The sequence below is a fragment of the Sphingobium sp. JAI105 genome, from assembly GCF_015752145.1.
GTDB lineage: Bacteria > Pseudomonadota > Alphaproteobacteria > Sphingomonadales > Sphingomonadaceae > Sphingobium > Sphingobium xenophagum.
This window is the reverse complement of sequence record NZ_JADOUC010000002.1, coordinates 171,656-229,326: the sequence shown is the minus strand read 5'-3', so window position 1 is coordinate 229,326 and position 57,671 is coordinate 171,656. Positions and strand designations below refer to the sequence as shown.

General features: G+C 60.6%; 50 protein-coding genes and 1 pseudogene (2 of these 51 running past the window's edge). 32 read left to right on the top strand and 19 right to left on the bottom strand.

What is annotated here, in order from left to right:
* On the top strand, positions 1–1,222 hold the 3' portion of the coding sequence (locus IWY39_RS18545; protein WP_107124863.1) for an aromatic ring-hydroxylating oxygenase subunit alpha. 215 nt of this gene lie to the left of the window's left edge; 1,222 of the gene's 1,437 nt are visible here — the last part of the coding sequence; the start codon falls outside the window, past its left edge; the stop codon is at positions 1,220–1,222.
* Positions 1,223–1,336: 114 nt separating this feature from the next.
* Here the strand turns inward: IWY39_RS18545 and IWY39_RS18540 are convergent, their stop codons facing one another.
* Together IWY39_RS18540 and IWY39_RS18535 are read right to left on the bottom strand one after the other, a co-directional pair.
* Positions 1,337–3,778 (bottom strand): TonB-dependent receptor, encoded by a 2,442-nt coding sequence (locus IWY39_RS18540; protein ID WP_145169843.1) that lies wholly within the window; start codon positions 3,776–3,778, stop codon positions 1,337–1,339.
* 405 nt (positions 3,779–4,183) lie between these two features.
* Positions 4,184–5,179, bottom strand: a complete 996-nt coding sequence (locus IWY39_RS18535) for a GlxA family transcriptional regulator (RefSeq protein WP_181316754.1) — start codon at positions 5,177–5,179, stop codon at positions 4,184–4,186.
* A gap of 255 nt (positions 5,180–5,434) precedes the next feature.
* Between IWY39_RS18535 and IWY39_RS18530 the strand changes: the two genes are divergently transcribed.
* From IWY39_RS18530 to IWY39_RS18520, 3 genes are read left to right on the top strand one after another with little or no spacing between them, the layout of a single operon-like run.
* Positions 5,435–7,492: a TonB-dependent receptor gene (locus IWY39_RS18530; protein ID WP_181316755.1), complete on the top strand. Its 2,058-nt coding sequence runs from the start codon at positions 5,435–5,437 to the stop codon at positions 7,490–7,492.
* Positions 7,489–8,844: an MFS transporter gene (locus IWY39_RS18525; RefSeq protein WP_107124867.1), complete on the top strand. Its 1,356-nt coding sequence runs from the start codon at positions 7,489–7,491 to the stop codon at positions 8,842–8,844. The genes IWY39_RS18530 and IWY39_RS18525 overlap by 4 nt, the downstream gene beginning before the upstream one ends.
* A complete protein-coding gene (locus tag IWY39_RS18520; RefSeq protein WP_107124868.1) occupies positions 8,841–10,055 on the top strand; it encodes a CaiB/BaiF CoA transferase family protein in 1,215 nt (404 codons plus the stop codon). The genes IWY39_RS18525 and IWY39_RS18520 overlap by 4 nt, the downstream gene beginning before the upstream one ends.
* 7 nt (positions 10,056–10,062) lie before the next feature.
* Here the strand turns inward: IWY39_RS18520 and IWY39_RS18515 are convergent, their stop codons facing one another.
* Positions 10,063–10,317 (bottom strand): hypothetical protein, encoded by a 255-nt coding sequence (locus tag IWY39_RS18515; protein ID WP_146147662.1) that lies wholly within the window; start codon positions 10,315–10,317, stop codon positions 10,063–10,065.
* A gap of 68 nt (positions 10,318–10,385) precedes the next feature.
* Between IWY39_RS18515 and IWY39_RS18510 the strand changes: the two genes are divergently transcribed.
* Positions 10,386–11,342 (top strand): IS630 family transposase, encoded by a 957-nt coding sequence (locus IWY39_RS18510; protein WP_107124870.1) that lies wholly within the window; start codon positions 10,386–10,388, stop codon positions 11,340–11,342.
* A gap of 12 nt (positions 11,343–11,354) precedes the next feature.
* On the opposite strand, the gene IWY39_RS18505 is transcribed toward IWY39_RS18510, so the two are convergent.
* Genes IWY39_RS18505 through IWY39_RS18490 form a run of 4 tightly spaced genes read right to left on the bottom strand, consistent with a single transcriptional unit; the run spans position 11,355 to position 14,103 of the window.
* Positions 11,355–11,585, bottom strand: a complete 231-nt coding sequence (locus tag IWY39_RS18505) for a nuclear transport factor 2 family protein (protein WP_107124871.1) — start codon at positions 11,583–11,585, stop codon at positions 11,355–11,357.
* Positions 11,586–11,618: 33 nt separating this feature from the next.
* Positions 11,619–12,095 carry a nuclear transport factor 2 family protein gene (locus IWY39_RS18500; protein ID WP_107124872.1) on the bottom strand — a complete coding sequence of 159 codons (477 nt, stop codon included), beginning with the start codon at positions 12,093–12,095 and terminating at the stop codon, positions 11,619–11,621.
* Positions 12,096–12,120: 25 nt separating this feature from the next.
* On the bottom strand, positions 12,121–13,263 hold the full coding sequence (locus tag IWY39_RS18495; RefSeq protein ID WP_196871674.1) for an oxidoreductase: 1,143 nt from the start codon (positions 13,261–13,263) through the stop codon (positions 12,121–12,123).
* A 30-nt stretch (positions 13,264–13,293) separates the two neighbouring features.
* Complete coding sequence (locus tag IWY39_RS18490; protein ID WP_107124874.1) at positions 13,294–14,103, bottom strand: SDR family NAD(P)-dependent oxidoreductase; 810 nt, start codon at positions 14,101–14,103, stop codon at positions 13,294–13,296.
* A gap of 162 nt (positions 14,104–14,265) precedes the next feature.
* On the opposite strand from IWY39_RS18490, the gene IWY39_RS18485 reads away from it, so the two are divergent.
* Together IWY39_RS18485 and IWY39_RS18480 are read left to right on the top strand one after the other, a co-directional pair.
* On the top strand, positions 14,266–15,525 hold the full coding sequence (locus tag IWY39_RS18485; protein ID WP_181316756.1) for an MFS transporter: 1,260 nt from the start codon (positions 14,266–14,268) through the stop codon (positions 15,523–15,525).
* A gap of 183 nt (positions 15,526–15,708) precedes the next feature.
* Positions 15,709–18,135, top strand: coding sequence for a TonB-dependent receptor (locus tag IWY39_RS18480; protein ID WP_107124876.1), 2,427 nt, complete (start codon positions 15,709–15,711; stop codon positions 18,133–18,135).
* A 105-nt stretch (positions 18,136–18,240) separates the two neighbouring features.
* Here IWY39_RS18480 and IWY39_RS18475 read toward each other — a convergent pair whose 3' ends face one another.
* Positions 18,241–19,056: an SDR family NAD(P)-dependent oxidoreductase gene (locus IWY39_RS18475; protein WP_107124877.1), complete on the bottom strand. Its 816-nt coding sequence runs from the start codon at positions 19,054–19,056 to the stop codon at positions 18,241–18,243.
* A 216-nt stretch (positions 19,057–19,272) separates the two neighbouring features.
* Positions 19,273–20,829: an ISL3 family transposase gene (locus IWY39_RS18470; RefSeq protein WP_107124878.1), complete on the bottom strand. Its 1,557-nt coding sequence runs from the start codon at positions 20,827–20,829 to the stop codon at positions 19,273–19,275.
* A gap of 164 nt (positions 20,830–20,993) precedes the next feature.
* Here IWY39_RS18470 and IWY39_RS18465 point away from each other — a divergent pair, with 164 nt between their 5' ends.
* Both IWY39_RS18465 and drmB read left to right on the top strand, forming a co-directional pair.
* Positions 20,994–21,251 carry a hypothetical protein gene (locus tag IWY39_RS18465; RefSeq protein ID WP_107124879.1) on the top strand — a complete coding sequence of 86 codons (258 nt, stop codon included), beginning with the start codon at positions 20,994–20,996 and terminating at the stop codon, positions 21,249–21,251.
* The gene (drmB, locus tag IWY39_RS18460) at positions 21,248–22,189 is read left to right on the top strand and encodes a DrmB family protein (RefSeq protein WP_196871673.1); all 942 of its coding nucleotides are present in this window, start codon (positions 21,248–21,250) and stop codon (positions 22,187–22,189) included. The genes IWY39_RS18465 and drmB overlap by 4 nt, the downstream gene beginning before the upstream one ends.
* 150 nt (positions 22,190–22,339) lie before the next feature.
* Here drmB and IWY39_RS18455 read toward each other — a convergent pair whose 3' ends face one another.
* The 4 genes from IWY39_RS18455 to IWY39_RS18440 all read right to left on the bottom strand — a co-directional run bounded on the left by IWY39_RS18455 (position 22,340) and on the right by IWY39_RS18440 (position 25,554).
* Positions 22,340–23,878: an integrase catalytic domain-containing protein gene (locus IWY39_RS18455; RefSeq protein WP_107124880.1), complete on the bottom strand. Its 1,539-nt coding sequence runs from the start codon at positions 23,876–23,878 to the stop codon at positions 22,340–22,342.
* 596 nt (positions 23,879–24,474) lie between these two features.
* Positions 24,475–24,777 carry a type II toxin-antitoxin system RelE/ParE family toxin gene (locus tag IWY39_RS18450; RefSeq protein ID WP_107124881.1) on the bottom strand — a complete coding sequence of 101 codons (303 nt, stop codon included), beginning with the start codon at positions 24,775–24,777 and terminating at the stop codon, positions 24,475–24,477.
* A gap of 2 nt (positions 24,778–24,779) precedes the next feature.
* Positions 24,780–25,025 (bottom strand): type II toxin-antitoxin system ParD family antitoxin, encoded by a 246-nt coding sequence (locus IWY39_RS18445; protein ID WP_107124882.1) that lies wholly within the window; start codon positions 25,023–25,025, stop codon positions 24,780–24,782.
* A 244-nt stretch (positions 25,026–25,269) separates the two neighbouring features.
* Positions 25,270–25,554, bottom strand: coding sequence for a hypothetical protein (locus IWY39_RS18440; protein WP_107124883.1), 285 nt, complete (start codon positions 25,552–25,554; stop codon positions 25,270–25,272).
* 105 nt (positions 25,555–25,659) lie between these two features.
* Here IWY39_RS18440 and IWY39_RS18435 point away from each other — a divergent pair, with 105 nt between their 5' ends.
* Positions 25,660–27,036: an IS701 family transposase gene (locus tag IWY39_RS18435; RefSeq protein ID WP_145170003.1), complete on the top strand. Its 1,377-nt coding sequence runs from the start codon at positions 25,660–25,662 to the stop codon at positions 27,034–27,036.
* Positions 27,037–27,135: 99 nt separating this feature from the next.
* Here the strand turns inward: IWY39_RS18435 and IWY39_RS18430 are convergent, their stop codons facing one another.
* Entirely contained in the window at positions 27,136–27,912 is a 777-nt protein-coding gene (locus IWY39_RS18430) for an IS5 family transposase (protein WP_107126402.1), read from the bottom strand.
* Between the two features lie 80 nt (positions 27,913–27,992).
* Between IWY39_RS18430 and IWY39_RS24150 the strand changes: the two are divergent.
* Positions 27,993–28,403 (top strand): annotated as a pseudogene (locus IWY39_RS24150) (tyrosine-type recombinase/integrase); the annotation flags it as partial.
* A gap of 272 nt (positions 28,404–28,675) precedes the next feature.
* Positions 28,676–28,933 (top strand): TfoX/Sxy family protein, encoded by a 258-nt coding sequence (locus IWY39_RS18420; protein WP_107126400.1) that lies wholly within the window; start codon positions 28,676–28,678, stop codon positions 28,931–28,933.
* A gap of 177 nt (positions 28,934–29,110) precedes the next feature.
* On the opposite strand, the gene IWY39_RS18415 is transcribed toward IWY39_RS18420, so the two are convergent.
* Positions 29,111–29,962 (bottom strand): glucose 1-dehydrogenase, encoded by an 852-nt coding sequence (locus tag IWY39_RS18415; RefSeq protein WP_107126399.1) that lies wholly within the window; start codon positions 29,960–29,962, stop codon positions 29,111–29,113.
* Between the two features lie 118 nt (positions 29,963–30,080).
* Here IWY39_RS18415 and IWY39_RS18410 point away from each other — a divergent pair, with 118 nt between their 5' ends.
* Both IWY39_RS18410 and IWY39_RS18405 read left to right on the top strand, forming a co-directional pair.
* Entirely contained in the window at positions 30,081–30,689 is a 609-nt protein-coding gene (locus tag IWY39_RS18410) for a flavodoxin family protein (protein ID WP_107125146.1), read from the top strand.
* A gap of 5 nt (positions 30,690–30,694) precedes the next feature.
* Positions 30,695–31,642 carry a cation diffusion facilitator family transporter gene (locus tag IWY39_RS18405; RefSeq protein ID WP_107125145.1) on the top strand — a complete coding sequence of 316 codons (948 nt, stop codon included), beginning with the start codon at positions 30,695–30,697 and terminating at the stop codon, positions 31,640–31,642.
* On the opposite strand, the gene IWY39_RS18400 is transcribed toward IWY39_RS18405, so the two are convergent.
* The 3 genes from IWY39_RS18400 to IWY39_RS18390 all read right to left on the bottom strand — a co-directional run bounded on the left by IWY39_RS18400 (position 31,639) and on the right by IWY39_RS18390 (position 34,353).
* Positions 31,639–32,574, bottom strand: coding sequence for a cation transporter (locus IWY39_RS18400; RefSeq protein ID WP_107125144.1), 936 nt, complete (start codon positions 32,572–32,574; stop codon positions 31,639–31,641). The two genes, IWY39_RS18405 and IWY39_RS18400, sit on opposite strands and share 4 nt — an antisense overlap.
* Positions 32,571–33,017 (bottom strand): hypothetical protein, encoded by a 447-nt coding sequence (locus IWY39_RS18395; protein WP_107125158.1) that lies wholly within the window; start codon positions 33,015–33,017, stop codon positions 32,571–32,573. The genes IWY39_RS18400 and IWY39_RS18395 overlap by 4 nt, the downstream gene beginning before the upstream one ends.
* A gap of 823 nt (positions 33,018–33,840) precedes the next feature.
* Positions 33,841–34,353: a hemerythrin domain-containing protein gene (locus IWY39_RS18390; RefSeq protein ID WP_107125143.1), complete on the bottom strand. Its 513-nt coding sequence runs from the start codon at positions 34,351–34,353 to the stop codon at positions 33,841–33,843.
* 636 nt (positions 34,354–34,989) lie between these two features.
* On the opposite strand from IWY39_RS18390, the gene IWY39_RS18385 reads away from it, so the two are divergent.
* The 14 genes from IWY39_RS18385 to IWY39_RS18320 all read left to right on the top strand — a co-directional run bounded on the left by IWY39_RS18385 (position 34,990) and on the right by IWY39_RS18320 (position 50,462).
* A complete protein-coding gene (locus IWY39_RS18385; RefSeq protein ID WP_107125142.1) occupies positions 34,990–36,063 on the top strand; it encodes an IS5 family transposase in 1,074 nt (357 codons plus the stop codon).
* Between the two features lie 70 nt (positions 36,064–36,133).
* A complete protein-coding gene (locus tag IWY39_RS18380) occupies positions 36,134–37,270 on the top strand; it encodes an MFS transporter (RefSeq protein WP_107125994.1) in 1,137 nt (378 codons plus the stop codon).
* Between the two features lie 67 nt (positions 37,271–37,337).
* Positions 37,338–37,733, top strand: coding sequence for a hypothetical protein (locus tag IWY39_RS18375; protein WP_107125995.1), 396 nt, complete (start codon positions 37,338–37,340; stop codon positions 37,731–37,733).
* A gap of 55 nt (positions 37,734–37,788) precedes the next feature.
* Positions 37,789–39,057: a TolC family protein gene (locus IWY39_RS18370; protein WP_107125996.1), complete on the top strand. Its 1,269-nt coding sequence runs from the start codon at positions 37,789–37,791 to the stop codon at positions 39,055–39,057.
* Positions 39,054–40,211: an efflux RND transporter periplasmic adaptor subunit gene (locus IWY39_RS18365; protein ID WP_107125997.1), complete on the top strand. Its 1,158-nt coding sequence runs from the start codon at positions 39,054–39,056 to the stop codon at positions 40,209–40,211. Before IWY39_RS18370 ends, IWY39_RS18365 begins: the two co-directional genes overlap by 4 nt.
* Entirely contained in the window at positions 40,208–43,435 is a 3,228-nt protein-coding gene (locus IWY39_RS18360; RefSeq protein ID WP_107125998.1) for an efflux RND transporter permease subunit, read from the top strand. Before IWY39_RS18365 ends, IWY39_RS18360 begins: the two co-directional genes overlap by 4 nt.
* Positions 43,436–43,621: 186 nt before the next feature.
* Positions 43,622–44,095: a hypothetical protein gene (locus IWY39_RS18355; protein WP_145169849.1), complete on the top strand. Its 474-nt coding sequence runs from the start codon at positions 43,622–43,624 to the stop codon at positions 44,093–44,095.
* A gap of 17 nt (positions 44,096–44,112) precedes the next feature.
* Positions 44,113–44,856: a DUF4198 domain-containing protein gene (locus tag IWY39_RS18350; protein WP_107126000.1), complete on the top strand. Its 744-nt coding sequence runs from the start codon at positions 44,113–44,115 to the stop codon at positions 44,854–44,856.
* A gap of 32 nt (positions 44,857–44,888) precedes the next feature.
* Positions 44,889–45,269 (top strand): hypothetical protein, encoded by a 381-nt coding sequence (locus tag IWY39_RS18345; protein ID WP_107126001.1) that lies wholly within the window; start codon positions 44,889–44,891, stop codon positions 45,267–45,269.
* Positions 45,270–45,279: 10 nt separating this feature from the next.
* Positions 45,280–46,008 carry a HupE/UreJ family protein gene (locus IWY39_RS18340; RefSeq protein WP_107126002.1) on the top strand — a complete coding sequence of 243 codons (729 nt, stop codon included), beginning with the start codon at positions 45,280–45,282 and terminating at the stop codon, positions 46,006–46,008.
* Position 46,009: 1 nt separating this feature from the next.
* The gene (locus IWY39_RS18335; RefSeq protein ID WP_181316833.1) at positions 46,010–46,627 is read left to right on the top strand and encodes a hypothetical protein; all 618 of its coding nucleotides are present in this window, start codon (positions 46,010–46,012) and stop codon (positions 46,625–46,627) included.
* Between the two features lie 23 nt (positions 46,628–46,650).
* Positions 46,651–47,865 carry a DUF1624 domain-containing protein gene (locus tag IWY39_RS18330; protein ID WP_107126004.1) on the top strand — a complete coding sequence of 405 codons (1,215 nt, stop codon included), beginning with the start codon at positions 46,651–46,653 and terminating at the stop codon, positions 47,863–47,865.
* A gap of 390 nt (positions 47,866–48,255) precedes the next feature.
* Positions 48,256–49,965 carry an FAD/NAD(P)-binding protein gene (locus IWY39_RS18325; RefSeq protein WP_229380754.1) on the top strand — a complete coding sequence of 570 codons (1,710 nt, stop codon included), beginning with the start codon at positions 48,256–48,258 and terminating at the stop codon, positions 49,963–49,965.
* A complete protein-coding gene (locus IWY39_RS18320) occupies positions 49,962–50,462 on the top strand; it encodes a DUF1543 domain-containing protein (RefSeq protein WP_107126006.1) in 501 nt (166 codons plus the stop codon). The genes IWY39_RS18325 and IWY39_RS18320 overlap by 4 nt, the downstream gene beginning before the upstream one ends.
* A 58-nt stretch (positions 50,463–50,520) precedes the next feature.
* Here the strand turns inward: IWY39_RS18320 and IWY39_RS18315 are convergent, their stop codons facing one another.
* Positions 50,521–50,700 carry a hypothetical protein gene (locus IWY39_RS18315; protein WP_107126007.1) on the bottom strand — a complete coding sequence of 60 codons (180 nt, stop codon included), beginning with the start codon at positions 50,698–50,700 and terminating at the stop codon, positions 50,521–50,523.
* 383 nt (positions 50,701–51,083) lie between these two features.
* Here IWY39_RS18315 and IWY39_RS18310 point away from each other — a divergent pair, with 383 nt between their 5' ends.
* From IWY39_RS18310 to IWY39_RS18295, 4 genes are all read left to right on the top strand, one after another.
* A complete protein-coding gene (locus tag IWY39_RS18310) occupies positions 51,084–53,783 on the top strand; it encodes a hybrid sensor histidine kinase/response regulator (protein ID WP_107126008.1) in 2,700 nt (899 codons plus the stop codon).
* Positions 53,784–53,893: 110 nt separating this feature from the next.
* The gene (locus IWY39_RS18305; RefSeq protein WP_107126009.1) at positions 53,894–54,109 is read left to right on the top strand and encodes a hypothetical protein; all 216 of its coding nucleotides are present in this window, start codon (positions 53,894–53,896) and stop codon (positions 54,107–54,109) included.
* Between the two features lie 52 nt (positions 54,110–54,161).
* Entirely contained in the window at positions 54,162–57,287 is a 3,126-nt protein-coding gene (locus IWY39_RS18300) for a DEAD/DEAH box helicase (protein WP_229380755.1), read from the top strand.
* A gap of 82 nt (positions 57,288–57,369) precedes the next feature.
* A protein-coding gene (locus IWY39_RS18295) for an SDR family oxidoreductase (protein ID WP_107126010.1) crosses the window boundary here: on the top strand, positions 57,370–57,671 show its 5' end (the start). Its footprint extends 469 nt past the window's final position; only the first 302 of its 771 coding nucleotides appear in the window; it begins with the start codon at positions 57,370–57,372; the stop codon falls past the right edge of the window.

Sequence of the window (57,671 nt, the reverse complement as noted above, 5' to 3'; positions counted from 1 at the left end):
ACTCAATCATTCGGTCGTCGTGGTGCGGGTCGACGCGCATACCGTCAAAGCCTATCATAATGTCTGCCCGCATCGCGCCACTGCGCTCGCGACGGGGACCGGGCGCTTCCAGCTTGAGCAGATCATCTGCCCTTTCCACGGCTGGAAATGGAACCTCAAGGGCGAGAATATCGACATTCTCAATCCCGAGGAATTCAAGGGCGGCTGTCTGAAAGCGGAGGACGTCGCCTTGCGCGTAGTGCATGTGCGGCTCTGGGCCGGGTTCATTTTCATCAACCTCGATCCGAACCCGCCGTCATTCGACGAGATATTCGCGCCCGTGAACGATCTGGTGAAGGGCGTCGGCCTCGCCGACATGAAATATCATTATCATTTTCAGGCACGTGTGAACGCGAACTGGAAAGTGGCGCAGGAGGCCTTCATGGAGGCCTATCACGTTCCGGCGACCCATCCCCAGCTTGTACGCGGGATGACCGCCGAAGTCGCGGTGTCGATCTTCGCTTATGAGCCGCAAGCCAATGGGCATGGCGTCTTCCATTCCGCCGGCGCGACGATGCAGGGACGGATGCCCAAGGACCGGCTGGCGGCCATGTCGCAGGATGAGCAGACCGACGCCCTGCTGCGCAACCTGGTCAACATGCATCAAGGGCACGACGCGCAAATCCACCTGGAGGATGTCGAGATCGCGCGATCGATGCGGCATCGCCCGCTGCCGGAAGGGCAGTCGGTCGGCCAGGCTTTCATGCAGGCGATGCGCGACCATTATGAAGGGCAGGGGCGTCCACTGGGCGACTTTGAAAGCCTGTCAAAATGCGTCGATATGTTCCTGTTTCCCCATGTCACTTTCCTGCCGACATTCGGCAATGCAGTAATGTATCGTGCGCGCCCGGCCCCTGACAATGATCCCGACTGGTGCATTTTCGATATGTATGCGATCCGCACCTACGCCGAAGGTGCGAAGCCGCCGCGGTGGAACACGGTCTATGCGCAAGGCGACCTTGCCGATCCGAAGACCTGGTATCTGATACCCAGCCAGGATTTCAATTCGATCACCCGGCAGCAGCAGGGGATGAAGTCGTCAGGCATTTCCCATACTTTGATGGCGAGCCATCAAGAGAGCGTCATTTTCAACATGCACCGCGAACTTGACTGTTATCTGCAAGGACGGCCAGCGACGGTTGCGCCGGATGCGGCTGCATCGCTCGAACCGGCTGCGGGTTAGCGGCAGACGGAGAACATAAAAAAGGGCGCCTCGCAAAAGGCGCCCTTTTTTTGGCTCGAAGGCAGGGGGAGGGCGGTTCCCGGTGCGATCAGCGCCGGAAACCGCCATGCCGTATCAGAAGGCCGCGCCGATTTCGATGCCGTAGGTCCGGGGCGAGTTGGGAATGAAATTGTCGCTCGCCGAGGAATAGGCCGGATAAATCTCGTTGGCGAAGTTGTTCACGAAGCCGGCGATCTTGAACTTGGCACCGCCGACATCGATGTCCTGAAGCGTCAGGCGGGCATTGCCCTCATGCTGCTCGACCGGGAAGACATAGGCTGAGGCTGCAATGCGGCCCTGACCGATCACGTCCGACGCGAAGCTATAGTCGATATGCGCGACCAGCTGCCCGCCGAAACTGAAGCGCGGGAAAGAATAATCGAGCTGCGCACTGCCCGTCCAGCGGGGCGTGTTCTGCACGAAATAGACCGAACGCGCCGCTGGATTGGCGATCAGATTGTTCAGCGCCAGCAGTTCGGGTGGCAATTTATAGCTTGTGTGCGACATCGACAGCGACAGAGTCAGGTCGCGGGTCGGAGCGAGGATGGTTTCGATTTCGACACCGCGCACTCGCGTTTTTCCGGGCGTGTTAATGACGTCGGTCAGCTGTGGATTATTCTGCGGATCGGGCTGGATGGTCAGCTGGCGATTGCGGATCTGATTCTCGAACGCCGCGACGTTGATACGCAGATGCCCGTTCAGCAGATCGCTCTTGAGGCCGGCTTCATAGGCTTTGTTGACCTCGACGCCGAAAGGCACGAAGCCCGGCGAGCGCACGCCGATACCGCCCGACTTATACGCCTGGGCATAGCGGAAATAGGCGTTGACCGTTCGGCTGATATCATAAGCGATCGTCGCCGCCGGATCCCAGCGCGAGGTGGAGAAGGGCTGACCCTGCAAGGTCGGGACCGTCGTTACGCCCAGCAGGACCGTCGGCGTCGAGCCGGTCAGCCCGTTCAGCTTGCTGCGGAAAAAGGTCTTGCGGTCGTCGGTGTAGCGCAGGCCGCCGGTCAAATGCAGGCGTCCGTCCGCGAAATCGGGCGACCAAGTTAGCTGCGCGAAGCCCGCATAAGTACGGGTGTTTGCGGAGATGGTCGTCCGCCCGTCGCCCGCCACGCCGGCGGACAGGAACGGATTGACCGCCAGGAACTGCGTATAGTCCGCGCTGGTGAACAGGATGGAACTGGACGTTCCGACGCGCTGATCGACGACCTTTTCATGATAATAATAAGCGCCCAGCACATATTGTAGCGTGTCGGTCGATCCGACGAGTTGGAGTTCCTCGCTGAACGTCTTGCTGTTCACTGCATCGATCGTCTGGTTGTTGCCGCCGATCGCATAAACACGGGTCGTGGGATCAATGCCGAGCGGCTGGTCTGCATAGACGGGCTTGAAGTCCGCAGCCGTGCGGATGCCCGTCTGCGGCGTGAAGGCGAGCGATGCGCCGGCCTGGTAAGAGCCGCCATAGATCAGCTTGCGATAACCCGTGATCGACTTCAGCGTGATGTCGTCGTTCAGCTCATACGCCATGTTGAGCGTATGCGCGCGAGTATTGGTCTTGAAACCGTCCGAATAAAGTTCGGTGAACGATTTTTTGGGAAAGATATTCACGCTCGGTTCGCGGGTAATCGCTGGCTGCAGGAGCAGCGACGGCCGGACGTAGAGAGGATTGGGCACGGCGCCGGGATCGACCAGCCCGTTATAGGCGTTGGTCGCCTGCGCGTCGATATGGTCATAGGCATAATCGATGGTGACTGCATCGATCGGCTGCCAGCGCACCGACCCGCGATAGCCGGTAATATTGCGCCGGCCGAAAGCATTCTGCCGGGCGAGACGCGCCAGGCGGGTGACGCCGTTCCGGGTAAAGCCGTTCAGTTCATCCTGGAGGAAGTCGAGCTTCACGGAAAAACCTGCGATCTCCGGGAGGTTGAGGTGCGCAACATAAGTGCGCGCGCCATAATTGCCGACCGTCACCTTGCCGTCGCCGCCGAATTCGCCGGTCGGCTTCTTGGTCACGATGCGAATGGCGCCGCCCTCGGCATTGCGGCCGAACAGCGTCCCCTGCGGACCTTTGAGCACTTCGATACGCTCGGGGTCGGACAGTTGCTGGCCCGCGCCCTGCGCGCGGCTGACATAGACATCGTCCACATAGATGGCGACGCCGGGTTCCACCGTGCCCTGGCTGGTATCGGACGTGGTGATACCACGCAGATCGAGGATCATGGAGAGCGGGCTACCGCCCTGGCCCTGCGCACGCAGGCCGGGTACGGGCACGCGCTGGAAATCCGCCACTGAGCGGACGCCCTTGGTTTCGAGCGCGTTGGCGCTCAGCGCCGAAATGGAAATCGGCACCTTTTGCAGGCTTTCCTCGCGCTTTTGCGCGGTCACCACGATTTCCTCGATCGCGCCGTCGGACTCGGCGGCAGCAGGTGTCACCGCCGGCGCGGCCTGTTGCGCCCAGCATGGGCTGGCGAGCATCGACGCGCTCAGCAGCGCGAGCCTACGAATGGATGGCACGATATAATCCTCCCCTTATGCACTTCAGGCGACCGCCGGACCTCCGGCTGTCGTGTTCCAAAGCATTTAGTATACATTCATGTATATATAGTAGAAGCATCTAGGAAAGATGTTTCGCCGGCGCGCTGCGGGCGCCGGCCCAGCTAATGCGGTGGGAACGCCCTAAATTCAGCGGCTGAATGCCAAAATCGCGGGCAAATGCCTAGAGCCATGTTGCTGATGGACGGGCGCCAGATTTCGGAAAATCCCCGATTTCCGCGCTGATCGCGGGTGTTGGTCCCGGCCCGCAGTGGCAGCCATCATATATGTGTTGGACCGCCGGCGCGGTCCGATCACACATCGGATGAGCATGTCTCGGCATAACGGCCGTGCAGGTGAACCGGTTGCTGCCGAGCGCGCATATACTCAATAATCCAGCGCCGTGCGATAAAAGGGTTTGTCGCCAGCCGCGCGGCGATAGGCGCCCGGCGACATGCCGGTCTGAAGTTTGAACAGGTCGTGGAAAAAGCGCAGATTGCGATAGCCGACCAGATTGGCGATCCGGATGATGCTGCGTTCGGTGCGGATCAGCATCGTGCGCGCCGTGTCGATCCGCAGGGTCTGAAGATAGCCGAGCGGCGTCTGTCCGGTTGCGTTGAGAAAATGCCGCCGCAGCGTCCGTTCGCTGACCGCGAGATAAGAGGATAATTCGCCCATGCTGACCGGATGAGCCAACTTCTCGTTCAGCCACGCTTTCGCGACGCGGACGATCCGGTCGGCCTCGGCCGTCTCATCCTCATTGTTGGGCGCGTCCAGGCCACCGACGGTGGCAAGCCAATCGGCCGTATAGGGCGTGAACATCTGCCGGATCAGGTGATGGACGAATTTGGGTTCCATCCCCACGCTGCGGCTGGTCATCACACGCTTGCCGATGATGATATCCTCCTTTTCGATGCTCAGCCCAGGATAGCGCGCGCGCAGCGAGGGCCAGGCCCACGAGGGGGCAGCGATTGCTTCTGAGGCGAGGCCGGCTTCGGCGAGAATGGCGACGCTGGGACCGCTGGCCGCCATCAGCGCGCCTTCCGCGCCCCGCGCCGCCAGCCAGGTCAGTAGTTCGGGTGGCCAGAACCGGCCCGCGAACAGCGCCTCGGGATCGACTACCCCGACCCCTGCCAGATAGACGAGATCGGCACTGGCAATCTGTCCCAGCGGTTCGACGTTCGATAGCGTCTGGCCGTTCGCCAACGTTAGCGCGCCACCCCTGAGCGATGCTAGCGTGACCTTCAGGGGCGGCGGCACATGTTCCACCAGCGCCGAGCGACGCTGTATGTGAAGGTTGGTGAGATAGGCAGCGTCGCAGATCGCGGAAGCGCTGATGCCGAGCGTTTCGGGGAAGCAGATGACCGCGATATGCTTTGTCATCGGATCAGGCCTGTCCGTTTTGCCATATAATATTGTCCGAATAGGATATTGCGGAGGGTCGGGCAACGCCATAATCTTTTGCAAACACGCGAAGGCCAGAAGCGCTATATTCGCGTATCAAATAATAACGACATGTATAAATGGGGGAGACCGTTGATGAGCACCCATTGCTCGCGGCTAGCGCGCCTGAAACTTTTTGCCTTTTATCTTTCAACGTCCTTGTTTTCTGCAAATATATCTTTTGCGCAGGACGTTATGACTGGTCAAAAAGCGGTCGCAGATCCTGATGAAATCGTAATCACGGCGACACGGCGCGCCGAAAGTCTTCAGGATGTCCCCATCGCCGTCACGGCGCTCAGCGGGATGCAGCTTCAGTCCGCCGGCGTCACCAACACGCAGGGCATCGAGCAGCTTACGCCCGGACTCGTCATGGCGCAGACGGCATCCGCGGTACAGCCGACCATTCGCGGCGTCGGGTCGCGATCGGCGTCGCCGGGTGAGGAATCGAACGTCGCGCTGTATCTCGACGGTGTCTATCAGCCCGCGATGAGCTCCAACCAGTTCGACCTGCTCAATGTCGAACGGGTCGAAGTGCTCAAGGGGCCGCAGGGCACGCTTTTCGGGCGCAATGCGACCGGCGGCGCGATCAATATCGTCACGCAAAAGCCCTCGCAAAATCCCGAACTGCGCATGTTGGCCAGCTATGGGCGTTTCGATGAAGTGCGGCTGGCGACCTATGCAACGCTCGGCTTGACCGAAACGCTCGCGGCCGATCTCGCCATGCAATATCGCGATACCGACGGCTTTGTCGACGACCTCGTGCGCGGCGGGAAGCTGGGCTATCGCACCGATTATAATGTGCGCGGCCGGCTGCGCTGGCAGCCGTCGGACCGTATCGATATGGTGGCGGCGCTCAATTATATCGATCATGAGGATACGATCTCGCTGGCGACCCAGCCGATTGGTCGCAACACCAACGGCCGGCGCGCCCCGAATGTCGTGGTGCTTCCGACCAAGCCTTGGCAGTTTGCCGGCAACCTCCTCCCGCTGACGACCGCCGACCAATTCAGCGCCACGCTGACGACGTCGATCGATCTGGGCTTTGCTTCGCTGGAGGGCGCGTCGGACTATCAGAAAAATGGTGCGACCTTCGTCAGCGACAGCGACGGCGTCGCCGCCCAGACGCAGAATCCCAATTCGATTTCCAACGTCCAGACCAGCAGCGCGTCCAACGAATTGCGGCTGGTATCGCAGGGTTCGGGACGCCTGAAATGGGTGGTCGGCGCAACCCATTTCTATCTGACATCCAAATATGACCCGCTGCTCGTCAATGGAACGTCCGTTGTCCGTGGTCGGCAGCAATCCAGTTCCTACGCCGTATTCGGCGAGGCGACGTGGCAGTTGCTCGACCCGCTCTATGTCACGCTGGGCGGCCGGTATAGTCATGAACGGCGCGAGGTATTCCCCTTCGTCAATGTCGCTTTCCCCAGCGAGGCAGCAACCTATCAGAATTTCGATCCGCGCATTTCGTTGCGCTATGAGTTCGCGCCCGACAACAGCCTCTACGCGACTTACAGCACCGGCTTCAAAAGTGGCACCTTCCAGCCGTCAAGCGCCAATCCCGACCCGGTCCGGCCGGAAAAGATCAAGGCGATCGAAGTCGGCATCAAGACGCGCCCACTACGCTGGATACGCTTCAATGCGAGCGGTTATTATTATGATTATTCCGACTTGCAGGTGAATGCGCGCGCGCCCGGCGGAAATACCGTCATCCTCAGCAATGCGGCCAAGGCGCGGATCAAGGGCATCGAAGGCGATCTCAGCCTGACCCCCGCGCGAGGCGTTTCGCTGCGGCTGTCGGGCTCTTACACCAACGCCATTTATAATGACTTCCCCGATGCGCAGATCACCGTGCCACTGGCGTCGGCGGCAGGCGTGCTGCTGGGCGGCAATTCCCAGATTGTCTCGAGCGTCAGCGGAAGGGATATGATCCGCGCGCCCCGTTTCACCGGCGTCGCGAGCGGCAGCTACACGTTCGACACCGCCATCGGCGGCATCAACGTCGCGGCCAATGCGAATTATAGCGACTCCTATGCGCTCGATTTCAGCAACCGGCTGAAACAGCCCTCTTTCGTCCTTATGAACCTGGCGCTGTCCTGGACCTCGACCGATCAGCGCCGCAGCGTCCGCTTCTGGGGGCGCAATGTGCTGAACGAAGCGGTGTCGTCCTACGCCTTCACCTCGACCAACGGCGATTTCACCAGCTTCCGCGATCCGGCGAGCTATGGCGTCACGCTGGAGTTGAACTGGTGAAGATTGCGCCGGGCCACGAGCCTGCGGAGAGCGAGGAGATCCCGACCTGGCGGGCCTGGTATATGATCGCCATATTGGTGATCATATACACGTTTTCGACGCTCGACCGGTCGATCCTGGCCATCATGGTCACCGATGTGAAGGCCGACCTGAATTTCAGCGATACCGAGATGGCGCTGCTCAGCGGAACCGCCTTTGCCATCTTCTACACGACCATCGGCCTGCCGATGGGCGCGCTGGCCGACAGCAAGCCGCGCCGGGCGGTGATTTTCTGGGCCGCGAGCTTTTGGGCGGCCTGTTCCAGCCTGATCGCCTTCTCCACCCATTTCACGCAATTCTTCCTCAGTCGCATGGGCGTCGGCGCTGCTGAATCGGCATTGGGACCGGCCGCTTATTCGATGATCAGCGATCGCTTCCCGCGGAAGCGCCTGTCGGGCGCGATCGGCGTGTATAGCGTGGGCGGCATCATGGGGGCGGGGCTCAGCTATGCGCTGGGTGGCTATCTGTTGTCGAAATTTCCCGAATGGAAGCATGTCCTGCCTGGCCCGCTGTCGGGCTGGCCCGCATGGCGGCTGGTGCTGCTGGTCACGGGCTTGCCCGGCGTGCTGCTGGCGCTGCTGATCTTCACTTTCCCAGAGCCGGCACGCCGGCGCAGCAGGCATCATTCCGATGCTGACTGGCGCAGTTTCTTCCGCTTGATCGGTGGTGACAAAAGGCTGTTCGCGCAACTGCTGATCGCCTGGGGCCTGATCGGCATGATCGCCATCGGCATTTCGGCCTGGGCGCCCACATATTTGCGGCGCGCTTATGGTCTGTCGCCGGTTCAGGCGGGCGCGGCGATCGGCGGCATCATCGCCTTTTCCGGCGTCACCGCGCATCTGGTGAACGGGTTCATCGTCGACTGGATCGCCAGCAAGGGCTATCGCGACGCGCCGATCCGCTTCTTCGTCGTATCCGCGCTGATCGCGACCCCGTTCGTCGTCATGGGATTCCTGGTGCATAGCCTGCCGCTCTTCCTGTTCGGCTTCGCGATGAAGAATCTGCTTCTTACCCCGATCACCGGCTATGCCTCGGCATCGGTTCAGATGATCACGCCGCCATCGCTTCGCGGGCGGGCGGGCGCACTTTTCCTGATGGTCTTCAACATATTGGGCGTCGGCTTCGGACCGTTGACGGTGGGCTGGCTGACCGATCATGCGTGGGGCGATCCGTCCCGCATCGGCTGGTCTCTCGCCTTGCTGACCGGCGTATGCGCGACGCTTGCGATCATACTCCTCGTCACGATCCGTCGGCGTTTCATCGCCCGCATCGCCCTGGAAGAAACGGCGGCGGCAGGGGATTTAGCGGCATGACGGCGGGTATTCTTCAGGGCATCAAAGTGCTCGACATGGGGCGCTATCTCGCGGCCCCCTGGGCGGCGCAGATGCTGGCCGACCTCGGTGCCGACGTCGTCAAGATCGAGCGCGTCGGCCAGGGCGATCAGTTCCGGCAATATGGCTCTTCCTATCTGCGCGACGACAAAGGCGAGTTGACGGGCGAGACGGCCTATTATCTCTGCACTAATCGGAACAAGCGCTCGATCACCCTCGATATTGCCGATCCTAGGGGACAGGAGATCGTGCGCAAGCTCGCGCGCCGGAGCGACGTGTTGATCGAAAATTTCCGGACCGGATCGCTTGCGCGCTTCGGCCTCGACTATCCGGCGATGAAAGCGCTCAACCCGGCCTTGATCTATTTATCAGTTACGGGGTTCGGGCAGGACGGGCCATATGCCAAGGTGGGCGGTCTGGACAGCGTGTTTCAGGCGATGTCGGGCCTGATGAGCGTCACCGGCGAGCCCGATGGCCCGCCACAGAAAATCGGCGTCACCATCATCGACGAGATGACGGGCCTTTATGGCGCGAACGCTGTGCTGGCCGCACTTTTCCACCGCGAGCGGACAGGGCAGGGGCAGCATATCGATCTTGCGCTGTTCGACACCGCGCTTGCCGCCATGTCGCACCGGGCACAGGATTATTTCCTGACCGGTGAACGACCCGCGCGGATGGGCAGCCGGACGATCGGGTCCACGCCCGCGCAAATCTTCGGCACCAGCGACGGCGCGATCAATGTGCAGGCAGGCGACGATCACGCTTATCGCGCCTTTTGCGAGGCGATCGACCGGCTCGACCTGCGCGACGATCCGCGCTTTGCCGAGCGCGCCCAAAGATGGGCGCTAAGGGACGAGCTGCTGCCGCAGATCGAGGACCGCTGCCGCGAACTGACGTCCGCCGATCTGCTGGCACGCCTGCAGGCACATCGCGTGATCTGCGCCAGGATCAACAATGTGGACGAAGCCTTTGCCGAGCCGCAGGCGATCCACCGCAACATGCGCCGGACCATTCGTCATCCGCTGAATGATGCGCTATCGATCGTCGCCAATCCGATCCGCTTTTCCGAAACGCCGATCACCGATTATGCCCCCCCCCCGCTGCTCGGAGCAGACACCGATGACGTGCTTCGGCAATGGCTGGGCATGGAGGATGGCGAAATCCATGCGTTGCGCGAAGCCGGAATGATTTGACGCAGGATCAATCTCGCCACAGCCGTCCATTGGGCAGATAAACGGTCATTTTCGCCACCTTCCCCTGACTGTCGATGACGAACAGATCGACGGCTGCCGGCACGAATTGGCCTTTCGGATCGGGATGCCAGACGCCATCATCGCCTTTGCTGCGGCGGGCTTCCAATTCGATCACGCAGCTTCGCCGCGCGCGGTCTTCCGCAAGGCTGGCGATGCGGATTTCGGGCGTGATCGTGCGCAGAAACGCCGAATAGAGCATCACGCTTGAAATAGGAATCGAGGGATTCCCAGAAGGTCTGGAATGTGATTCACCGTTGTTGGAGGTGGATCATGGGAAAGTCCTATTCAACCGATCTTCGGGATCGGATCGCCAGTCACATTGCATCGGGGCAATCGCGCCGCTCAGCGTCCCGACATTTTGGGGTAAGCCCCAGTTGCGCGGTGAAACTGGCGCAGCGCGTGGCGACGACGGGATCGGCAGCGCCTGCTCGGCAAGGACGCCCGCCCGGTGACGGCAAACTGGCGCCCCACATGGCGACTTTGGTCAGATGGGTCGATGCCGAGCCGGATATAACCATGCCCGAACTGTCGACCCGGCTTGCTGCGGCCACCGGTGTTCGGGCGCACCCTGCCTCGCTGTCGCGTGCCTTGCTCAAGGCCGGCTACAGCTTCAAAAAAACGCTGATGGCATCGGAATGCGGACGCGATGATGTCGCCCGGGCGCGCCGGGCCTGGCGCGTCTATCGGCAGCCTGCCTTGCGAAGAGAGCCGCATCGACTGGTGTTTATCGACGAGACAGCAACCACCACGAAGATGACGCGGTTACGGGGACGGGCGCGCCGTGGCCAGCGCCTCAAAGCGCGTGCGCCCTTTGGCCATTGGAAAACCCAGACCTTCATTGCAGCCCTGCGCTGCGACGGACTGACCGCGCCATGGGTCATCGACTGTCCCATGAACCGCACGACTTTCGAGACCTATGTCGAAACGCAACTCGCCCCGACGCTGCAACCCGGCGACGTGGTCATCCTCGACAATCTCTCCAGCCATAAAAGCGAGAAAGCCAAGGCGATCCTGAAAGCGCGCGGCGCGTGGTTCCTCTTCACACCGCCCTACAGTCCCGACCTCAATCCGATCGAAATGGCCTTCTCCAAACTCAAGGCACATCTTCGCCGAACAGGAGCCAGAACCATCGATGCCCTCTGGAAGGCTATCGGAAATATCTGCGACATCTACACCCCTGACGAATGCCGAAACTTCCTCAAAGCCGCTGGATATGCGTCCGATTAAAGGCTCGATGCTCTAGAAATCCCCGATCGCCGCCTTGCCCTTTAGGACGGTCCCCATCGGTGTGCGGAACTGCGCGTCATCAGCCCATAAGTCGCCGACATCGTCATAGCGTCCCGCGCCGATCAACCGCGTATATTCCTGCGCCACGGCACAGGGCGATGCCTCGGCGGCCGATGGCGCCGCCGCCTGCGCGGCCAAGGGTAGCGCGATGCCAATAGTCGTAAGGGCGGTCAGGGCGAACATGGTTGGCCTTTCTGTCATTCAGAAACACGGGCGTCACGCGCCTGCGACCTCGGATTCCGCAATCAGGGCGCGCATCACCGGCGCGGCCGCGGCGAAGATCGCCGGGTCGCCTACCGACCCCGGCGTCGTTTCCGATCGTCGCCGCATCAGCCAGCGGCCGTCCCGACGCACGAATTCATCCTCGTAAATGCCCAGCGCTTCGAAGATGACGTCGCCATTCTTGCCTCCGGCGTGCCAAGCGCGAATATTGTGGCGGACGCTGGCGGTATCGCCGTCGATCACCGCGTGGATATTGGTGTTCGCGTGATGTGTGAGGCGGCAACATTCGATGCAGGCGCGGATCGCCGCGATACCCCGCGCGCGACCGGCGAAACGCTTGCCGTTGAGGATGATCTCCGCCTCTTCGACAAAGACGGCTTCCATCAAGTCCCAGCGCCGTTCGTCCATTGCCCGGCTATATTGCACGATGGCGGCGGTAATGGCGGCCAGGTCTTCTTCGAAACGCGGCATGGCGGTTCCTTCTTGTAGGGCGGCGTCAATATAAGGTTTCAAGATCGGCGGTGCTGTAGGGCTTGTGCGCGTCAATGCGCCCCTGCCGGACTTTCTGCGCCCATAAAGGATCGCTGATCAGTGCGCGGCCGACCGCGACCAGATCGAACTCGCCGCGCTCGAACAGGGTGACCAGCCCATCCAGGCTGGCCGGTCGGGAGCGATAGCCATCGCCCGTACCGCGATCCTGCGCGCCGAACGCGGTATCCAGCCCGACCGATCCGACGGTGCAGACGGGGAGCCCCGAAATCCTGCTCGTCCACCCCGCGAGCGTCAGCGGATCGCCCGCGAAAGCAGCTTCCCAATAGCGCCGCAGCGAACAATGGAACAGCGTCACGCCGGCATCGACCAGCGGCCGCAGCAGCGCCTCCAGCGCGGCAGGGCCGGACGCCAGGGTGGCTGCATAATCCTGCTGCTTCCACTGCGAAAAGCGAAAGAATAATGGAAAATCCGGCGTTGTGCGCCGCCGGCACTCGGCGACGATCTCGGCAGCGAAGCGGGTGGCGCTTTCCGCGCCGTTCGCGCCGTAGTGGTCCGCGCGCAGGTTCATCGCCGGCCACAGGAACTGGTCGATCAGATAGCCGTGCGCGCCGTGAATTTCCACGCCGTCGAAACCGAGCGCGCAGGCATCGGCCGCCGCCTGGCCAAAGGCGGCGACCACGTCAGCGATCGCGCTGTCGCTCATCGGTCGCGTCGCCATGACGGCATCGCCGCCCTGGCCGTCGATCGGCATGAACAGGCCCGATGGCGAAGCGGGATCGACCTGCGGATTGGGTTCGGATCCCGCTATCTTGGTGGCGCCGGCGTGCCAGATTTGCGGCATCATGCGCCCGCCGGCTTCATGCACGGCGTCGATGACCTCGCGCCAGCGCGACAGTGCCTCGGCGCCGTGAAAACTGGGATAGCTTGGCAAGCGACGGGCCGACGCATGATCGACCCCGGCGCATTCGGACAGGATCAGCCCGACATCCGCCGCCGCGCGCCGCCGGTAATAATCAACATAAGCCGGCGGCATGACGCCGTCCTGCGAGAAGCGGCGGCTCATCGGCGCCATGACGATCCGGTTGGGCAGGTCGAGCGTTCCGATCCGCACGGGTTCGAACAATATTTGAGCAAGCGTTTCGCGCATGTCCGCCGCCCGTGTCATCGCTCGCCGCTCTCAATGAACCGCGAAACCGCCGTCGAGCGCCAGCGCCTGTCCGCTGATGAAGCCGCCCGATGGACCGGCAAGGAACACCACCGCTGCGCCAATGCCCTCCGGCGCGCCAAATCCCAGCGGCTGGCGCGTCTTGCCCGCGCCGTCCGGCCAGACACCGGCATGGAAACGCTCCATCGTCAGCGGGTGATTGCGAACCTTGCCGACGAAAGCGCCGGGCAACAGGCAGTTCGCTCTGATGCCGTCCTTGGCGTAATCATAAGCGATAGTCTTCGCCATGCTGAGCGCGCCCGACCGTGCCGCGCCATAAGCGACATTGCCGTGCAGCACCGGATGAAGCGCGCCGACAGTGCTGATGATCACGATCCGACCGCCATTGCCGGCCGCCGCCATGCGCTTCACGACTTCGCGCGCGCACAGGAAGACGCAGCGCAGATTGGTCGATTGCGCCTCGTCCCAGAACTCTGCCGTCATCGTTTCGAGCGGCGCGTTGGTGGTAAGGCCGCAGCAGCTGACGAAAATGTCGATCGCCGTCCCGCCCTTGTCCAGCGTCGCGAAGAGATCGACGACGTCCTGCTCCTGTTCGACATCGGCGCGCAGGCCGCTCACCCGTCCGCCGCGATCCTTCGCCGCTGCAACGACCGCGTCGATCAGGCCCTGGTCGCGATCGACGAAAGTGACTGTAGCGCCTGCCTCAGCCAGTGCGACGGCCACATCGATGCCGGCATTGCCGCCATTATCGACGACCAGCGCGGACTTGCCCGCCAGGCCGAACATGCCCTCCAGTCCCGCCGGTCGCTTCGCCTCTGCCATCCTCTGCCCTTCTCTTTTGTTCTGGCAGACAGGATGGCAAGATCGACGATGTCGAGGAACCGGTAATCACGGAACAAGTGAAATGCCGATCCGACGGCCATGCCGGATTGCCGCCGCCCGCCAAAGCGATCACGCTATGTGCGTCACAGGAGTATATGCCGCGTGAAGACAGGAGAAGGTGCTGCCGAGGAATGGCGTCGCGGCTGGCCGCTCGTCCTGTCCGCTACTGCCGGCTATACGGTGGGGCCGCTGGGCGTTTATACGATGAGCCTCTACATCCGGCCGCTTCAGGAGGAGTTCGGCTGGAGCAAGGCCTTCGTGACGTCGGGCCTGATGGTCAACGCGCTGGTCGCGGTCACGCTGTCGACGATCGCCGGCATGGCGATCGACCGGTTCGGACCCCGACGCATCGGGATAGCAGGCGTCATATGTTTCTGTACGTCGCTGGCATTATTCGCGACGAACAGCGGCGCGGCGCTGCATTGGTGGGCATTGTGGATGCTGCTCGCGCTCTCGATGCTGGCGGCGAAGCCGACGGTATGGGTCGCGGCTATCACCAGCCGCTTTGACCGCTCGGTCGGGCTGGCGCTTGCGACGGTGATGTGCGGATCGACCGTCACGACGACGCTGGGACCGCTGATCGCGGGCTGGGCGATCGCCGAATATGGGTGGCGCATATCCTATATATTGACGGCCGGAATATGGGGCGCAGCCGCTCTGCCGCTGCTCTTCCTCTTCTTCTTCGGGCAAAGCGACCTCAATCGGACGCGCCGATCCGGTGCGCAAGTTGTGCGCACTATGCGACAGGGAAGCCTCGCGGGCGGGCCGGCGATGTTGAAATCGCCAATCTATCTGCGCATCGTGCTAGCCTGTGCGCTAAGCCAGTTCATCATTGCGGGCACGATCGTGAACCTGGAGCCGATCCTCACGAGCGATGGCCTCGACCGGCCAAGCGCGATCTACCTGATCAGCATGATCGGCGTATCGATGTTCATGGGTCGGTTAATTGCCGGCTATTGGCTCGACCGGCATAATCCAGCGCTGTTCGGCGCGCTATGCTTCGGTATTCCGGCGGTCGCCTTTGCCGTGCTTCTGCTGTCTGCCGAATTGAATATCGCCACCGGCCTGTGCGTCGTCATGGCGATCGGGTTCGCGACAGGCGCGGAATTCGAGCAGGCTGCCTTCATGATCAATCGCATCTTCGGGCAAAGCAGTTTCGGGATGCTGGTGGGCACGATCCTGGCTGTTCTCGCCGTGGGGCAAGGGACGGGGCCGATGCTGTTCGGCTATATCTTCGACCAGAGCGGCTCGTATCGCGCAGCTTTCGCTTTCGCTCTTCCCATCAGCCTGCTGGCCAGCCTGCTGATCTATTCAGTGGGCTCGGCTGTTCGCCGCGCACCGATGGCCGCCGCCACTTTCTAAACGCGGGTCTGCTCCAACTGAGCCGACAGCACTTATGCCGGCTGTCAAGCCCCCGCTCGCCACTGCCTCCATCCTGCACGCCGCCCGACCACTTGTGATCAGCCTCCTTATGCAATAATGAGACGCTGCATACCATAAAGATGGTCACGATTCCAAAGTGGGTCGGGCATAGGGAGAGGTGAAATGCGTAAATCCGTCATCACGAATCTGCTCGTTACGTCTGCATGTCTGGCCATCGCAGAGCCGGCGCTGGCGCAACAGGCGGCGGTTGCTCCTGCACAGGCTGCGGACGAGGCTCTGCCGGGGAATGAAGACATTATCGTCATGGCCCGGCGTCGCGCTGAAAGCATTCAGACCGTGCCGGTCGCGGTGACCGCAGTTTCCGGCATCGCGCTCGAAAAACAGAATGTGACGTCTATGCTCGACCTGCCGCGCGTGGCCCCCGGTCTCAGCGCTTCGCCGTCAGGCGGGGCCAGCCGAAACTTGCCTCTCTACAATATTCGCGGCCAGCAGCAGGGCGAGTTTCAGCCCTCATCTGACCCGTCGGTCGGCATCTATTGGGGCGATGTCGTGGTGCAGCGCGCTTATGGTTCGGACTTCAATATCTTCGATCTGGGTCAGATCGAGGTCGTCAAGGGGCCGCAGGGCACGTTGTTCGGGCGAAACACCACAGGTGGCAATATCGTGTTCCGGCCGAACCTTCCGACCGACCGTTTCGAGGCAGGCGCGACCATCCAGACTGGCAGCTATAGTCTTGCCTCCGCGCAAGCCTATGTGAACGTCCCATTGGCCGATGGCATCGCCCTGCGCGTCGCCGGAAATTATCGTTATCAACAGGGCTATATCCGCAACACATTCGCCACGCCCAGCGACTATAAGTACAGCTTTCCCGGCCCGCTCAACCAGATCAGCATCGTCGATCCGCCGCTGCCCGGCATCCCGGGCGCGCGCTATCAGGGGACGAAGGGCGGGGCGATCCGCGCATCGCTCCGCATCGACAGCGGCCCGTTTGAAAGCGTGACGACAGCCACGCATATCGAAGCCAATATGGGCGGTTCGGGCTATCGCCTGTTCGCGATCCAGCCGGGCAGTGCTGCGGCCACCCTGATTTCTTTGACCAATCCGACCGAATTGGCGCAGATCCAGGCCCTGCCGACCTACCAGACCCGCGACAATGACATGGACTATACCAAGGTCGATTATTCCGACCAGCTTGCCAACACGACCTCGTTCGAAGTCAGCGACGAGATTACGGTGAAAAACATCATCGGATATCATAAATATAAAGGCAGCAATTTCGAAAATATCGACGGAAGTTCGATTCCGATCCTCGAATATGGCCAAGCGGTAAAGGGCTGGGAATTCAGCGACGAATTCCAGATTCTCGGCGACATGCCCGGCCTGAACTGGATCGCCGGCGCTTATTATTACAAAGAGAAGGGCAATAATCAGTCCTACACGCCGAACCTTCTCGGTTTCTTCGTGCGGGGATTGCAGACGCCTTTCTATGGTTATCAGGAGGCCCGGAACGAGAGCAAGTCGCTATTCGCTTCGGCGACGAAGACGCTGGACTTCCTTGCGCCAGGCCTATCGCTGACGATGGGCGGACGTTATACTTGGGACGACCGTGCCATCATCTTTGGCACCAAGCATAATCTCGGCCTGCCGACCCAGCGTTGCGCTCTCGAACCGAGTTCCGCCACCTACACCAAGTTCAACGCCAAATTCGACGCCGCCGCCTGTACGATGTCCGAAAGCACCAATTTCGGCCAATTCACCTATACGGCGTCGCTGGATTGGAAAATCGCGCGGGACAAGCTGCTATATGCGGTAACGCGCAAGGGGTATCGATCGGGCGGGTTCGGATCGCGCGGCACGGCGCCCGCACCCGATCCGTCGGGCCGGACGGCCTATGATCCGTTCCAGCCGGAAAATGTCCGGGACGTCGAAGTCGGTTTCAAGGCCGACTGGGATCTGGGCGGTGGCGCGCGGCTCCAGACCAATCTCTCAGCATATTATCAGTGGTATAAGAATATCCAGCGGCTGATCACCTTCTCGCCCTGCGCGACATGCGTGCAACAGACGGTCGTTTTCAACGCGGCGACCGCGCACATTTATGGCGGTGAATTCGAAGCGTCGTTGCATGTCGGCAAATGGCTTGAACTGAACGGATCGGTCGCCTTGGTGCGCCCGGTCTATGACCGGTTTGAATTCCCGCTTGGCAGCGGCGTGGACTGGGCCAGCCAGGCGACGTTCGGCGGCGCGATCAGGAACCAGTATAATGCGAATGCCGTGGTAACTTTACCGGTGCCCGAAGAGATTGCCGACACGAAGGTGAGTGTCTACTGGCACAAACGTTCCAGCTTCTACAATCAGGATAATCTGACGAGCGAAGTGCAGGCCAAGGTTCCGGGTTACAGCCTGACCAATGCCCGTATCGATTTCAACAGCATCGGTGGAAGCAATTTCGACTTGGCGTTTGCGGTCAACAATCTCTTCGACAAGAAATATTTGATCAACAAATATTCGCTCTACACCCAGATGGGGTTCGTGTCAGGTGCCGCAGGCGCGCCGCGTCAGTGGACCGGCACAATGCGCTTTCGCTTCTAACCCTGCCAATCGCCGGATGATCCGGTACGGGCTAAAATTAAGAGGCGGGCCATCACGTTGGCCCGCCTTTTTTGTCGCCGCGCGCTTCGGTAAGCAGTCGGACAGTCAGTTGACCGTCAGCACATGCCCGCCATCGACGCGGATGTTCGCGCCGTTGATGAAATCGCCCAGCGGACTGGCCAGCATCAGCACGGCATGGGCCACATCGGCCGGCCGACCCAGCCGCACGATATCGATTCCGAAAATCTCCCGTGCGACCCGGCGTTCCCGATCGGCGGGCGCCAAGTCCGACCAGCCCTTTTCCTGCGCGATATGCTGGACCCAGGCCGCGACGCTCGCCGTCGCGATCACGCCGGGGCTGATGACATTGGAGGTGATCGCCACGCCGCTCAGCGAGCGGGCGATCGACACCGACAGATTGACGATCGCCCCCTTGCAGGCGGCATAGTCGGACCCAAGTTCGGTCGGCTGCATCGCGGTGGCGCTGGCGATGTGGATCAGGCGGCCCCAGTTCCGCTCTCGCATAGCCCCCAGAAGCTTGCGGGATAGTTCGGCGGCGGCCACGGTGTTGCTGGCATAGGTCGCCAGCCAGTCCTCGCGCGGGATCGCTTCAAAGCGCCGGCTGAAATCACCGGCGGGGCCGCCAGCATTATTGACCAATATATCGACACCGCCCGCCGCCGCCACGACCCCGATCACAGCCTCCAGCCCCGCCGCCTCGCCCAGATCTCCGGTCACCGCTTCCGCTTTCCCTCCTGCGGCCGTAATCGCGGCTGCGACCGCGCTGGTCCGGCCGGGGTCGCGACCATGAACGAAGATGTGCGCGCCCTGTTCGGCAAGCGCATGAGCAATGCACGTGCCAATGCCCGAACTCGCGCCGGTCACCAGCGCGCTACGGCCTGTCAGTTGCAGATCCAGCATATCTTCCTCACCTCCATCCTCTCCACGTCATCGCATATATGATGCGATGATCAGGCGTTGCCCTGGCGCAACGGCACGCCCGGCATCAGCAGGTCGATGGCAAGAACGCTGTCCACCGTCGTGATGAACAGGGTTTTCCAATCCTCGCCGCCCCAGCCCATATTTGTGGATCGGCGTGCAAAAAGGGCTCTGACTCACATTTGCTGATGGGCCGGCTCATGGCGCGCCCACCAGTCGGGCCTGAAGAAGATCGAGTTTTGCGCGGCCATACATCTGTCGCTTGATGAGTTTGAGGCGTGTAATCTGCCCTTCGGTCTGACCGTTCGACCATGGCGAGACGATTGCGTTTCGTACGGCCGGAAGGTCCTTTTCGACGCCATTGACGAATGACCCGATAAGGCTGCCCTTTGCCGTCTCGATCCACTCATCGAGCTTTGCCGCCGACTTTGATCGGATCATGGATTGAAAGTCGCCGATCGCCTTGCGCGCTACTACCAATTCAGGGACGTTTTCCTCGATTACCGCCACCAGGATCGCTTCGGATTTGGCAAGCCCATCCCACGCCGAAGTCATTAGGCGCGCAAGAACGCGCGCCGAGGGTGTGCGGGCGAGGCCACTTTGATTGGCCTTTTCGGCGAGACGCCGGCGTTGAGCCCATTGTGAGACGACACCGCTTTGACCCACAAAACCTTCCGCGCGCATCTCGCGCCAGAGCGCCAGGGCATTGCGGGTGCCGTTATCCCATCGGTCATTCAGCCATGGCAGCCAACTGTCCAGGAAGCTGGGGCGGGAGCGGAATACGTCCATTCGCTGCCCGCGCAGAACATCGCGAACGAGCTTTCGGCTATGGCCGGTCTGCCGAACAATCTGCCGGATGGACGTACCATTTTTTGCCAGTTCCCGGACCGCGTCGTTGGTCTCCTGCCGGCGTAGATAGCCTTCATATTGCAGCTTTTCGGCATAAGTGAGCAGCTTGGGATCGACGACAGTGCTTCCGACCGCCTGCCTTATCTGCCGCATGGACTTGTTGACGGCATCCAGAAACGCTCGGCTCGAGTTCTCCATGAGATGCCAACGATCGGCAACTTGCTCGGCATCAGGCAGCCCTCTGGCGATCGCTTCACCATAGCCACCGCCCCGGTCGCGGGCGACAATCGATATCGATGGGCGCTTGGCAAGCCAGGCACGGGACGTCTCCAGAGCGCGGTCCGGCAATAGTGTGACCGGCGTCCGGCGCTCCAGATCGCAGACGATCGTCCCGTAGGTTTGGCCCCGCCGGAAGGCAAAATCATCAATGCCGATGACATGCAGTTCATCATTCTGTTCACTGACGCGCCGACGGACCACTCGCAACAAGGTGTCCTTGCTTACCGGCATCATGAGGCGGTGGGCAAAAGCGGCCCCAGGCCTGCCACCGAGCGCCAGCCCAAGGTGGTGGACTATTGTTTCAAGCCGCTGAGTGCGCCGAGCATAGCGAGCCAAAACGCCGTCATCAAACTGTTCACAAAAAATGCGTCGCCCGCAAACGACAGTGTCGCACCAAAAGCGACGCGTCAGGATCTTCAGAACGACGCGGCGGCCACCAAGGGGAAGATCCGACGGTCGACGCACATATCGGCTTTGAACCCTTCGACCTGGTCGCCCACAGTCAGGGCAAACCCCAAAAATACATCGTGAGCGTAGCAGGATTTGGACATCTTCCCCGACACTCTGCACTGAGACAACTACAAAGCCTTCGGGTGCAAGGCTCGCGCGCTGAAATCGACCGTGCATGGCAGATACTCCCGATAGAAGCAGCGGGAGCATACTCTCAACAGCAGCAAAAGTGAGTCAGAGCCAACTCTCAGTGGAAATTTGTGCTCTTCCCGGGTCACTTCTCACCGGCAATCAACAAGGTCACCGAGGATTCCGCCAAAAAAGCACTCGCTGAGCAAGAAATGAAACATCGCGCCGACGACTGGGCGAAGGAAGCGAATGTCGGCGGGCGCACGCTCGTCTATCAGAAGTTCGGCGCTGGCCCTACGGCATATCCACTGCTCGAAACCCCCGGCGTCAAGCCTTGGACCGACTGGACCGTTCCGATGTCGATGCGTGAGGTCGAACCCGGCGTGAGGCTGGTGATGGAGGACTCCCGTTCGCTCAGTGACCCGGACTGGCGTCCCCGCATCACTCCGACCGGCGGAGACGATGCATGACGAGAACACCCGTCGGAGAAATCCGTCCCAGCCAGCTACTATGGACCTATGGTCCGGAAGCGCTGATCGACCTGCCCAACCTTTCGGTGGTGACGATGGGGATCGATCGATGGGAACGGGACCGCTGCCAGCCCATCCAGGAAGCCCGCCTGTTGGCGAACGTGCGAAGCGTTCTCGGCCCCCAGGTGGAGTCGCTCCGGATGCCTCCGCTCGGTGATCGCGACGTCGTCGACCCATTCTCCGCAGCAGCACTGGTCGGCGTCCCCGTAAAGCCGTTTCCGCGATGGCTGCGCTGCGTCAAATGTGGCTTGCTCTCCCCGTTCGACGCCGGTCTGTTCAAGCTCAAGGAGAACCGATACCGCCCCGAACTGACCCGTTTCGTCCACGAAGGCTGCAGAGGGTCGAGCAACGATCAGCGGCCCAAAGATGCTGACGCCGTACCAGCACGTTTTCTGATGGCTTGCCGTGCAGGGCATCTGGATGATTTCCCGTGGCACTGGTTCGTGCATGGCGGCCCATCAGGCTGCCGCGGAACTCTTCGTTTCTTCGAGAGCGGAGCGTCGCTGCAAACCGAAAACCTCTGGGTGAAATGCGACAGCTGCGGCGCAGCGAAGAACATGGCCCAAGGCTTCGGCCAAGCCGGGCGGGACAACCTGCCTGCCTGCCGTGGAAGACATCCCCACATCGATCGTTTCGTCGATGACTGCGTCGAAGATCCGCGCGCCATTCTACTCGGTGCGACCAATGGCTGGTTCCCAGTGACCTTGTCGGTGCTCGCAATCCCGCAGACCGGCAGTCCGTTGGCACAGCTGATCGGAGATGGCTGGACGTTCTTCGAAGACGTGGATTCGGCCGATGAGGTCGGTTTTGTCGTAAAGACCCTCAAAAAGACCGCGCAGCTTCCCGGAATCGAGAATGCCGCGCGACAATCAGGATGAGAGAGCGTATTGCCTCACGGAGGAATGCTCCCGAATGGAGTGATCGTTGCCTCACGTAAATGTTCCCTACAGGACATAGCCAGTCATGGCGATACTTGCGTGACGGGTGGCCGTGCAGCCGAGCCGTAGGCGAGGCGGAGCGGCCACCCGTCACGCAGCGCTTATCATGGCCATCGTGCCTGCTGTGCCTTCGCTGGTTACCGCAGGCATATGACTGAACACGAGGGCACGTGCCTTTTCAGTGCGCCAGCCTTTCAGCCGACGTTGGACCGTCCGAAGGAGACCATTGGGGTAATTTCCCGGTTGCTCGGCCTGGAGCCTTTCCAACAACTCCCGTCCGGTGCGCCAGGGTTCTTCCTCGAACCAGGTTTCCAACTGGTCGGCAACCTGGACCAGCGGATCTGGTCGGCGACGCCCCCGTTTCTGCGGCGGTCTCGCTGTCGCCGTAGGCCGCGCCTCGCCGTTTTTCCATAACGTTCTCAGGCTCAACAGGAACGCATCCAGCGGCGGGGGCGACGCTGTCCCCGCCGGTGTCGCCGAGGCCACCGCATCAGCGAGGATCACCAGTTTTTGCTGCGCCATGCGGATGTCGCGCAGCAGCCGAACCGGATCCAGCCCGGCAGCGATGTGCCGAAGCTGCTGACGTGTCTGCTCGCTGGTCCGGGGCTCATCCATCAGGCGCTGGAACGGCGTCGCCGGGGCATGATAGCGTTTATACACTCTGGCTCCGTTCCGCTGCTTCTCGGCCAGTTTGAACGAAGGTTGGAAGAAGTTCACAAAAAGACGGGATGCGGCGTACAACTCCGCCAGCGACCTGGCCGCTTCCAGTCCCTCGAACCGACGATATCCCACCAGGCGACGCACAACGGAGCCATTTTTTTGCTCAACCCAGGCCTGATCGTTCTTCCGATAGGGCCGGCAACGGGTAAAGGTGACCCCAGTCGCGGCACAGTAGTCGCGTACGGTCTCATTGATGAACACACTGTCATTGTCAGAATCGAACCCCAGCAACGGGAACGGCATCAACTTGCGTAGTTCGGAAAGTACGGCAACCAACAGCGTTTGTTCGCGAACCAGTAGCGGTGCGCACTCGGTCCAACCTGTCGCGATATCGGTCAGCGTAAGCGTCCAGGCCCAGCTCCCCTTCGCAATCGGCCCGCTGTGTGACACAAGGTCTGCTTCCATATGTCCCGGAGCCGGGTCCCCCCAGTCGCTGAACGTTCGGATCGGAACGCTGCGCCTCAATTCTGATCCTGCCACACCCCGCCGCCGCAGCCTCGGACTGCTTTCCCTCACGGTCTTCAACGCCCGGTCGATCGTTGCTGCGCTCACCTGCAACAACTTGGCCTTGATCTCCGGATCCAGGTCAAGATGGCCATGGCCTTCCATGGCCTCGATCAGGATTGGTATGAGTGGCCGCAACCGCTTACCGCAGAGGCGATCGCTCGCCTCCCACAATAGGATCAGCGCGGTTCGCACCGCCTCGGTATAAATCCTGCGCTCGGGACGCGCCGTCTGTCGCGACGGCGCCTTCTCTCGCAAAATCCGCATCGCATGCTTGCGGTGCAATCCCGTGACCGCGACGAACTCGTCGAGAATCTTACCCTTGCTCGTGCGATCGGCCGCCCGATACCGCTCGCCAACCGCTTCAACCAATTCTCTCCGCGTTGCCATGCTCACCTTCCTCATCGTTTCCTCCCTGCCACCGCCGGGAGCATTTTAGATGAGGCAACTGGACAACACTCAGGAGCAATTCAGGCGAGGCAATGCGCTTGCCAGCGTCAATCAAAGCAGGCACCACTTGAAAACCGCGACGATCAGTTCTCATCCTGATTGACGGAAACTTCTCATCCAGATCGCCGCGCCATACCGTCCAACGCTGCCGCTATATGACACTTGAGAGCGTCTTAGGTTTAAGCGATAATCCCATCATCACGTTGCCTGCCATGGCAGCTTGATCATCCCGGCTTAGCCGGAGGTCGCTGTGACTACCGCCAGCGAACCTACACCACGCCTTGGGGCACGATCTGCGGATTCGGATTAACGGCTTTTCCCCAGCCCCGGCCATAAGCGGGATCTCCGCTTATTAGTTTGCCATCATCTAGGCCGATAGGCTTGAATTGGCGCGTAGCCGACCGGCAGCCATTCAACGGGCGAAGGACCGGTTCGTAGTGTCACCGGACGTTCCGGCGGCTGCAGCGGAACGGCCTAGGTTGGTCGGCACAAGAAGTGCCAGTGGAGTGGGGATCTCTGCGGATTGGCTGCATGCGCTGACCCCGCCACGGCTAGCCATCGTAATTCGAGGATATCCAATCTTCGCGACCATGCCGGACACGCAGAATGATCACTTCGTCCTTATCTCCCACATCGTAAATCACCAGATGGGCCTTGAAAGGATGCACGCGGACAGGCGGTGAGATCTCCTCTCGCAAGCGCGCGGCGTGAGGATAGTCTGCGAGAAACGCGAAAATCGCGCTCAGCCCTTCGTGATAGGCGTCAGCCTGAGACAGACCGAACCGTTCCATGCCCTCGAGAAAAATGGCTGTCAGATCATCGACTGCGGCACGTGTTAAACGGAAGCGGCGCACAGTCAGGCTTGCAGACCTGACTGGCCGATCGCCCGCGCACGGATATCCGCCATCGTCTCGTCGCTCAGGCCACTGGCGCGGGCTTCATCGACCAGGCGCTGCATGGCGGCAACCTTGTCGGCGCGTTCTTGGTCACGGCGGATAAGATCGCGCACATAGTCACTGGCATTGCTATACCGGCCGGTGTCAGCCTGCGCTTCCACCCATTGCTTCATAGGGTCGGGCAGTGAGATGTTCATCGTAGCCATAGCAACCTCCAAGGCCAAGCACATGGCAAGAATTGGCAAAGCTTGTCAATTGATATTTGCCCATGGCCCGCTCCCGTGAACAGGGGCCATTGTGCAGCTGACGTCTCCATGATCTCCCAAGCACTGCTTGCCTCGCGCCTCACGGCATGTCCTCCTTTGGGCTGTAGCCGTTCTTAAGATGGCCAATTCTGGCTATCGGAGAATGATCATGGAAATGTCTGAGCTCGACTTTGTACGTTTTTCGTCAGGTCCAGGTCCAGAAAATGCTGTTGTTAGCGATGTGGTCGAGTGCCTGATCGAGTGGCAAGACGCATCCGCCCATGTCGTCGATATCTTCCCAACGCCGTCGATGTGACCAGTAGCCGAGCCTAACGTCGTCACCCATACCGACCGGCTTCAGGCGCGCGATCGGCGCCTCGGTTGTCAGCAGGTAAAGGTGGTAGGCGCCTTTGTCCTCGTACCAGCCGACGCCGCCGCCATTGGCTGCGTCGAACGCTTCGATCTGCCGTGCGATTTCGTCGTCTTTCATGGCGCAACCATAGCTGCCTTCGGGTCAGAGCGTATCCGATTCAGCTCGCCGCATGGCAACAATCATAGCATTGCAACCCGTGCCAGTCGGGATTCGAAGCATGGGATGCTGGATCCAGACAAGGCCGTTATCGGCGACCCCGTTCCCCTGATACTGCGCCGTTGGCTGCAGCCGTTGCGGCCCTGTTTCACCGCGCCCAGTTGGGAGCACGTGCTCGTTCTGGTGATGGGTGCCGTGCTGGCAACAGGCAAGCGAACCGTTACCTCGTGCCTGCGTGTGACCGGCAGGGCCCAAGCCTCCAACTTTGCCAGCTATCACCAGATCCTCAACCGTGCCCGCTGGAGCTCCCGCGCTGTTGCCAGACGGCTGCTGGGCATTGTCGTCGATCGCCTTGTGCCCGACGGCCCTGTGGTCATCGGTATGGACGACACCATTGAACGCCGATGGGGACGCCGGATCAGCGCGCGGGGAATATACCGGGACCCGGTGCGCTCTAGCCACGGCCATTTCGTCAAAGCCAGCGGGCTGCGCTGGCTGAGCTTCATGGTGCTCACTCCGGTTTCATGGACCAGCCTGATCAAGGCGTTGCCGGTCCTGACGCTGCTCGCCCCTTCGGAGCGATCGAATCGAGCTCGCGGCTGTCGTCACAAAGTGCTGACGGACTGGGCCCGGCAAGGCGCACTGCAACTGTCGCGCTGGCTGCCAGGTCGTCAGATCATCTTCATCGGCGACAGCAGCTTCGCTGTCCATGAACTGGCCCATGCCATCGTACGGCGGGCAACGCTCATCAGCCGCCTACGGCTGGATGCGAACCTGTTTGCACCGCCCGCAGAGCGAACGTCGCGCACGATGGGACGACCCGCGCAGAAAGGCTTGGCGCTGCCGAAACTCAAGACCCTGCTGTCCAACCCAGCGACACGCTGGACGAGGATCTTCGTGTCCGCCTGGTATGGCCATGTCAGCGGCAAAGCACTCGATATCACATCCGGGATCGCCTTGTGGTACAGGCCGGGCACCCCGGTGTTGCCGGTCCGATGGGTGCTGGTTCGCGACCCCGACGAAAAGCGCGATCCGCAAGCCTTCTTCAGCACAGACATCGCCATCGAGCCCGCCGATATCATCGCCCTGTACGTCCGCCGATGGCAAATCGAAGTCACATTCGCCGAAACGCGCGCTCACCTGGGCGTCGAGACACAGCGTCAATGGACCGACAAAGCTATCGCTCGAACCACGCCGGCACTTCTCGGATTCTACAGCCTTATCTCGCTGTGGGCTGGTGATCTTCTCACTTCCTCAAGCACGCCTTACGCAGCCGCGTGGTATCGAAAAACCAGCCTGACATTCACCGACGCCATCGGCGCCGTCCGGCTTCAGCTCTGGGTCGGTGACATTAATTCGCATTCCCCGCCGCACCGGGAACCGCGGATAATTCCTCCCGCTCGCCTGGTCCGCATGGCAAACGCGCTGTGCTTCGCCACCTAAACGTACAAAGCCGAGCTGAGAGCCCGATTCAGAAGTTCGTGAAATTTGACAGTATCTTGCGGTTCTGCGCGTGAGCATGCGGATTGAAGCGATGAGAGCCTAGGCCGTCGATGAGGCGATGGACCTTTCCCAATCTTTGGCGAGCCGTCGGCAACGCCCGAGCCATGCGAAGGTTCGCTCGACAACCCATCGGCGGGGTAGCACCTCGAAACCCTTGGCTTTGTCGGAACGCTTGATGATTTCGATCGTCCACTTTCCCATGCCGACGAGTGCCGACCATAACTTTTCACCCGCATAGCCGCCATCCGCGAACACATGGCGCAGCCAGGGGAAACGGGTCCGGATTGCGGCCAGCACATCGACAGCTCCATCGCGATCCTGAATGTCGGCAGCGTGGACGAGGATGAAGATCAGAAAACCGCAGGTGTCTGTCAGAATGTGCCGTTTGCGGCCTTTGACCTTCTTGCCAGCGTCAAAGCCCGAAACTCCGCCACTTTCCGTGGTCTTCACCGACTGGCTATCGATCACTCCAGCGCTGGGCGAGGCTTCCCGTCCTTCGATTTCCCGCAAGTTCATAACCAACACGGTGTTGATGGCTTCGAACAGACTGGCATTGCGCCAGGCGTAGAAGTAGCGTCGGACAGTCGACACCGGAGGAAAGCATTTTGGTAGAAGTCGCCACGCGCACCCGCTCGCAGCTACATACAACATCGCGTTGAGGACTTCGCGCATGTCTGCCGTTCGAGGTCGGCCTCCACGCCTTGCCGGAGGCACGAACGGCGCTGCCAACGCCCATTCACCATCGGTCATATCCGATGGATATCGCAGTCCCTCCCGGCTATGCTCGCGCCGGGCAATACCAGTCCATGTCACCATTCAATCCATCTCTTCGCAAAGAGGCGTGAATCACAACATGCTGGTATTGCTCAACAACTTTCGGATCGGGCTCTGAAGCCGTGAATACGTCCACTAAGCGCCCGGTCTGGAATGCAGGGCGCACTGTTGGCGCGAAGCGGGCCCTGAAACCCAAGCAAATTTGGGAGATCCGTTTCAACCTCAATCAGCGCCGCCGCTTGCGGGACCGTGCCTTGTTAGACCTTGCGATTGACAGCAAGCTGCGCGGTTGCGACCTTGTTCGCATGAAAATTGGCGATGTCGTCAGCGGAGGGCAGATCCGAGCACGCGCAATAGTCATGCAGCAGAAAACGGGTCGACCTGTTCAATTCGAACTTCTCTCCGATGCCCGGGCCAGCCTGCTGGCGTGGCTTGAGCGGCGAGGCGGCGCGATCGATGATTATGTGTTTCCAAGCCGGGTTGACGATGACGGTCACCTCAGCACACGGCAATATGCCCGCACGATCCCACAGCAGCAGATCGCCCACGGTCGAATACAGCCCGCCCGCGGCATAGCCGACCATGCGGCTGATGATCGGCGCGTTGATGAAGGTCGTGCCAAGCGAGTAATAGGCAGAGGCGCGGTGAGCGATCAGCGTGCGGGTGTTATCGTCGCCGCTGTGCGTCATGCCGAGCGGCGAGAGGATGCGCTGCTAAATATACCCGTCCCAGCCCAGCCCGGATGAGTGCCCCACCAGCTTCAATTGACCCTCGACCTTTTCATCAGGACCGATGATATCGCCTTATGGCGTCCGATCGTAAAACCGTTGAATTCCTTGTTGAGCAGATGGCAGGCGCCGGCACCGTCTCAGCCAAGGCGATGTTTGGCGAATTCGGCATTTACTGCGATGGGAAAATGATCGCTTTGGTCTGCGACGACCAGCTATTCGTCAAGCCCACGGTTGGCGGGCGGTTATTGGCTTCAGGTGCGGCAGAAGCCTCTCCCTATCCCGGTGCAAAGCCCTGCCTCCTGATCGACGCGGAAAAATGGGAAGACCGTTAATGGCTTGCCCAGATGGTCCGTATCACATCAGAGGAATTGCCGGCTTCCAGGGTCAGGGCCAAGCGCAAATCCGGTTGATGCAACGCCTGGCAAAGGCCCGTGTTCGCTAAACGAATATTCGTCCTGGAGACGTGCAGGTGGAACGTTGAATGTCCAGAAAGGATAGGATTTAAAAATTCACCCATTCACGATTGTCCCGCCATTTGGATGCAACACCTGGCCTGACATGTAACTGGCATCCTCGCAGGCGAGGAACAGGAAGGCCGGTGCGACCTCATTGGGCTGGCCGGGGCGGCCCATCGGTGTTCCTTCGCCAAAATTCTCCAGTTTTTCAGGGCTGGCGCCACCGCAAGGGTTGAGCGGAGTCCAAATTGGCCCGGGCGCGACGGCATTTACCCGTATCCCGTCGCTCACCAGATTTTCGGACAGAGACCGGGTGAAGGCGGTTATGGCGCCCTTGGTCGCACTATAGTCCAATAATTCCGAGCTGCCCTGGTACGTGGTCACGCTGGTACAGTTCACGATGGCCGCGCCAGCCTTCAGATGGGGACGTACGGCCTGCACCAGGAAGAACATGCCAAAAATGTTGGTCTGGAAGGTGCGGCGAAGCTGATCTTCGCTGATGTCTGTGATGTCCTTGTCAGGATGTTGCTCGCCGGCATTGTTCACAACGACGTCGATCTTGCCGAACGCCTCGATTGTGCGGGCGACAATCTCGTCTGCAAAGGCGCGCTCGCCGATATCACCTCGGATCGTGATAGCCTTGCGCCCCTCGGCTTCAACGATGCGCTTTGTTTCCTGTGCGTCATCCTCTTCGAGCAGATAGACTATGGCGATGTCAGCGCCTTCGCGGGCGTAGAGCGCAGCGACCGCCCGTCCTATCCCGCTGTCGGCACCCGTGATGATGGCGACTTTCCCCGCGAGGCGGTCCGAGCCCTTGTACCGAGGTTGCCATTGCGGCTCTGGGGTCAGCTTGCTCTCATGGCCGGGCAGGGCATCCTCGTGGATCATTGGGACGGTGTCGCTCATCGCATTATCTCCTTTGCTTCAAGAACCCATTGGGGCCCCGGGAGTTCTCTGCGTGACAAACGGGTGGTCGCATTTGGCGCGCACCCGGACATTGTTCCTGACCCTATGGAGGTGATCAATGACCCTTAAAGCTCTCGCGCTCAACTGCACGCTCAAAGCGGATGTCCAGGAAGAGAGCTCGACCGATGCGATGATCGCGGTGCTTGCAAAAGCCTTCAAGCGGCATGATGTCAGCGTGAGCGAAACTGTTCGGGTTGCAGCGTTCGATATCAAGCCCGGCGTCACCTCCGATGAAGGCGATGGCGACGCCTGGCCAGCCCTTCGCAAGAAAATTCTCGCCCATGACATATTGATCTTGGGGGGACCGATCTGGATGGGCCAGATCAGCAGCACGGCCAAGCGGGTATTGGAGAGGATGGATGCCTTTCTTTCCGAAACCGACGACAAAGGGCGGATGCCGAGCTATGGAAAAGTCGCGGTCGCAGCGATCGTGGGCAATGAGGATGGGGCACATTTCTCCTCCGCTCAGCTATTTCAGGCTTTGAACGATGTCGGCTGGACGATCCCTGCCGTTGGCAGCTGCTATTGGGTTGGCGAAGCGATGGGGTCTGTCGACTTCAAGGATCTGGACAAGACACCGGCCGTGGTGACGAAGACCGCCGACATGGTCGCTGCAAATGCTGCGCATCTGGCGGGATTGCTCGCGACCAGCCCTTATCCTGGCTGAGGAGCATGGCTGACCTGTCGGGCACGCTCCGTAAGAATATCGTTCTGTATGGGGCGCTCTTTGCCAATGTCGGGATCGCCATCGCCAAATTCGTGGCGGCCGCCATCAGTGGCTCTTCCTCCATGCTCACCGAAGGCGTCCACTCGCTCGTTGACAGCGGCAATCAAATCCTGCTCCTCTATGGTCAGGCAAAGGCCAAACGCCCTGCCGACGCTACGCATCCCTTTGGCTATGGCCGCGAACTCTATTTCTGGGCTTTTGTCGTCGCGATCCTGATATTTGCGGTCGGCGCCTGTGTGTCGATCTACGAAGGCTGGCGGCACATCGCCGAACCCGAACCGCTGCGCGACGCCAGGATCAATTATGTTGTGCTGGCGGTCGCCATGCTGCTGGAGGGAACAAGCTGGGCCATTGCGGTACGCGAGTTCAACGCAAAGCGCGGCGCAAGCAGCTGGTGGCAATCGATCCGCCGATCCAAAGACCCGGCAGGTTTCATCGTCCTTTTCGAGGACAGCGCGGCGTTGATCGGCCTTGCCATCGCAGGTCTGGGCGTGTGGTCCAGCCATTACTATGGAGACCCGCGGATTGATGGCATCGCTTCGATCGCGATAGGGGTTATTCTGGCCGGGGTGGCTATTCTTCTCGCGCGCGAAGCCAAGGAACTTTTGATCGGGGAAAGTGCCGACCCAGCGCTGATATCGGCGATATGGACGATCCTCGACAAGCGGTCGCAGATTAGCGCGGTCAATCATGTCCGCACGATTCACACGGCTCCCAATGCCGTGTTCGTTGCGATCAGCGCGGATTTTGACGATGATCTGCCAATGGGAAGGGCTGAAGCCCTGATTTCAGACATCGAGCGCGAAATGAAAGCCAGCATCCCGCAACTCACCTCCATCTACATCAGACCCGAGAAGCAAAGGGATGCAGTGCGACAGCCACGGCCATCCTAAAATTTGCCATTCTCTCCCATAGGGGGGATGAAACTGACCTGCGCCAGTCGCCAGGCTCTGTCCTCATCGTCAGGCCAGTAATATCGCGGGTGACGGGGTTGCGGGGGAGGGCACGCATGATGGACTTCGGCCCTGATCAGCCGACCGGTTTCCCGCAGTCGAATGGTGGCATCGGGAAACTCCGCCTTAAGGCGGTCACAGAGATTTTGCGCCTCTTGCGACAGTTCAGCGCTCGAAAGTGCCCGCGGGGCGCCGTCAACCAGTTCAGCAGTCGAGGACCGCAGGGCCTTGATGCCATCATTGAGTATATCGAGGGAAATGATGGCAGCCGCCACCGCATCAGCCCACCACCAGCCAAGACCAAGGCCAACAATGCCGGCAAGCCCTGCCGCGCCGGTGAGCCAGTTGGCCTTGTTCATGAGCGCGTCGGTATGGAGCAGCTTGTCGTTGAGCGCCCGCGCCAGCGGGAGTTCCTTGCGCCCGATAAGGAGCGGCGGGATAAGCGAGTAAATCTGCGCAGCGATCATCAGCCACCCGAGCCAGATGTCGTGGCCCAGAATGACGATCGATCCGACAGTCGCATGTTCCGCCGTGGCGAGCGCCATCAACGCATTGTAGAGCAGCAGCGCGCCGACAGCCGTCAGGGCAACGGCCGCGACAAAGAAGCCTAGACCATTTACCCGCTCGAAGCCGAAGGGGAAGCGCCGGGATCGTTGGACGTTGCACTCCATATGCGGGGCGACCAGGAACATGATGGGAGGCACAAGGCCCAGGGAGTCCTCGATCCAGGCGGTCTTCATCGTCTGGCTCTGCCCCAGCACAAGTCCCATCGTCCCGATGACCGTGAGCGTCCAGAAAATATTCCAATATTCGAGACGTATTGCGCGAGCCATTGTTTCGCGCAGCTCTTCAGGCAGGCTCGTTTCGCTCATTCTTCCCGCGCCTCCCGCGATACTGCGCGGCTCGCGCGCTCTACGGTCATGATCCATCGATTCTCGCCATTGCGCATGGCTGCCCTGAGCTTGAGCGGTGCGTCCGTGGTCCCGCTTGTCGCAAGTTCCGGGCCAAAGGCCACGTCGCTCGCCCAGGGACTCTCGGCCGTGAACCGGCCGATGACGAGATCGATCGTGCCCTCATCAAGTTGCCGCAATATCGCTTCCTCCGATCCTGGTAGCCATCGAGCCTGTGCACCGGTTCTCCGCTCGATCTCACGGACAAGCTTGGTGACTTCCGGCGCCCTGCCGACGGCGGGCTCTGCCAGTGCGACCGTGAATCGCTGCTCTTGCGCGACCCGCAGCAACGTGCCGTCGGGATCGCGCGGCAATGCATCGCATGCCCCCAGCAGCAGGAAAGTAGTAAGGATCCCGAACTTCACCAGACACATTCCTTCTGCCAGATGGTTCCGTCGCGGTCATAGGGATCGATGGCGTGTCGATGCCCGGCGGCCTCTCCCGCTCGGTCATAGCTGAAGGCTCGTCTTGCCGAAGATGGGAAGGCGATACGATGTGCGCCAAGGTCATTGACGGACCTTGCCATAGCATCGTTCCGGACGGTTGCTGGCACATAATGCCTCACAGTGCAAAAGTGTCTTTGCGTCACTGTCGATGAGGTCGTGGAGATGATGTCCATAACCGCGATCATTGCGCTTGCCGCGGTTCAGCATGTCTTTGGATAGCGCTTTTGCGGTTGGCATTCACAAAATTCTCAAATTGCTTTCCACGCATCGCCTCCTCCTGCTGTTTTGACCCATCGCGCAGCTTCGATTTGGGCTACCCGCCGCATCTGGCGGCGAGCGCCGCGCGCGCGACCTCCTGCTGCGCCTTGGATGTTGCAGGCAAAATCATTCTTCCCGGCATCGCACCGATGTCTTGAACTCGCGAGCTTTATAAGCGCTCCTCGAGCCATGTAGTTTTGAGGGGGCAGCTAGAGCCCGGGTATGCGGCCGAGAAGACGCCTGGCGTTAAAAACCAGGGGCCAGGCGGTCGATGAGGATCCGCCTCGCTGAACATGAGCGCAGACATGAAACATCGTTGCTGTTTCCGGTCGATCGCCTTGCCACCGACCGCTGCGCTACGACAAAGCTGTGGGGCGGGGGCGCGTGTCACCCTATCGCCGCCGCCCTTCACCAGTTGGAGCGCCCGCTTAGCTTGCGTCAAAATCCAGCGACATCAGCTGTCCACTGGGTAAGACGGGATCATCTATGCGCTCACCAGATTGACAGCGATCGGCTTAGCTGCAGCTAGTCCTGACGTCTTGGCGAGGGTAAGGAGCTCCGCCTTCCGGTGGGCCATCTGATCGCGCAGTGCGACCAGATCGACATCGGTTTTGCGACATTGGGCAAACATGCCCTCCGATGGCATTTCCTCTTCATGGACGTGATGTTTGATTTCTTCAGAAAGAACCTTGACCTTAGCGTCATAGAAATCGTCATTGGGCGAACCAGCCTCGATATCGTTGATCAGGACCTTCGCGCCATCATGCTCGACATAGGCCTCGTCGAGCGTATCATCCTCGATCAGACCGCGGAAAGCGGGATAAAAGATTTCCTCCTCGATCAATGTGTGGACCTTGAGTTCAACGCAGATTTCCTGAGCCAAGGCCTGCTTCCGGCTGGTGGTGCTGGCTTTCTCGAACTTTTCGAACAGCTCTTCGACCTTTCGGTGGTCTGCTTTCAGCAAAGCGATCGCATCGGTAAACTGTGGCTCTACCATCTTCCTACTCCATTGGATGTGAAGTAGCCTTAAAATTCCGCACTTTCGCGTTGGTTCCCCCTCAAGGGCCTATCCCAATGCACTTGCGAGCAATAATTCCCAGTGTCGCTCGCTATTGGGTCGATACCACCATTTGAGGCAGACCTTTCCCTGCGCCTTCCACGGACTATCGATCTGGAATCGGGAAGATCAGGCGCGGACTTACCAGGGATTTGGCGCTTATTGGGAGACGAGTTCGCCCGGACGCTGTCATGCAGCGTCCATCTGCTATTGACCGGGGATATCATGGCTGTGCTGTTCACGATGTGCAATGCGCATTTTCAAATGCGCGGGCTGTCCGTCAGGCTCCTGTTCAGATCGCAATGCCCTTGCCTCTCCAGACTATTGACCGGTAAGGCTACAAGCAGCTGGCATTTTCGTGAAAGCACCGGATGAAGACGTCCACTGATCAGACAGGCAATCCAGCGAAATCCGCTGTGCAGGGGCAGCGCTTGCGAGCCGAGTTGATACGGTCAAGCCGATACTCCCCCCTTGCTACTATCGTAACGGACGCGAGAGCTGGACACCCGCAAAAACTCTGGCGGATTTGGTGCATTGATGATTCATTGAGCGGGTAGCCATTGGAGGCGATCTGTGATGGATCCGAAGTCCCTTTTCAGTCTGAACGACCACCTTGAGATGCTGAGCCGTCACGGTGATCCGCTTGAGATGCTGGAACGGACGGTAGATTTTGAGTATTTTCGGGACTGGCTGGTCGAGGGGCTGGGTTATGGCGATGGGGGCAAGGGTGGCCGTCCGCCGTTTGATCCTGTCGCCATGTTCAAGATCCTGATTTTGCAGGCCCAGCACAATCTGTCGGATGCGCGGATGGAGTATATGATCCGCGACCGGCTGAGTTGGATGCGGTTTCTGGGTTTTGCACTCGGCGATCGCACCCCCGACGAAAGCACCATCCGACATTTTCGCAACCGGATGACGGAAACCGGAACGCTCAAACGGGTGATGAAGGCCTTCGACTGGCAACTGCACAAGAAGGGCTACATCCCCATGTCCGGCCAGATCATTGATGCCAGCCTGGTGCCCGCGCCCAAGCAGCGCAATACCGATGATGAGCGGCAGGCCATCAAGGATGGCAAATCGGCACAGGATATCTGGCCCGACGACCCGGCCAAGGCGGCACAGAAGGACACAGATGCGCGCTGGACACTCAAGATCGGCGGGAAGGTCCGCTACAAGGATGGTAAGCCGCTACCGATGATCGCCTTGCCGGTATTCGGCTATAAAAGCCATATCAGCATAGATCGCCGCTATGGGTTCATTCGTGCCGGTGAGGTCACTTCGGCGGCCCATGCCGATGGGCGCATGTTGCGCCATGTGATCGCGGAAAATAGCAGCAGCGAGGTCTGGGCCGACACAGCATACCGCTCCAAGGCCAACGAAACATGGCTGGCTGATCGCATGCTGACCAGTCGCATCCACCGTCGCAAGCCAAAGGGAAAGCCGATGCCCAAGGCCACCGCTCGCGCCAATGCGGCAAAGTCTGCGATCCGGGCCAGGGTCGAGCATGTGTTTGCGCATCAGAAAAACCGGTTCGGGCTGTTCATCCGTACCATCGGCATCAAGCGCGCTGAGGCGAAACTCACTTTGGCCAATCTCGCCTACAACTTCGACCGCCTGATCTTCCACGAACGACGTGCCGTCACAGCATGAGTCTGCCCTGAAACCCGTAGACGCCCGTAAAATGGCCCATCCGATGACCAAAAGGGCCAAGTAAAGCACGCTGCACCTTGGTCATTGCGCCATCAGCGCAACCCTCCCTTCATTTAGCCGGTTTTTGCGGGTGTCCAGCTGCCTACCGTTCGTCGATCAGACGTGGCAGATCTATATTCTGATCTTCGTCCTGCAATCGGCATCGGCGGCTTTCACCCCGACCTTCCAGGCGACCATTCCCGATGTCCTGCCCGAGGAACGCGACTATACTCGTGCGCTGTCCCTGTCGCGGCTCGCCTACGACATGGAAAGCCTGACCAGTCCGATCCTTGCCGCTGCGCTGCTCTCGGTGATCAATTTCCACTGGCTGTTCTCGGGAACGGCGATCGGTTTCCTTGGATCGGCGATACTTGTCGCCACGACCGTCCTACCCAAGGTGGCAATCGCCGGGCCAGGACAGCGCGATATCTACGCCAGGACCACGCGCGGCACACGCATCTATCTCAAGACCCCGCGTTTGCGCGGGTTGCTTGCCCTCACGCTGGCATCGGCGGCGGCCAGTTCCATGGTCATTGTCAACACGATCGTCATCGTGCGTGACAGGCTGGGTCTTACCCAAAGCGATGTGGCGCTGACCCTCGCCGCCTATGGCGCGGGGTCTATTCTGGCGGCACTGACATTACCCCGACTGCTCGATCGGATCGAGGATCGCACCATCATGTTGAGCGCAGGGACGGCGATGGCGTCGCTGCTCGCATTGCTGGCCGTTGCGACTGTCTGGTATGGTGCTGCGCCGGGCTTCCGGTGGGTCATCCTGGGCGGATGGTTCATGCTTGGCATTGCCTATGCGATGAGCATCACCCCATCGGGTCGACTGCTCAAGCGATCGGCCACGGCCAGCGACCGCCCTGCATTGTTCGCCGCGCAATTTGCCCTGAGCCATTGCTGCTGGCTATTATGCTATCCCCTGGTCGGGCAGCTTGGCGCCAATGTGGGACAGGGTGTCGCCTTCCTCATGATGGCGGTGATCGCCAGTGTCGGAACAGGATTAGCCGTTTTCCTGTGGCCTGCCACCGATCCGGACATTGTCGCGCACGATCATCCCGAACTTGAGCGGGATCATCCCCATGTCCGAGAGCAGCATGGCGATGATCGCCACCATATGTTCATTATCGACGACTTGCATCAGGATTGGCCCCGCCAATGAAGGGAAAATATCGTCTGACCGCCGCAGCATCTTGTGAACTGCCTGCGCTGCCTATACTCCTTGCCGCATGACGGTCGTGCCAATCCGGCAGCGTGCTTTTGCAACGCCCCACAACCCAAGGCGCAGCTTCGCGCTTCTGGGAGTGCTGGCGCTGCTTGGCATGATCATATTGTCGACCTGGCACGATGCCTTGCCGCATGTTCATGCCTCTGCGCAGACGGTAAGCGTCGGTATCGACCATCATGACCATGACGACGTGGATGACCACGCACCTTCGGATCAGGACGATTTCTCCGACCTTGTCCATGTCGCCGCCCATGTGGTTGCTCAAACCATTGCCGTGCCTGCGACGCCTGTCGTCGCGCAGGCCATGATTTCGTCGGCGATGTCCTGGGGCGTGGTCCCGGTCGATGACATCGGGTCGGTCAGGCCGCAATCCTTGCTTCGCCCCCCACGAATCTAATCGCGAGCGCGTTTCGTCGCGCCCGTTTTTACGCATTCGTTCAGGGGAATATTTGATGAAAGCCTTTAGAGGCCGGCTGCCGCATTGCGCGGTGTCCGGCGTGGTCGTGGCGACCTGCCTTCTGGCGGTTGCCGGGACGGCGTGCGCGCAGGTCGCGCCGCCCTATGCAACGCTATTGCGGCAGAGCGGTGACGCGCCGCGCCTTGCGCTCAGCGAGGCCGAAATCCGGCGCGCCGAAGGCTGGTCGGAACAAGCGAGGGCGCGGCCCAATCCCAGCGTCAGTCTGATGACGGAGAATGTCACCGGGTCCTCGCCCTATCGTGGCTTCGATCGCGCCGAAACGACGCTGCAATATAATCACACGCTGGAACTGGGGGGCAAACGTGGCGCCCGGATCGAGGCTGGCGAGGCGGGCGTGACTGCGTCGAAGGCGCGCGATCAGGACGCCCGCGCGGCCTATGCCTATGATCTGGCCCTGGCCTACGCGGCGGCCGAAGCCGCAGACAGCCGGATCGCACTTGCCCAGGATGAGGTCGAAGAGGGCGAGGCCGATCTGGGCGCCGCAAGGGCGCTCGTCGATGCCGGCAAGGAAGCCAGGCTTCGGGCGCTCCAGGCAGAAACCTCACTCAACGAAGCCAAGGCCGCGCTGGACCTTGCGAACGCCAATCGCATCGCGGCCTTTGCCCGCCTATCCGCGCTGACGGGCTCGCAAACCCCGTTTGCGAGCCTGGCCCAGTCCGTGCTGGACTTGGGAGCAAAGACACCGGCCGTCGGACCGGTCGATCCTCTTGCCAGCCCTTATTATCTGGCCGCGCAGGCGGAGCGCGAAGCCGCTGATCGTCGCCTGAAAGCCGAGCAACGGCAGGCCGTGCCGGACGTCACCGCCAGCATCGGCGTTCGTCGCCTCGAATATGATAATGCCACGGCGCTGCTGGGCAGCCTGTCCTTGCCGCTCCCGATCTTCGATCGCAATCGCGGCAACATAGCGGCCTCCCGCGCGGAAGCCGACGCCGCACAGGCGAAGCTTGCCATGGCGCAGAATGATGCGCGGGCGGAAGCGCAGGCGTCGGCTGCCCAACTCCATGCCGCCACGGCGCGTGTGACCGCCGCGCTGGGCGCGCAGGCGACCGCCGACGAGACCTATCGACTGGCCCGCATCGCCTATGAAGCGGGCAAGTCGTCGATCATTGAACTGCTCGCCGCGCGCCATGGCCTTGCGATCACGCGTGGCGGCGTCCTCGACGCGCGCCTTGCCGCCTTCGAAGCGCGCGCGCGCCTTGCCCGTCTCACGGGCAGCACCATTACCGGAGATCCGATCCAATGACGCCTGACAACAGACTTTATGCCGGCGCCGCGGTCGGACTTATCCTTGCCGCTCTTGCAGGCTTCGGGCTGGCGCGCATGACCGCGCCCGACGCCCCGGTCGTGCAGACCCAGTCGGCAGCGCCTGAGGCTTCAGCCGATACCGTCGATATCGATGCGGCAGGGATCAGGATGTCTGCCATCACTGTCGCGCCCACAGCGGGTACGGCGCTGTCTGGCATCATAATGTCCAGCGCGAGGGTAGAGGCGACCCCCGATGCGGAAGCCGTGCTGACCGCAAGGGCGCCCGGCACCATAACGCGCATCTTCAAGCGGATCGGCGATAGCGTCCAGGCGGGGGAGACGATTACCCTGGTCGAAAGCCGGGACGCATCGACCATTGCGGCGGACAGGGGAACCGCTTCCGCACGGGTGACGCTGGCGTCCCGTCAACTCGCCCGCGAACGAACCCTGCTCAACCAGGGCGTTTCACCGCGTGCGGACTTCGAAACCGCACAGGCCAATCTTGCTGTTGCCCAAGCCGAGGCGCGCCAGGCAGAGGCCGCAGCGCGTGCGGCGCGCGTCACCGGCGACGGGCGATCCGTCGCCGTGGTCAGCGCCGTGTCCGGCACGATCACGTCGGCCCCTGCCAGCCTTGGGGCCTATGTGCAGGCAGAGACGGAATTGTTCAGGGTTGCCGATCCGCGGCGCATCCAGATCGAAGCAAGCGTCCCGCCCAGCGATGCTGGCCGCGTAAAGGCAGGCGATCGGGTTGAACTGGCGACCAATGATGGCCGCACGCTTGAAGGTCGGGTCCGATCGGCCACCGGGGTCGTCGATGCCCAGACGCGGCAAGCCACCATCATCATCACGCCCGGTAGTGGTGCAAGCATGGTCGCGCCGGGTCAGTTGGTGCAGGCGCGCATCTTCGCCACGGGCGACGTCGGCGTCCTTGGCGGCGGGGTCACCGTGCCGCAGGACGCCGTGCAGACGGTCGGCGACCATGATGTTGTCTTCGTCCGCACCCGATCCGGGTTCAGAGCGCAGACGATCCAGATCGGCAGTCGCAGCGGCGGCATCGTGTCGATCACCGCGGGCCTGAAGGCGGGGACGCCGATCGCCACGACTAATGCCTTCCTGCTCAAGGCCGAACTTGAGAAGGAAACCGCAGAATGATCGGGCGCATCCTCAGCCTGTCCGTCAGGATGCGATGGCTGGTGGCGTTTCTCACGCTGCTTGTCGTGGCCTTTGGCGGATGGCAGATCACCAAGCTGCCGATCGATGCCGTGCCAGACGTCACAAATCGACAGGTGCAGATCAGTACATTCGTGCCCTCGCTGGGGCCGGTCGACGTCGAGAAGCAGGTCACTTTTCCTGTCGAAACGGCCTTGGCCGGCATTCCCGGCCTTGAGATGACGCGGTCCTTCTCGCGCAACGGTTTCAGTCAGGTCACGGCGGTGTTCACCGACAGCACCGACGTCTATTTCGCCCGTCAGCAGGTCACAGAGCGCCTGGCCCAGGCCAAGGATAGCCTGCCCGACGGCGTCCAGCCCAACCTCGCGCCCCTCAGTACCGGTCTTGGCGAAATCTTCTTCTACTCGGTCGCCTTCCGCCATCCCGACGGCAAAGGCGTAAAGACCATAGATGGAAAAGCGGGCTGGCAATCGGACGGCAGCTATCTCACGCCCGAAGGCGAGCGGCTGACGACCGAACTGGCCAAGGCGGCCTATCTGCGCACGGTGCAGGACTGGATCATTCGCCCGCAAATGCGCAATGTCCTGGGCGTTGCCGGCGTCGATTCCAACGGCGGTTATGTGAAGCAATATCTGGTCGAGCCCAAGCTGAACGCGCTTGCCACCTATGGCCTGTCGATTACCGAACTGGCAGACGCCTTGGAGCGGGCGAATGTGTCCGCTGGCTCCAACTATGTGCGCCGCGCCGGGGAAAGTTTCCTCGTCCGCGCCGACGCGCGGCTGAAGTCGATCGAGGATATTCAGGACGCGGTCGTCGCCACCCGGGCAGGCGTTCCGGTGCGGGTGCGCGATGTCGGCGATGTCGTGATCGGCGGCGCAGTGCGCACCGGGTCGGGCAGTCGCATGGGGTCCGAAGCGGTCATTTCCACCATCTTGATGCTGGTCGGCGAAAATAGCCGGGTCGTGGCTACTCGCGTCGCCGACAAGCTGGTCGACATCAACAAATCGCTGCCGCCGGATGTCTTTGCCGAGCCGGTCTATAACCGGTCCAAGCTGGTCAACGCCACCATCGCCACCGTCGAAAAGAATCTGATCGAAGGCGCGCTTCTGGTCATCGTCATACTGTTTCTGCTGCTCGGCAATATCCGCGCGGCGCTGATCACGGCTGCAGTGATCCCGATCACCATGTTGATGACGGCATCCGGCATGAACGCCTTGGGCGTATCGGGCAATCTGATGAGCCTCGGCGCTCTCGACTTTGGGCTGATCGTCGATGGCGCGGTCATCATCGTGGAAAATGCGCTGCGTCGTCTGGCCGAGCGACAGGAGCATGAAGGTCGCCTGCTGACGCTGGACGAGAGGATGAGCGAAACGATCGATGCGGCCAAGGAAATGGTCCGGCCTACCGTCTTTGGTCAGCTCATCATCTTCCTCGTCTTCGTGCCGTTGCTGACCTTCCAGGGGGTGGAGGGCAAGACCTTCGCGCCCATGGCGACAACCTTGATGCTGGCGCTTGCATCGGCCTTCGTCCTGTCGATCACTTTCGTGCCTGCGATGATCGCGATCGTCGTCAGCGGCAAGGTCAGTGAAACCGAAGTCAGGCCGATCCGCTGGTTCAAGGAGAAATATGCGCCGCTCCTCGAAAAGGCAGTGACGAGGCCGGTGCCGTTCGTCGCGGCCGGTGCGGGCATCTTCTTCGTTGCCGTTCTGACATTCGGCCTGCTGGGAGAGGAGTTCATGCCCCAGCTCGACGAGAAGGACATCACGGTCACCAATTTCCGGGTGCCATCGGCCTCGATCGACCAATCGACGCAAATGCAGCTTCAGATCGAGAATGCGCTCAAGACGCTGCCCGAAGTGGAACTGGTATTTTCCAAGAACGGCAATGCCGACCTTGGCACTGATCCGATGCCACCAAACTCGTCGGACACCTATGTCATTCCCAAGCCGGAAAGCGAATGGCCGGCCGAGGTGACGTCGAAGGAAGATATCCTGCGACGTATCGAAGAGCGCATGAAGCCGCTCATCGGCAACCGGACGGAGATCCAGCAACCCATCCAGATGCGGTTCAACGAACTGATCGCCGGCGTGCGCGCCGACGTCGCGGTCAAACTCTATGGTGACGATCTGGAGGCGATGAGCCAGCAGGCTCGCCGCATCGCTGGCGTACTACGCAATATTCCGGGCGCAGGCGATGTCAGCGCCGAACAGACCGACGGCGCGCCGACGTTCGACGTCAAGATAGATCGGCAGGCTGCGGCACGTTACGGCCTCTCGGTGGAGGAAGTGGCCAACACTGTCTCCGCCGCGCTGGGCGGCCGGGAAGCGGGGCTGTTGTTCGAGGGGGATCGCCGCTTCGCAGTGGTGGTGCGCTTGCCCGATGCGCAGCGGGACGATGTCGAAACGCTGGGATCGATCCCGGTCATGCTGCCTGCGGCCGATGGTCAGGTGGCAGGCTCCATTCCGCTAAGGGAGGTGGCCCGGTTCAGCTACACACAAGGCCTGAACCAGATCAGCCGGGAAAACGGCAAACGCATGGTGGTCGTTCAGGTCAATGTCCGGGGTCGCGATCTTGGCGGTTTTGTCGAGGAAGCCCAAAGTGCGATCGGGCAGATGCAACTTTCGTCGGGCATGTATACCGAATGGGGCGGGACGTTCGAAAGCCTTCAGTCGGCGCGTTTGCGATTGATGCTGGTCGTGCCGATCTGCTTCCTCGCCATCTATGCGCTGCTCTATATCGCGCTGGACGGCTTCATTCCGGCGGCGATCGTGTTCAGCGCGGTGCCGATGGCGCTGGCGGGCGGGGTGTTCGCACTTCTGCTGCGCGGCATCCCCTTCTCCATCACGGCAGCGGTCGGCTTCATCGCGCTGTCCGGCGTTGCGGTGCTGAATGGCCTGGTCATGATGAGCGCCATCGGCAAGCATCGCGAAGATGGCGCAAGCGAGGATGACGCCATTATCGGGGGGGCAATGGAGCGTGTCCGGCCGGTCCTGATGACGGCGTTGGTCGCCAGTCTAGGCTTTTTGCCGATGGCGCTCGCCACCGGCACGGGGGCGGAGGTTCAGCGGCCCTTGGCGACAGTGGTCATCGGCGGACTTATCACCTCGACCGCGCTCACATTGCTGGTGCTTCCCGCAATAACGGCGCTCGCGGCAAGGTGGCGAAGTTCTCGGAAAAAGGCCCGTTCGCAGCCGCTTGAGCCGTGAACATGATCTGGAATCGGACGCCTGTAACGCCCGATTCCATGTCTTTTACAAAGCCTGTGAGCGAACGCCGAAAACATTCGATTTGATACGGAATATTCGAGGAATTCGGAGGATTATTCCGCGAAATGCCATTCAAACCACATCCTACGCCTCTCAATGTCGATACGAATTTGGGGAGCCAAGACAATGGTTGCACGCGAGATGGAAACGCAACGTGACCAGCGGCGCAATGGCCCCGGTTTGCAAGCCGCAGGACTATTGATCGCTGGGCTCATGGTCAGCGGTTGCGGCGGGATACAGGAGAAAGCTGCTCCCGTTGTTGGATCGACAACGCATGCTCGGCGCGTCTTTGCGGCATGCTGGAAGACGGCCGGCGAAGGTCATGCGCGCGAGCGACGAGGCCCGCAGCATAGCCTTCGCTATTATTACGGCCTGCACCGGGACGCAGTCAGGGGGCAATGTGGTGCATATGCAGACCGAACAAATGCGAGACTATGGGAGAAGATCAATAAGAAATATCCGGGGCGTTCTGCTTCTGAGGCATTTGAAAAATCGTGCGGAGACGCCCTCAAAGTCGCGCATCATTACCAATATGACCTAACGCATTTTAGTGGTCACTTGGCCTTGTGCCGCATGATGGCTGAAGAATTGGAAAATTGAACAGGTTGGAGACTCGTATGAGACTGGTTCGAACATTATCCGTTGCACTGGGCGTAAGCACGTTGCTGGCCGCAACCGCGCCGGTCGGCGCGCACGGCATCTGGTTCGCGCAGCGGGCGCGCCAACTGGCGCTGGTCTATGGCGTTGGCGCCGACGATCTGGACGCCGTCAAGCGCTTGCCATTGGTCAAGACGGTCACCGGCTATGACAGCGATTGGGCACCCGTCACCACCTCTCTTCGCGCCGCCGGTGCGATCCCGGTCGTCGATAGCGACGAACCGGTCGCGGCCGTCGCGGCCATCATGGACTATGGCTATTGGAGCAAGACCCCGGACGGCGAGTGGCATAACAAGGGTCGCGACGAAGTCCCCAACGCGACGCTTGCCGAGCATAATTTCAAATATGCGGTCCATCTGACGCAAATGCCGACCAAGCCGGTGCCGCTGTTCGAAAGGCACATGCTCCAGCTCGTTCCCGCCGACCTTGCCATCCCCCAGAAGATGGGCGAGCCGATGAAGGTGCGCGTCTATTACAAGGGCAAGCCTGCCGCTGGCGCCACCGTCATGCAGGATTATGTCAACGATCCCGACGAAGTCGCCCCGGCCAAGACCGGCGCTGATGGCACCGCCACGATCAAGCTGCGCAATCAGGGTATCAACGTGCTGATGGCGATCTACGTCGGCCAGACGACTGACAAGAAGGTGGATCATGAGGAATATCGCGCCTCGCTGTCCTTCGTCCTTCCACACCTGCCCGAATAAGTCTTTCGGCCAATCCATTGGAGACATGTATTATGAAGATCGATCTTTTCCGCGCGGGGCTTGCTGCCCTGGCGCTTGCCGCGCTTCCCTCTTCCGCCTTCGCGCATGGCAGCATGAAGCCGCAACATGGCGGCCTCGTACAGATGTCGGGTGAAACCCTGATCGAACTGGTGACCGGCCCCAAGGGTGTCGATGTCTATCTGAGCGAAGAAGATGAGCCGGTGCCTGCCGCCGGTTACACCGCCAAGCTAACCCAGACGGTAGGGAGCGCCAAGACCGAAGCGGCGCTCAAGGCTGCCGGGGGCAACAAGCTGACTGCTGCCGGCTTCAAGGCGGCCAAGGGCGCGAAACTCGTTGTGGCCCTGGTCGACAAGAGCGGCGCAAAAATCTTCGCGACGTTCCAGACCAAGTAAAGGCGCCGACATGCACAGCGCGATCCGGTTTCCGCGCCAACCCCAGATATTGCGGCGGATCGTGCTGCTGCTTGTGGGCTTGGCTTTCGCGTTCCTGAGCTCAACGCTCTGGGCGCATGGCGTCAACGAGAATGACAAGGCCTTCATCGAAGGTGCGTCAGGCGTCAACATCATCCCCTATATGTATCTGGGGGCCAAGCACATGGTCACCGGCTACGACCATCTGCTATTCCTGGCCGGGGTCATCTTCTTCCTCTATCGGCTCAAAGATGTGGGCGCTTATGTGACGCTGTTCGCGATCGGGCACAGCAGTACGCTGTTGCTGGGCGTCATCTTCGATATCCGCGCCAACCCCTACATCATCGACGCGATCATCGGCCTGTCAGTGGTCTACAAGGCGATCGACAATCTGGACGGGTTCAAGACCTGGTTCGGCGTATCCCCTAATCCCAAGGCGGCGGTGCTGATCTTTGGTTTCTTCCATGGCTTTGGCCTAGCCACCAAGATCCAGGAACTGACGCTGGCCGAGGACGGGCTGATCCCCAACCTCATCAGCTTCAACGTGGGCGTTGAGATGGGTCAGTTCATGGCGCTGACCGTGATCCTCCTGCTGATGAACCTGTGGCGCATGTCGTCCAGTTTCAACCGAACGGCCATCGTCGCCAACGCCGCGCTCATGACCGCCGGCTTCGTCCTCATCGGCTTCCAGTTGGCCGGCTACTTTACCCAGGATGCCTGACATGACCATGCAAACTGCTTCCGCACTTCCGACCTCGATCAAGCCCTCGCCTTCCACGCTTGCCAAGGCGACCGGCGGCGCGGCCATCGCGGCCGTTGCTATTCTCACTTTGTTCGTGCTGCCGGCCGAATATGGCATCGATCCCACCGGCGTCGGCACGGCGCTTGGCCTGAACGGCATGGTCGCCGGTGAAGCGGCCGAAACAGCCCCCGCGCCGGCGTCGGAAGCTGCTGCCCCAAGCGACATCGCGATCCCGACTAAGGCGACCATCGCCAAGTCGGCCGCATGGCGACAGGACGAGATGACCATCACGCTAGCGCCCCATAGCGTGCAAGAGGTGAAGGCGCACATGGTCAAGGGTGACAGCTTCATCTTCCAGTGGAAGTCGACAGGTGGTCCGGTGAAGGCCGAAATGCACGGCGAAAAAACCGGCGTCACCGACGGCTCCTTCACTGACTATTGGAAGGAACTCGAACTCATCGGCGGTCAGGGCGACTTCACTGCGCCCTTCGATGGCACGCACGGCTGGTATTTCCGCAACAAGGGCGAAACGCCGATCACCGTCACCGTCAAGACGGTCGGCTTCTACAAGGATCTCTTCCTGCCCAAGGGTGAGTGAAGAGCCAGGCGAGGGATAATCAGATGAACAGCATTGCGGGCCAGGCGCCCCTTACAGCCCTAAACCCCGGCATAACATCGCCGGTCGTCGCTGCAAAGGCGCGCACGCGGTTGATCGCCATCGACGCGCTGCGCGGTTTGGTGATGCTGTTCATGCTGGTCGATCATGTCCGCGAAACATGGTTCCTGCATTTGCAGGTCACGGATCCCGTTGACGCGAATATAACCGATCCGGGCCTGTTCTTCACCCGCCTGCTCTCCACCTTCTGCGCGCCGACTTTCGTCGCGCTGACCGGCCTTTCGGCATGGCTCTATGGCCAGTCGCATAGTCGGGCCCAGGTGTCTGAGTTCCTGCTGAAGCGCGGGCTTTTCCTGATCTTCCTGGAATTCACGATCGTCTGCTACGCTTGGCCGACACAGGCCAACACATTCCCGCCGCCCACTATCTGGTTCCAGGTGATCTATACGATCGGCATCAGCATGATTGCGCTGGCGGCGCTGCTCCATCTGCCGCGCCCTGCGCAGTTCGCTCTGGGGTTGGCGATCGTCTGCCTTCACAATCTGCTCGATCCGATTCGTCTGAGCCCGGATTCGCCCTTCTTCATTCCATGGGCGATGCTCCACCAGCGCGACAAGTTCGAGATCGCCGGGATCCTGTTCAAGACAACATATCCGGTGCTGCCCTGGATCGGCATCATCCTGTTAGGCTATGCCTGCGGTCCGTGGTTCGCGCGGGGCACCGATCCCAAGCCAAGGATCAAGCGGCTGGCTATGCTGGGCCTGGGCCTGCTTGTCGGCTTCCTGCTCATCCGCACGCTTAATTTCTATGGCGACAAGCCCTGGTTCATTGCGGACACGCCGTTGCGAACCGTCATGAGCTTCCTCGCGCTCACCAAATATCCGCCATCGCTGCTCTTCCTGATGCTGACCGTGGGCACCGGATGCTTGTTGCTGGCGCTGTGCGAGAAGTTCGTGGATAGCAAGGTGATGCCAACGCTCGCCATGCTGGGCGGCGCACCGATGTTCTACTACATCCTCCATCTCTACACGCTCAAGCTGCTCTACAATATCGCGATGCTGCTTTACGGCCCGACGAAGGGCGCCGTGTTCGGTGTGGATAATCTGAGGTGGGTATGGATCTGGGTGTTTATATTGATCCCGGTTCTCTATTTTCCGACGAGATGGTTCGCCCGGCTCAAGCAGCGCCGCAAGGATATCTGGTGGCTGAAATATCTTTGATTGCGAGATACCGCTGGTTCAATGTGATCCAGGAGGCAGCATCGTTGCAGCGTGAAACGGAGCAGCTGCCAGTCCGTCTTCGCAGCAGTTTGCCCGTTTACAAATGGAATTGCGGACGGTCTGCTACCGAGATGAGAAATTTGGCCGCCAAGCGTCTTATTTGGGTCGGTTTTGCCAAGCGCCGGACGATGCATAGTGGCTAAGTCGGCGTTCATCGGCGCTGCTGCGCACGACAACTCTCGACAAAAACAGATGTCAAAAAGCCTCGGAGATTCAGCGCTGACAAGGAAATCGCAAAAAGGCTCATTCTCCGTCGGCCCCAAGGTCTAGCGGTGTTCTCGATTGGCGGTGGTCCACGGTATGTAGGACAACTACGTCACCGGCGGCGAGATGATATTTGATGTGCCGTGCTCTGAGATGGCACCACTCCGGCATCTACGCATTCATAGCCGAATGACCGCCTCCATTGCCTTTGTCGGTGCCGGACCGACCACCCTCTATACGCTCAAGGCGTTTGTTGAGCATGCAACCCGCCCCGGGAGGATCACCATCTTCGAGCAACAGGCGCGGGCCGGTCTTGGTACGCCATATCGTCCGGGATGGAACGATCCGGCCATGCTCTCGAACATTGCGAGCGTCGAAATCCCGCCGCTGTGCGAGACGCTTCTTTCCTGGCTCAACCGTCAAAGCCGCAAGCGCCTCATCAGCGTGGGAATTGACCCCAATGACGTTGATGACCGCGCTTTCTATCCGCGCGTTGCACTGGGGCGATACTTCCTTGACCAGTTCGACATGCTGGTGGACGAGGCGCGTGGTAAGGGGTTCATCGTCGATATTCGAACTGGCCGCCGCGTTCTGGATATGTCGGTCCAGGGCAACGGCGTTCAATTGGAGATTGAAGGGGAGGACGAGCACATAGCCGACAATCGTTTCGACTTCGTCGTCATGGCGACTGGCCATCAGTGGCCGGAGGAGCCTGAGGCGCGGCCTGGCTATTTTCTCAGCCCTTGGCCAGCTTCGGCCCTTAAGCGCATCAACGCCGTCAATGTTGGCATTCGCGGCAGCTCTCTCACGGCGATCGACGCCGTCGTCGCCCTGGCCACTGCGCATGGCGCATTCATAGATGGTGCGGATGGTAGCGTTGAATATCGGATCGGGGCAGGTTCGGAAGGACTTGCGATGACGATGATGTCGCGCAAGGGGCTGTTGCCTGAAGCGGATTTCTACCATCCGATACCCTATGAGCCGCTGGCCTTTTGTACGCATGAAGCGATCGCAACGTTGATCGAGGCTCAGCCCGAGGATCTTCTTGAGCAGGCCTATGCGCTTTTCAAGCAGGAACTGGCGCACACCGATCCTGCATATGCCGATCATGTCGGGCTGGCCGATCTGGCCTTGGAAGATTTCGCGGAGCGCTTCTTCGCCGACCGTGCGGACGCTGATCCGTTTGAATGGGCCGCCACGAATCTGCGGGAGGCGCAGGCAAATTTCGACCAAGAAATCACCGTGCCTTGGCGCTACGCGATCCTACGGATGCACGAGGTCCTGGCGCTGATCATCCCGCATCTTGACGAAGAGGCACTGGAATCGTTCGGCAAGCATTTGAAGCCTGCCTTCGTCGATGAATATGCGAGCGTTCCCCATCTCTCCATCCAGCGACTCCTCGCTCTGCATCGCGCAGGCCATCTTGATGTGCTGGCGCTTGGAAACGACTATCGCGTGGAGACGCATGGGGTAGATCCCGGCGTCAACGTCGTCATTAACGGAAAGCGGCGCCACTATAACGTGTTCATCGATGCGACTGGCCAACGCCCGCTCGAAGCCGACGATTTCCCATTTCCTGCGCTTCTTGAACAACGAATCGTTCTGGACGCGCAAAATGCAGACGCGGGCGCCACCAAGGGCATCTCTGTGGATGAGACATTCCACCCAACATCTCCCGATCCGCGCGCGCAACGGCTATTCTGTCTCAGCCTTCCCTTCATCCTGGGTCGCCATCCCTTTGTTCAGGGGATCACCAGTTCGCACGAGATGGGCGGTATAGTGGGTGAAGAACTGGCTCGCATGGTTGCTGCCCCTGTTCGGGCTGACGCGGCATGAAACTGTTCGCAATCTACATCGGCGGCGAACATCCTGCCGCTCACATAGAAATTCATGATGTACGGTTCATAGTGGCACCATCCTTGAAAGCGACGCATGATGCGCTTCGTCGCCAATGGTGGGGCACGCCCGGCACGCTGCATATCGATTGTTGGGCCGAGATCGACCATGCGGACGGTTATGACGTTGAACTGCGGCCTGACCCATATAAGGGGCGCGAACGGCTCTTTTTCGTCAATCTAGGTGGTTACGACCCGGTTGACTTTGCAGAACAGCATCGAAACATGTTCGTTGTGGCCGAAAATGTGACCCAGGCCAAGGCGCGAGCGATGGCAACGATCCCAGCGTGGAAAGAAGGCCATCGCGATGATCTATATGTGGCTGAGAAGGCGTTCGCTCTCAATGAAGTTATTGGCGAAAAACTTCACATCCACCTGATCGCCACGCAAACGGCGCGCCCCCCGAAATTTGCCTGCCGTTACACTCCGATAAAGTAAGTGAACACGAAAACGCCGCCCTGAGGAGGGCGGCGTATCGTTCAGCAGAAATGAGAGACTACTTCGCTTCTGTGCCTGGTTCAGAAGTCTTTGGCGCTTTGCCATCTTCTATCCGGCCCTCATTACGCAGATCGCGCCCTTCCTGTGCCTTCTTTTGGCTTTCGGCTGATTTGCCGTGCTCGAACGCCTCTTCCTTGATGTAGCCAGCTGCTTCTTTTGCTTTTCCTTCGATGCTCATCAGTCTCTCCTATGTGACACTGCTTTGATAACGAGCCGAGTTAGTCAGTGTTCCCTTGATTGATTGGAACGTGACACGCAGGAATTTTACATTAAATTTTCGCCGATGATTTGAAGAAAAACCGCTGTTTTGAGCAGGCCTGTCCTTACCGCCCTGTGTCGCAGCGCGAACGCTGCGACGGAACCCAGGGCTATTAAAATCATTACGGCTTCGGCGTAAGTCTGGCCAAACAGTTTTAAGGGGGGAATGTGACAAACGACTGGCGTGACATTTTCCCTGGCGATTCCAAAATGAGTGCAATCATGCGAGCGCATGATTGGAACGCATCCAACTTAGGTCCGCCTGATCGATGGTCCGAAGAACTCAAGGCGTCGCTACGGCTCATGCTCCTGTCTCGGTTTGAGATGTGGCTTGGCTGGGGAGAAGACCTCACCTTCTTCTACAATGACGCCTATATTCCCACCTTGGGCTCCAAACATCCCAGAGCGCTGGGTCGGCCCATGGCGCAGGTATGGAAGGAGGTCTTTGAGGACGTCAAGGATCGCATCGTCTCAGTCATGCAAGATGGGGTTGCGACCTGGGACGAACAGTTGCTTCTGCTCCTTGAGCGCAACGGCTATCCCGAAGAGACGTATCATACATTCTCTTACAGTCCTCTGATGGGTCGCGGGGGTGCTGTCGAAGGCCTGATGTGCGTCGTTCGCGAGGAGACGGACAGGGTTATAAGTGAACGGCGCATCAAACAATTGAATGATCTGGCCGCCGCGTTGCTCCGATCAAAAAGTCGGTCTGACGTGATCGAAGCAGTGCAAGGCCATTTTGGCAGCGAGAGCCGGGACTTTCCGTTCGCGAACCTACAGCTGTTCGACTTGCCTGAAAGCCTTGATCCCGGCACTGGAGACGATGCGGATTGGCCAGTCGTCGCGATTCAAAGAGGCGGAAAACAGGCCGTAGAAACGCTGGGTGGCGCTTTGTCGAAGTTGCCGACCGGACCGTGGGAGATACCGCCGCGCGATGCGTTGATCGTAGCTATCGAGCAGCCTGGCGAAGCGCAAGCCGTCGGTGCACTTGTTCTGGGATTGAATCCCTACCGCCTGCTCGACGAAGCAACTCGTGATTTCGCCAACCTTATTGCCGCGCAGATAGCGGGGTCGCTTGCCACCATCGATGCCGTGTCTGCCCAGCGACGGGACCGCGATCGTCTGTGGTCGCTTAGCCAGGACCTGATGCTGGTTTGCGACTTTGATGGCGTCATTCGCTTGGTGAACCCATCCGCGACCCGGCTCCTGGGGTGGCAAGAGGATGAAATGGTTGGACAGGTCCTGGCCGATTTCGTCCATCCCGACGATTTATCTGCCACAGCCAAGGAAGTCGAAAAGCTGGCTCAGGGCGTTACGACCCTTTTGTTCGAGAACCGCTATCGCTGCCAGGACGGCAGCTATCGATTGCTCGACTGGAACGCTGTGCCGGACGCGGGCCGCATCCACGCCGTGGCGCGCGATATAACCCGGGAGCGCCAACTCGCCCGCGACCGGGAGCGGATCTGGGCGCTCTCGCCGATCGTCAAGGTGGTGGCGACGACCCAAGGCATTATCAATGCCGTCAATCCATCTTGGACGAACACGCTGGGGTGGAGCGAAGCTGATACAGTCGGCCGCAATATCTTGGAGTTTGTAGCGCAGGAGCAAGAAGCCGCGCAGCAGCGGTTGGCGAAACTCTCCGAATCCAACGCTGCTGTAGTCGAGTCACAAAGCGTTTTTCGCGCAAAGGATGGCAGTCACCGACGCTTCGCTTGGACTACCGTTCCAGAAGCCGGGATGCTCTATCTGTTCGGCCGCGATATCACCGCCGAAACCGAAGCGGCCAATGCCCTTGCAGCGACCGAGGAGGCGTTGCGCCAAAGCCAGAAGATGGAGGCGGTGGGGCAGTTAACCGGTGGCATCGCGCATGATTTCAACAATCTGCTGGCCGGGGTTCTCGGAAATCTGGAATTGCTGGAACTGCGTATTTCCCAGGGTCGTCTGGAGGCTATCGGTCGCCATCTCGAAACCGCGCAGGGCGCGGCAAAGCGGGCTGCCGCGTTGACGCAGCGACTGCTCGCCTTTTCCCGCCGACAGACGCTGGATCCCACAGCCGTCAATATAAACCGGCTAATTTCTGGTTTGGAAGACCTCATACGCCGTACTGTCGGGCCCTCCATAGAGATCGAAGTGGTTGGATCGGGCGGTTTGTGGATGACGTTGGTCGATCGCTACCAGCTTGAAAATGCGCTTTTGAACCTTTGCATCAATGCGCGAGACGCGATGCCGGATGGCGGACGATTGACGATCGAAACAGCCAATAAGTGGCTAGACAACCGCATGGCCCGCGAACGCGAGCTACCCCCTGGTCAATATGTGTCGCTATGCGTGAGTGACACCGGAACAGGCATGACGCCCGACGTGATCGCCCGCGCCTTTGATCCGTTCTTCACGACCAAGCCTCTGGGCGAAGGCACCGGTCTTGGTCTCTCAATGATCTATGGCTTCGTGCGGCAATCGGGAGGGCAGGTGAGGATTTATTCGGAGGTCGGCGCAGGCACGACCATGTGCCTCTACCTTCCAAGGCATATGGGACCGGCAATTGAGATCGAACAGGAGTTGCGGCCGACGCAGCGTGACGCTGGGGGGCACGGGGAGACCGTGCTGGTCATCGATGACGAGGCTTCCGTTCGCTCGCTGATCGTCGATGTCCTTACCGACGGGGGATATCACGTCATTGAAGCCGCAGATGGTCCCAGCGGCCTAAAGGTGCTTCAGTCGGATCTGCGCATCGACCTTCTCATCACGGATGTGGGCTTGCCCGGCGGAATGAATGGCCGTCAGGTAGCAGATGCCGGCCGAGTGGGACGTCCCAAACTCAAGATTTTGTTCATCACTGGCTATGCGGAAAATGCCGTCATCGGCAACGGATTGCTGGAGCATGATATGCACGTGATCACCAAACCCTTCGGAATCGAGACCATCGTCAGCAAGGTTCGTGAGATGATTGACGAAGGTGACAAACTAGGCAGCCGATCAGCGACCGGCCACTCTGATCCTTAAGCGGCCACCTTAGCGCGTCTTCCGGCTTTTCATTTTTGAACCGGACTTTTTGCCGTTGGCGGAACCAGCGACATCGTCCCGCCGTTAGCTCGCCACTTGTAGGAGAGCGCATGGTGGAAGAGAAGAGGATGGGCCAGAATCAGGAAGCGGATCAACGGCCAGCAGCGACGGGCAGCCTCTATGAGCAGGCCGCTCCGAAATCCAACGCTTCCCCATCGCAGAAAGAACGAACGATGACTGCGACTGCGCGGGCGCGCGCAGATCGCGACAGGGCGGCGTTGCGTGCAACGGGCCATGGCGATCATCAGGGCGAAGAAGGCTTTTGAGTCGTCTTACCCTCGGACCTGATATGGTCGATGTTAGCGCCGCGGTGGAGGAATGAGCACGTCACAGGGAATTGGCGAGACCATATTGATGCTGCTCGACGCGCTGGACGCGGGCGATCTGCTCTATCTGGCCGATGACGAGCAGGAGGCCGAAGCGGCAGCCAGTGCGCTCATGTCCTTGGTGCCTGACAATCATGTCGTCTTTCTGCCGTCGAGTGACACCTTGCCCGGTGACGGAGCGCCAGCGTCCCCTTCCAACATCGGGAAACGTGTCGCCGCCTTGCGACACCTTCGGCGGCTTGGGGAGGAGTCCAAGCGCCTTCCTCTTGCAACCATCATGAGCGGCGAAGGGGCCGCGCGGCTTTATGCGGACCCCGCTGCCTTCGACGCCGCGCCCCCCAGCTTGCAAGTTGGCGAACCGATCGATCCCATCCAGTTCGCCGCTGAAATGGAAAGGCTTGGTTATATCGCCGACGATCGCGTCGACGAACCAGGTGAGGTGGCGGTCCGCGGCGAGGTCATAGACATTTTTCCGGCAGATGCCGGGCTGCCGGCCCGGATCGATGTCGCCGATGGGCGCGTCGTCGGGATCCGGCGTTATGATCCGATCACGCAGCGCACGCAGGCGCCGTGCGAGGTGCTGGAGATCGGCCGCGCGGCCGAACCGGAGCCTGAGCGGGAGGTCACCATTCTCGCCCATCTGCGGCCGGGGCGGCTTTATGTTTCGGCAAAGGCCGAGCAGCGTCGCGCGCGTTTCATTCGCCTGGCCACCCAAGCAGCCGGTAATTCGGGTTCTGCGATCGATGCCGCATCCCAGTCACTATGGGCGAAGGATCTTGCGGCTTGGCGTTCAGGCGATCCGGCGGATTTCGCCATATCGCCCATCCCTCGCTTTGCGGAGCAGCGCTCACCCCTATCGGCGCTGAAGCGCTTTGCGGCACCGCTTGTGCAGGAAGGTAAGTGTCTACTGCTGGTCGGCAGCGAGCGGGATGTCCGTTTCCTCCGGCCCAAAATCGCCAAGACGTTCAAGGCTACGGTCGAGGCTATCGACGTGATCGCGGCCGTCGATACGCTTGAGCCGGGCGCGATAGCTGCGCTGGTTGCGCCGATCGACCGGGGCGCTGTTGGCACGAAGCTCGTGATGATCGCTGCCGCTGATCTTCTGGGTAGCCGGGCTTTGATTGGCGCGACGCAGGACAATGTTGCCGCCGGGCTTGCCCAGGCGGGCGGCGACATTCGTGCGGGCGATCTGGTCGTGCATGAGGATCATGGCGTCGCGCGCGTGCTGGGCCTGGAGCCAGCTCCCGGCGATGGCGATGCAGAACTGATCGCTCTTGAATATGCCAATGGCGCCCGGCGGCTCGTTCCCTGCCAGGAGGCCGGTTTGCTATGGCGTTATGGCGCCGATGGCGATGCGGTGCGGCTCGACAAGCTGGACGGATCGACCTGGGAAAAGCGGCGCGGGGCGATTGACGAGGCGGTGGCCCAAAGCGCGCGAGATCTTCTTCGACTGGCGCGGGAGAGGGCCGATGTCAAAGCCGCGATCATCGAACCCGATAGCGCCGCTTATGAACGATTTGTCGCCAGCTTCCCGTTCAACGAAACGGCCGATCAGGCGCGGGCGATCCAGGCGGTACGGGACGACCTGACCAGCGGACAGCCGATGGATCGCCTGGCTATCGGTGATGTGGGCTATGGCAAAACGGAGGTCGCCTTGCGGGCCGCCGCGCTTGCCGCCCTTGCAGGCTATCAAGTCATACTGGCCGCGCCCACGACGGTTCTCGTTCGGCAACATATCGATACGTTCCAGCGCCGCTTTGCCGATACGGGCGTGGTCGTCGCTGGCCTGTCGCGCCTTTCGAGTGCGGCGGAGAAGAAGGCGGCGAAGGCCGGGCTGGCCGACGGGTCCATCGGCATCGTCATCGGCACGGCTGCGGTGATGGCGAAGGATATACGCTATGCCCAATTGGGGCTTGTCATCATCGACGAAGAACAGCGCTTCGGCGCGGCCGACAAGGCAAGGCTGCGGGGACGCACCGACCTTCATCTGCTGGCGATGAGCGCGACGCCGATCCCCCGGACGTTGCACCGCGCGATGATTGGCCTGCAACAGATGTCGGTGATCGCGACGCCGCCCGCCCGTCGCCAGCCGATCCGGACGAGCCTTGCCAGCCCCGACGATGCGATGATCAGGACGGCGCTTCTGCGTGAACGGTCGCGTGGGGGACAGAGCTTTGTCGTCGTGCCCCGTATCGAGGATCTCGCGCCCCTGGCCGAACGGCTGGCGCGGATCGTGCCGGACCTCGCGCTGATCGAAGCGCATGGCAAGATGCCGGTGGCCGCCATCGACGATGCCATGGTCCGCTTTGGCGGTGGCGAAGGCGATGTCCTGCTCGCGACCAATATCATCGAGGCGGGGCTGGACGTGCCGCGCGCCAACACGATGATCGTCTGGCGCGCCGACCGCTTCGGCCTCGCCCAGCTTCATCAGTTGCGCGGGCGGGTGGGCCGCGGCAATCGCCGGGGCCAGGTCATTTTGCTGACCGAAGCGGGAGAGATTGCCGAACGCACGATGAAGCGGCTGCGCACGCTGGCGACCTACGACCGGCTGGGTGGGGGCTTTGCGATCAGTGCAGCCGATCTCGATCAACGGGGCGCTGGCGATCCTCTGGCCTACACGCAGGCCGGGCATATGAAGCTGATCGGCATCGACCTCTACCAACATCTGTTCGAAGCGGCGTTGAAAGAGGCGCGGGGGGAGGACGCCGGACTGTGGACACCTGAACTCAATCTGGGCAGCACGGGCGGCTTGCCATCGGACTGGATACCCGACCCCGACATCCGCCTGGGCCTCTATGTCAGGCTTTCGCGGCTTGTCGATGAGGCTGGGCTCAGCGCTCTGGAGGAGGAACTGGCGGATAGATTTGGTCCGCTGCCCCCCGCTGCCGAACGTCTGATCGAGGCCAACAGGATTGCTATCCTCGCACGCGCGGCCGGAATTGCACGCGTCGATGCAGGCCCGGCCGCGATAGCGCTGACGCCGCGCGAAACCGATAGCAATATGAGCCAATGTGCAGGGCTGTCCGAAAAAAACGGCCGCTGGCTTTTGAAGGCGCACACGGACGAGGCTGATAGGCTCGCACGGGTGACCGACCTGCTCGAAAGCATTGGCGCTTAGCGGAACTAACGCTCCGACATTGCGTCGATCAATCTTATCTGCGGCACTGGGATTGTCGTGCCATCAAGAGAGCTTGCTCCACATGAAGATAGCGATCGTTACAGGCGGTGCTCAGGGCATTGGCAAAGGCATCACACAGGCCCTGCTGACGCAGGGCTGGAGAGTGGCGGTGTTGGACCTGGATGCCGAAGCGGTTCGTGACCTTTCTGACGAAATGCCGACCGACAAGCTTATGGCGATCCGGGCTGATGTCGCCAGCGAGCGTGACGTCGAAAAAGCGTTCGACAAGATTACAGCCTGGACCAAGGCGGCGGAAGAGGCCGAGGGCATCGATCTGCTCGTATCCAATGCGGGCCTCGCCAATCCGGTCAGCGGTCCGATCGA

Coding starts and splice junctions, on each gene's coding strand:
- IWY39_RS18320 (WP_107126006.1), top strand. CDS start 49,962: ATGAAACTGTTCGCAATCTACATCGGCGGCGAACATCCTGCCGCTCAC.
- IWY39_RS18415 (WP_107126399.1), bottom strand. CDS start 29,962: ATGAGCGACACCGTCCCAATGATCCACGAGGATGCCCTGCCCGGCCAT.
- IWY39_RS18510 (WP_107124870.1), top strand. CDS start 10,386: ATGGGAAAGTCCTATTCAACCGATCTTCGGGATCGGATCGCCAGTCAC.
- IWY39_RS18505 (WP_107124871.1), bottom strand. CDS start 11,585: ATGTTCGCCCTGACCGCCCTTACGACTATTGGCATCGCGCTACCCTTG.
- IWY39_RS18410 (WP_107125146.1), top strand. CDS start 30,081: ATGACCCTTAAAGCTCTCGCGCTCAACTGCACGCTCAAAGCGGATGTC.
- IWY39_RS18345 (WP_107126001.1), top strand. CDS start 44,889: ATGAAGATCGATCTTTTCCGCGCGGGGCTTGCTGCCCTGGCGCTTGCC.
- IWY39_RS18390 (WP_107125143.1), bottom strand. CDS start 34,353: ATGGTAGAGCCACAGTTTACCGATGCGATCGCTTTGCTGAAAGCAGAC.
- IWY39_RS18315 (WP_107126007.1), bottom strand. CDS start 50,700: ATGAGCATCGAAGGAAAAGCAAAAGAAGCAGCTGGCTACATCAAGGAA.
- IWY39_RS18400 (WP_107125144.1), bottom strand. CDS start 32,574: ATGAGCGAAACGAGCCTGCCTGAAGAGCTGCGCGAAACAATGGCTCGC.
- IWY39_RS18365 (WP_107125997.1), top strand. CDS start 39,054: ATGACGCCTGACAACAGACTTTATGCCGGCGCCGCGGTCGGACTTATC.
- IWY39_RS18325 (WP_229380754.1), top strand. CDS start 48,256: ATGATATTTGATGTGCCGTGCTCTGAGATGGCACCACTCCGGCATCTA.
- IWY39_RS18355 (WP_145169849.1), top strand. CDS start 43,622: ATGGTTGCACGCGAGATGGAAACGCAACGTGACCAGCGGCGCAATGGC.
- IWY39_RS18335 (WP_181316833.1), top strand. CDS start 46,010: ATGACCATGCAAACTGCTTCCGCACTTCCGACCTCGATCAAGCCCTCG.
- IWY39_RS18520 (WP_107124868.1), top strand. CDS start 8,841: ATGACGGCGGGTATTCTTCAGGGCATCAAAGTGCTCGACATGGGGCGC.
- IWY39_RS18470 (WP_107124878.1), bottom strand. CDS start 20,829: ATGCACGGTCGATTTCAGCGCGCGAGCCTTGCACCCGAAGGCTTTGTA.
- IWY39_RS18465 (WP_107124879.1), top strand. CDS start 20,994: ATGAAACATCGCGCCGACGACTGGGCGAAGGAAGCGAATGTCGGCGGG.
- IWY39_RS18455 (WP_107124880.1), bottom strand. CDS start 23,878: ATGAGGAAGGTGAGCATGGCAACGCGGAGAGAATTGGTTGAAGCGGTT.
- IWY39_RS18530 (WP_181316755.1), top strand. CDS start 5,435: ATGACTGGTCAAAAAGCGGTCGCAGATCCTGATGAAATCGTAATCACG.
- IWY39_RS18370 (WP_107125996.1), top strand. CDS start 37,789: ATGAAAGCCTTTAGAGGCCGGCTGCCGCATTGCGCGGTGTCCGGCGTG.
- IWY39_RS18360 (WP_107125998.1), top strand. CDS start 40,208: ATGATCGGGCGCATCCTCAGCCTGTCCGTCAGGATGCGATGGCTGGTG.
- IWY39_RS18340 (WP_107126002.1), top strand. CDS start 45,280: ATGCACAGCGCGATCCGGTTTCCGCGCCAACCCCAGATATTGCGGCGG.
- IWY39_RS18385 (WP_107125142.1), top strand. CDS start 34,990: ATGGATCCGAAGTCCCTTTTCAGTCTGAACGACCACCTTGAGATGCTG.
- drmB (WP_196871673.1), top strand. CDS start 21,248: ATGACGAGAACACCCGTCGGAGAAATCCGTCCCAGCCAGCTACTATGG.
- IWY39_RS18350 (WP_107126000.1), top strand. CDS start 44,113: ATGAGACTGGTTCGAACATTATCCGTTGCACTGGGCGTAAGCACGTTG.
- IWY39_RS18440 (WP_107124883.1), bottom strand. CDS start 25,554: ATGAAAGACGACGAAATCGCACGGCAGATCGAAGCGTTCGACGCAGCC.
- IWY39_RS18305 (WP_107126009.1), top strand. CDS start 53,894: ATGGTGGAAGAGAAGAGGATGGGCCAGAATCAGGAAGCGGATCAACGG.
- IWY39_RS18310 (WP_107126008.1), top strand. CDS start 51,084: ATGCTCCTGTCTCGGTTTGAGATGTGGCTTGGCTGGGGAGAAGACCTC.
- IWY39_RS18480 (WP_107124876.1), top strand. CDS start 15,709: ATGCGTAAATCCGTCATCACGAATCTGCTCGTTACGTCTGCATGTCTG.
- IWY39_RS18495 (WP_196871674.1), bottom strand. CDS start 13,263: ATGCGCGAAACGCTTGCTCAAATATTGTTCGAACCCGTGCGGATCGGA.
- IWY39_RS18405 (WP_107125145.1), top strand. CDS start 30,695: ATGGCTGACCTGTCGGGCACGCTCCGTAAGAATATCGTTCTGTATGGG.
- IWY39_RS18500 (WP_107124872.1), bottom strand. CDS start 12,095: ATGCCGCGTTTCGAAGAAGACCTGGCCGCCATTACCGCCGCCATCGTG.
- IWY39_RS18375 (WP_107125995.1), top strand. CDS start 37,338: ATGACGGTCGTGCCAATCCGGCAGCGTGCTTTTGCAACGCCCCACAAC.
- IWY39_RS18430 (WP_107126402.1), bottom strand. CDS start 27,912: ATGGTGACATGGACTGGTATTGCCCGGCGCGAGCATAGCCGGGAGGGA.
- IWY39_RS18445 (WP_107124882.1), bottom strand. CDS start 25,025: ATGGCTACGATGAACATCTCACTGCCCGACCCTATGAAGCAATGGGTG.
- IWY39_RS18535 (WP_181316754.1), bottom strand. CDS start 5,179: ATGACAAAGCATATCGCGGTCATCTGCTTCCCCGAAACGCTCGGCATC.
- IWY39_RS18330 (WP_107126004.1), top strand. CDS start 46,651: ATGAACAGCATTGCGGGCCAGGCGCCCCTTACAGCCCTAAACCCCGGC.
- IWY39_RS18420 (WP_107126400.1), top strand. CDS start 28,676: ATGGCGTCCGATCGTAAAACCGTTGAATTCCTTGTTGAGCAGATGGCA.
- IWY39_RS18475 (WP_107124877.1), bottom strand. CDS start 19,056: ATGCTGGATCTGCAACTGACAGGCCGTAGCGCGCTGGTGACCGGCGCG.
- IWY39_RS18435 (WP_145170003.1), top strand. CDS start 25,660: ATGCTGGATCCAGACAAGGCCGTTATCGGCGACCCCGTTCCCCTGATA.
- IWY39_RS18490 (WP_107124874.1), bottom strand. CDS start 14,103: ATGGCAGAGGCGAAGCGACCGGCGGGACTGGAGGGCATGTTCGGCCTG.
- IWY39_RS18300 (WP_229380755.1), top strand. CDS start 54,162: ATGAGCACGTCACAGGGAATTGGCGAGACCATATTGATGCTGCTCGAC.